42 protein-coding genes and 1 pseudogene (2 of these 43 running past the window's edge) are annotated in these 57671 nt (G+C 67.8%); 22 read left to right on the forward strand and 21 right to left on the reverse strand.

The window, feature by feature from the left end; all coding sequences use genetic code 11:
- Nucleotides 1-542 carry the 5' portion of an alpha/beta fold hydrolase gene (locus ACFVWG_RS20270; RefSeq protein ID WP_391544872.1) on the reverse strand. It extends 337 nt beyond the left edge of the window, so only the first 542 of its 879 coding nucleotides appear in the window; its start codon is at nt 540-542; its stop codon lies beyond the left edge, outside the window.
- Between the two features lie 87 nt (nt 543-629).
- On the opposite strand from ACFVWG_RS20270, the gene ACFVWG_RS20275 reads away from it, so the two are divergent.
- Complete coding sequence (locus ACFVWG_RS20275) at nt 630-1103, forward strand: MarR family winged helix-turn-helix transcriptional regulator (RefSeq protein ID WP_391544873.1); 474 nt, start codon at nt 630-632, stop codon at nt 1101-1103.
- 107 nt (nt 1104-1210) lie between these two features.
- Here the strand turns inward: ACFVWG_RS20275 and ACFVWG_RS20280 are convergent, their stop codons facing one another.
- From ACFVWG_RS20280 to ACFVWG_RS20290, 3 genes are all read right to left on the reverse strand, one after another.
- Nucleotides 1211-2221, reverse strand: a complete 1011-nt coding sequence (locus ACFVWG_RS20280) for an AraC family transcriptional regulator (RefSeq protein ID WP_391544874.1) — start codon at nt 2219-2221, stop codon at nt 1211-1213.
- A gap of 236 nt (nt 2222-2457) precedes the next feature.
- Nucleotides 2458-8592 carry an RHS repeat-associated core domain-containing protein gene (locus tag ACFVWG_RS20285; RefSeq protein ID WP_391544875.1) on the reverse strand — a complete coding sequence of 2045 codons (6135 nt, stop codon included), beginning with the start codon at nt 8590-8592 and terminating at the stop codon, nt 2458-2460.
- Nucleotides 8593-8644: 52 nt separating this feature from the next.
- Nucleotides 8645-11935: a LamG-like jellyroll fold domain-containing protein gene (locus ACFVWG_RS20290; RefSeq protein WP_391544876.1), complete on the reverse strand. Its 3291-nt coding sequence runs from the start codon at nt 11933-11935 to the stop codon at nt 8645-8647.
- 569 nt (nt 11936-12504) lie between these two features.
- Here ACFVWG_RS20290 and ACFVWG_RS20295 point away from each other — a divergent pair.
- Entirely contained in the window at nt 12505-12963 is a 459-nt protein-coding gene (locus ACFVWG_RS20295) for an amidohydrolase family protein (protein ID WP_391544877.1), read from the forward strand.
- Nucleotides 12964-13121: 158 nt separating this feature from the next.
- Here ACFVWG_RS20295 and ACFVWG_RS20300 read toward each other — a convergent pair whose 3' ends face one another.
- A complete protein-coding gene (locus ACFVWG_RS20300; RefSeq protein WP_391544878.1) occupies nt 13122-13619 on the reverse strand; it encodes a cupin domain-containing protein in 498 nt (165 codons plus the stop codon).
- Nucleotides 13620-13689: 70 nt separating this feature from the next.
- On the opposite strand from ACFVWG_RS20300, the gene ACFVWG_RS20305 reads away from it, so the two are divergent.
- The 3 genes from ACFVWG_RS20305 (at nt 13690) to ACFVWG_RS20315 (ending at nt 17086) form a co-directional block, all read left to right on the forward strand.
- Nucleotides 13690-14322 carry a TetR/AcrR family transcriptional regulator gene (locus tag ACFVWG_RS20305; protein WP_391545093.1) on the forward strand — a complete coding sequence of 211 codons (633 nt, stop codon included), beginning with the start codon at nt 13690-13692 and terminating at the stop codon, nt 14320-14322.
- Between the two features lie 167 nt (nt 14323-14489).
- A complete protein-coding gene (locus tag ACFVWG_RS20310; protein ID WP_391544879.1) occupies nt 14490-16151 on the forward strand; it encodes a hypothetical protein in 1662 nt (553 codons plus the stop codon).
- Entirely contained in the window at nt 16148-17086 is a 939-nt protein-coding gene (locus tag ACFVWG_RS20315; protein ID WP_391544880.1) for a hypothetical protein, read from the forward strand. The genes ACFVWG_RS20310 and ACFVWG_RS20315 overlap by 4 nt, the downstream gene beginning before the upstream one ends.
- A 93-nt stretch (nt 17087-17179) precedes the next feature.
- On the opposite strand, the gene ACFVWG_RS20320 is transcribed toward ACFVWG_RS20315, so the two are convergent.
- The 3 genes from ACFVWG_RS20320 to ACFVWG_RS20330 form a co-directional block, all read right to left on the reverse strand.
- Nucleotides 17180-18349, reverse strand: coding sequence for a YwqG family protein (locus ACFVWG_RS20320; RefSeq protein WP_391544881.1), 1170 nt, complete (start codon nt 18347-18349; stop codon nt 17180-17182).
- A 72-nt stretch (nt 18350-18421) separates the two neighbouring features.
- On the reverse strand, nt 18422-19213 hold the full coding sequence (locus ACFVWG_RS20325) for a M23 family metallopeptidase (RefSeq protein ID WP_391544882.1): 792 nt from the start codon (nt 19211-19213) through the stop codon (nt 18422-18424).
- Nucleotides 19210-19881: a hypothetical protein gene (locus ACFVWG_RS20330; protein ID WP_391544883.1), complete on the reverse strand. Its 672-nt coding sequence runs from the start codon at nt 19879-19881 to the stop codon at nt 19210-19212. Before ACFVWG_RS20330 ends, ACFVWG_RS20325 begins: the two co-directional genes overlap by 4 nt.
- 1093 nt (nt 19882-20974) lie before the next feature.
- Here ACFVWG_RS20330 and ACFVWG_RS20335 point away from each other — a divergent pair.
- On the forward strand, nt 20975-21373 hold the full coding sequence (locus ACFVWG_RS20335) for a hypothetical protein (RefSeq protein WP_391544884.1): 399 nt from the start codon (nt 20975-20977) through the stop codon (nt 21371-21373).
- Nucleotides 21374-21750: 377 nt separating this feature from the next.
- Here ACFVWG_RS20335 and ACFVWG_RS20340 read toward each other — a convergent pair whose 3' ends face one another.
- The 5 genes and pseudogenes from ACFVWG_RS20340 to ACFVWG_RS20360 all read right to left on the reverse strand — a co-directional run bounded on the left by ACFVWG_RS20340 (nt 21751) and on the right by ACFVWG_RS20360 (nt 26749).
- On the reverse strand, nt 21751-23904 hold the full coding sequence (locus ACFVWG_RS20340) for a hypothetical protein (protein ID WP_391544885.1): 2154 nt from the start codon (nt 23902-23904) through the stop codon (nt 21751-21753).
- Between the two features lie 508 nt (nt 23905-24412).
- Nucleotides 24413-24898, reverse strand: a pseudogene (locus tag ACFVWG_RS20345) (HD family hydrolase).
- Nucleotides 24899-25006: 108 nt separating this feature from the next.
- Nucleotides 25007-25933 (reverse strand): helix-turn-helix domain-containing protein, encoded by a 927-nt coding sequence (locus tag ACFVWG_RS20350; protein WP_391544886.1) that lies wholly within the window; start codon nt 25931-25933, stop codon nt 25007-25009.
- A 10-nt stretch (nt 25934-25943) separates the two neighbouring features.
- Nucleotides 25944-26513: a DUF6879 family protein gene (locus ACFVWG_RS20355; protein WP_391544887.1), complete on the reverse strand. Its 570-nt coding sequence runs from the start codon at nt 26511-26513 to the stop codon at nt 25944-25946.
- Entirely contained in the window at nt 26510-26749 is a 240-nt protein-coding gene (locus ACFVWG_RS20360; protein WP_391544888.1) for a hypothetical protein, read from the reverse strand. The genes ACFVWG_RS20355 and ACFVWG_RS20360 overlap by 4 nt, the downstream gene beginning before the upstream one ends.
- A 261-nt stretch (nt 26750-27010) precedes the next feature.
- Between ACFVWG_RS20360 and ACFVWG_RS20365 the strand changes: the two genes are divergently transcribed.
- The 13 genes from ACFVWG_RS20365 to ACFVWG_RS20425 all read left to right on the forward strand — a co-directional run bounded on the left by ACFVWG_RS20365 (nt 27011) and on the right by ACFVWG_RS20425 (nt 45587).
- Nucleotides 27011-27193 (forward strand): hypothetical protein, encoded by a 183-nt coding sequence (locus ACFVWG_RS20365; protein ID WP_391544889.1) that lies wholly within the window; start codon nt 27011-27013, stop codon nt 27191-27193.
- A 52-nt stretch (nt 27194-27245) separates the two neighbouring features.
- Nucleotides 27246-28016: an FAD:protein FMN transferase gene (locus ACFVWG_RS20370; protein ID WP_391544890.1), complete on the forward strand. Its 771-nt coding sequence runs from the start codon at nt 27246-27248 to the stop codon at nt 28014-28016.
- On the forward strand, nt 28013-28675 hold the full coding sequence (locus ACFVWG_RS20375) for a response regulator transcription factor (protein WP_391544891.1): 663 nt from the start codon (nt 28013-28015) through the stop codon (nt 28673-28675). Before ACFVWG_RS20370 ends, ACFVWG_RS20375 begins: the two co-directional genes overlap by 4 nt.
- Nucleotides 28672-29904, forward strand: a complete 1233-nt coding sequence (locus ACFVWG_RS20380; RefSeq protein ID WP_391544892.1) for a sensor histidine kinase — start codon at nt 28672-28674, stop codon at nt 29902-29904. The genes ACFVWG_RS20375 and ACFVWG_RS20380 overlap by 4 nt, the downstream gene beginning before the upstream one ends.
- Before the next feature lie 23 nt (nt 29905-29927).
- Entirely contained in the window at nt 29928-31349 is a 1422-nt protein-coding gene (locus tag ACFVWG_RS20385; protein WP_391544893.1) for a ferric reductase-like transmembrane domain-containing protein, read from the forward strand.
- On the forward strand, nt 31346-31780 hold the full coding sequence (locus tag ACFVWG_RS20390; RefSeq protein ID WP_391544894.1) for an FMN-binding protein: 435 nt from the start codon (nt 31346-31348) through the stop codon (nt 31778-31780). The genes ACFVWG_RS20385 and ACFVWG_RS20390 overlap by 4 nt, the downstream gene beginning before the upstream one ends.
- Nucleotides 31781-31851: 71 nt before the next feature.
- Nucleotides 31852-32343, forward strand: a complete 492-nt coding sequence (locus ACFVWG_RS20395; RefSeq protein ID WP_391544895.1) for a DUF2231 domain-containing protein — start codon at nt 31852-31854, stop codon at nt 32341-32343.
- A gap of 125 nt (nt 32344-32468) precedes the next feature.
- Nucleotides 32469-33812 carry a ferric reductase-like transmembrane domain-containing protein gene (locus ACFVWG_RS20400; protein ID WP_391544896.1) on the forward strand — a complete coding sequence of 448 codons (1344 nt, stop codon included), beginning with the start codon at nt 32469-32471 and terminating at the stop codon, nt 33810-33812.
- A gap of 185 nt (nt 33813-33997) precedes the next feature.
- Nucleotides 33998-39352 (forward strand): hypothetical protein, encoded by a 5355-nt coding sequence (locus ACFVWG_RS20405; RefSeq protein WP_391544897.1) that lies wholly within the window; start codon nt 33998-34000, stop codon nt 39350-39352.
- A gap of 79 nt (nt 39353-39431) precedes the next feature.
- The gene (locus ACFVWG_RS20410) at nt 39432-40691 is read left to right on the forward strand and encodes a multicopper oxidase domain-containing protein (RefSeq protein ID WP_391544898.1); all 1260 of its coding nucleotides are present in this window, start codon (nt 39432-39434) and stop codon (nt 40689-40691) included.
- A 16-nt stretch (nt 40692-40707) separates the two neighbouring features.
- Complete coding sequence (locus ACFVWG_RS20415) at nt 40708-41997, forward strand: multicopper oxidase domain-containing protein (protein WP_391544899.1); 1290 nt, start codon at nt 40708-40710, stop codon at nt 41995-41997.
- Nucleotides 41998-42008: 11 nt separating this feature from the next.
- Nucleotides 42009-45044, forward strand: coding sequence for a multicopper oxidase domain-containing protein (locus ACFVWG_RS20420; protein ID WP_391544900.1), 3036 nt, complete (start codon nt 42009-42011; stop codon nt 45042-45044).
- Nucleotides 45045-45107: 63 nt separating this feature from the next.
- Nucleotides 45108-45587: a hypothetical protein gene (locus ACFVWG_RS20425; protein WP_391544901.1), complete on the forward strand. Its 480-nt coding sequence runs from the start codon at nt 45108-45110 to the stop codon at nt 45585-45587.
- A gap of 8 nt (nt 45588-45595) precedes the next feature.
- Here ACFVWG_RS20425 and ACFVWG_RS20430 read toward each other — a convergent pair whose 3' ends face one another.
- Nucleotides 45596-46717, reverse strand: coding sequence for a sensor histidine kinase (locus ACFVWG_RS20430; RefSeq protein ID WP_391544902.1), 1122 nt, complete (start codon nt 46715-46717; stop codon nt 45596-45598).
- Nucleotides 46689-47354 carry a response regulator transcription factor gene (locus ACFVWG_RS20435; protein ID WP_391544903.1) on the reverse strand — a complete coding sequence of 222 codons (666 nt, stop codon included), beginning with the start codon at nt 47352-47354 and terminating at the stop codon, nt 46689-46691. The genes ACFVWG_RS20430 and ACFVWG_RS20435 overlap by 29 nt, the downstream gene beginning before the upstream one ends.
- Before the next feature lie 286 nt (nt 47355-47640).
- Here ACFVWG_RS20435 and ACFVWG_RS20440 point away from each other — a divergent pair, with 286 nt between their 5' ends.
- Nucleotides 47641-49443, forward strand: a complete 1803-nt coding sequence (locus ACFVWG_RS20440) for a copper resistance CopC/CopD family protein (RefSeq protein WP_391544904.1) — start codon at nt 47641-47643, stop codon at nt 49441-49443.
- 9 nt (nt 49444-49452) lie between these two features.
- On the opposite strand, the gene ACFVWG_RS20445 is transcribed toward ACFVWG_RS20440, so the two are convergent.
- The 6 genes from ACFVWG_RS20445 to ACFVWG_RS20470 all read right to left on the reverse strand — a co-directional run bounded on the left by ACFVWG_RS20445 (nt 49453) and on the right by ACFVWG_RS20470 (nt 55720).
- Entirely contained in the window at nt 49453-50109 is a 657-nt protein-coding gene (locus ACFVWG_RS20445; protein WP_391544905.1) for a hypothetical protein, read from the reverse strand.
- A gap of 240 nt (nt 50110-50349) precedes the next feature.
- Complete coding sequence (locus ACFVWG_RS20450; RefSeq protein WP_391544906.1) at nt 50350-51060, reverse strand: response regulator transcription factor; 711 nt, start codon at nt 51058-51060, stop codon at nt 50350-50352.
- A 43-nt stretch (nt 51061-51103) separates the two neighbouring features.
- Entirely contained in the window at nt 51104-53743 is a 2640-nt protein-coding gene (locus ACFVWG_RS20455; protein ID WP_391544907.1) for an FtsX-like permease family protein, read from the reverse strand.
- The gene (locus ACFVWG_RS20460; protein ID WP_391544908.1) at nt 53740-54411 is read right to left on the reverse strand and encodes an ABC transporter ATP-binding protein; all 672 of its coding nucleotides are present in this window, start codon (nt 54409-54411) and stop codon (nt 53740-53742) included. The genes ACFVWG_RS20455 and ACFVWG_RS20460 overlap by 4 nt, the downstream gene beginning before the upstream one ends.
- On the reverse strand, nt 54408-55067 hold the full coding sequence (locus ACFVWG_RS20465) for an ABC transporter ATP-binding protein (RefSeq protein WP_391544909.1): 660 nt from the start codon (nt 55065-55067) through the stop codon (nt 54408-54410). Before ACFVWG_RS20465 ends, ACFVWG_RS20460 begins: the two co-directional genes overlap by 4 nt.
- The gene (locus ACFVWG_RS20470; protein ID WP_391544910.1) at nt 55067-55720 is read right to left on the reverse strand and encodes a hypothetical protein; all 654 of its coding nucleotides are present in this window, start codon (nt 55718-55720) and stop codon (nt 55067-55069) included. The genes ACFVWG_RS20465 and ACFVWG_RS20470 overlap by 1 nt, the downstream gene beginning before the upstream one ends.
- A gap of 128 nt (nt 55721-55848) precedes the next feature.
- On the opposite strand from ACFVWG_RS20470, the gene ACFVWG_RS20475 reads away from it, so the two are divergent.
- The gene (locus ACFVWG_RS20475; RefSeq protein ID WP_391544911.1) at nt 55849-57147 is read left to right on the forward strand and encodes a sensor histidine kinase; all 1299 of its coding nucleotides are present in this window, start codon (nt 55849-55851) and stop codon (nt 57145-57147) included.
- 49 nt (nt 57148-57196) lie between these two features.
- On the forward strand, nt 57197-57671 hold the 5' portion of the coding sequence (locus tag ACFVWG_RS20480; RefSeq protein ID WP_391544912.1) for a DedA family protein. 125 nt of this gene lie beyond the right edge of the window; 475 of the gene's 600 nt are visible here — the first part of the coding sequence; it begins with the start codon at nt 57197-57199; its stop codon lies beyond the right edge, outside the window.

The following is a 57671-nucleotide window of genomic DNA, read 5'->3' on the forward strand; positions in this document are numbered from 1 at the left end:
GTCATGGGCGGGCCGCCGAACGGGGTCAGGAATTCGTGCTCGCGACCGGTCAGGAGCATCTCGGGGATGCCTGGGGTGGTGAGCATGCCGATGTACCAGGCGCCCCCGCGGGTGACGTCGGCCAGTCGTTCCATGCCGAATCCGGGCAGTCCCGTCTCGATCGGGATGAAGCTGCGGACGTCGTCCGGGTGGGTGGCGGCCAGCCGAAAGACGACCATCCCGCTGATGTCCTGGCCTGCGAGGTGCACCGGGCCGACGTCGAGGTGTTCGACGAGTTGATGCAGGTCCTCGGCGGAGGTCGCGCTGTCGTAGGGGCCGGTCTCGTTGCTCGAGTCGCCGAAGCCGCGCAGGTCCACCGCGTAGACGCGGTGGCTCGCCGCCAGCAGGGGGATGAGCTTGCGGAACGCCCACCAGGTCTCCGGGAAGCCGTGCACCAGCAGGATCGGCGACCCGGTACTTCCGGCCTCGACGTAGTGGAGCCGGGTTCCGTTGACATCGACGTACCGGTGGGTGATCTCAGGCGGTGCTGCGATCTCGGCCATGACTGCTCCTCATTAGACAATCTGGTTGTCCATTGACAGTAGACAACCAGGTTGTCGTTGTCTAGCTCGGCACCGTAGCCTGAGGTCATGTCTCGCTCCGGTGCCGATCTCGCACTTCTGTTGCTCGGAGGTTTTCGCTCGCTGGTGGATGCGGCACACGCTGAACTGGCTGCCCGGGGGCACGCGGATGTCCGCCCCGTTCATGATTTCGCCATCCGTGCGATTGCGGCTGGTGCCGACAACGCCTCCGAGCTCGGCCGTCGGATGGCCGTCTCGAAGCAGGCGGCGGCCAAGACTATCGCCGTACTGCAGGAGCGTGGCTACGTAGCCCGCGACGTGGATCCTTCGGATGCCCGCCGCAAACGGCTTCATGTGACGCCGGAGGGTTTCGGCCTTCTCGCTGAAGCCGAGGCGATCTTCGACGAGCTGCGCGACCGCTGGGGACGCCAGATCGGCGCGGACCGGCTCACCGAACTCGAGACGCACCTGTCGGCGCTGGTCGGCGCAGAGCCCCTGCGTCTGGATACGCCGGGATGGATTGCGCAAGACCTAGGGGAGTAGATCTAGGCAAGCTCAGCGCAGGCGTGTCGTTGGCTGCGCGCTCCTGGCTCAGCAACTCCCGCAGGTCAGAAACTGGACCCAAGGTGCCCGCCGCCTGGCAGACATCCTCATCGCCGGACTCCGGCCCTGACCGCACCTTCTGCTACTTGCCTTAGTAGATAGTGCGCTCTGAAGTCCCGCGGGCTCATGCCGTAGCGCTGACGGAATGCGGCGCTCAGCACGCTGTTGGAGGAGAAACCGCAGCTTTGGGCCAGGTCGCCGATGACGATGTGAACGGGGCTGCGCAGGCGTTCGTGGACCAGCGCGAGTCGTTCTTCGCGGATCAGTTCCCGGGGCGTCGTACCAGCCTGCTGCAAGGCCAGCTGAACCTGCCGCAGCGACCAGCCCAGGGCACCTGCCATCGTGGCGCCGGTCAGTCCCGGATCGGTGGCGTGCTCGCGCACGTAGCGTCTGACCATCGCTTGGACCTCGACGAGGCCACCCTCGAAGTCCGGCCGGTCGTCGCCGACGGCGAGCATGCACAGGAGGTCGACCAGCCGATCGCAGACCGCATCGAATTCGGCTGCTGACAAGTGCGCCCGCTGGGCGAACAGCTCACCCAGCATGCCCGCCAGGACCCGGCCCAAGCCGCGGTTGATGTCGATGATCCGGGGTGCCGACCGGAGCGCTGCGGAGCGCAGGCGGTTGTCGATCTCCGCCGCGGGAATCGTCAGCAGCGCGATGTCGGCGTGGTCGAGCTTCGCTTCGAACGGCGAATTCGACGGCGCCAGGAATGCCCCACCTGGGCCGACGCGCAACTCCTGACCAGCTTGGCTGACCAGCAATTCACCGCGGATCGTCCACATCAGCGTGCGGCTGTCGTGCGGATCCGCGGACGCCATCGCGGCGGTTCGATGTCCCTGCGCACAGTCGGCCGACGCCCGGCCGAGCGTGTAGGCGGCCGTGCCGATGCGCAGCACCCGGCCCCGGAACGTCCCCGGCGAACAGGCCGGATCCACCCGGTAACGGGTTGCCGCGCTGAGGACGCTCATCCAGTACTCGACACGTTCCGGTGGCCGGACGTCGTCCGTCGTCCAAGAGTCGATCGAATAGGGCGAAACCGGGGGCGCGGTTGACATGGGTGCCTCACCTTGTTCGGGGGCGAAGAGCCGGGGGCGGTCACTTATAACAGCTTGATGTGTCTCCTCTGAAGGATTCTTTCGAAGAATCCTCAGTTCCCCTAGGTCCTACAACCCCCACCGCCGCATCCTTACCGCGTCTTAAGTCCCCGCACCGACGAACACGGCGGCACCGCCGCGGCCGAAGAGGATCTCCTCCGACCACGACGATGCCGCCGCGGAACGCGTGCAGATGTTCAGCAGATGCTGAAGACGTTGTGGCCCCAGACCTTCCACGAGACCACGCATTTCGTCTTCTGCTTGGGTTTGTCGTTGCGATGTGGGGAGCGGGTGTCGCCGCCGAGCATCTCGTAGAGGAAGTACAAGCCGACGCCCCGGCGGGTGGCTTGCCTGTCGGCCTTGAACTCGCCCCTGACCTTGCCGAGCTGCCCTCTCGGCGTGATGCCGCCCTTCACCCAGATCTCGCCGGCCCGGTAGAGGGTCCAGGCGCCACGGGAGTAGACGTACCACTTGACGTAGCTCCACCCGCCGCCACCGCTGTTCCCCTTGGCGATCGTCGTGCCGAGGACGGCGCAGGTGTTGGCCGGGGTGCCTCTGATGAAGCGGCAGATCGCGAGTCCGGCGCCGGCGACCTTGAACGCCGTGTAGTCCTCACCGCCGAGGACCGCGTTCTTCCCCTTCTTCGGCCGCTTGCGCTGTTCCTTCTTCTTGGGCTTCTTGGCGGCCTTCTTGGCCTTCTTGTCCTTGAGCTTGGCCGCCTTCTCCCGCGCCTTCTTCGCGGCGGCCTTCTGGGCGGCCTTCTTCGCCGCCGCGATCTTCTCCTTCTTCTTCTTGGCCAGGTAGCGCTGATAGTCGCAGCTGTCGCAGTAGTACTTCGAGGCCTTCTTGGTGGCCTTCTTGTGCTTCTTGGCCTTCTTCGGGGCGCTGCAGCCGTCGCAGTAGTGGCCGCCGGGCAGCACGCGCCATTCGCCGTCGGCGTCGCTGGCCGTGATCGGGGTGTTGTCGGCGTACGCGTACCCGTTGAGCTGTTGCGGGTTGTCGAAGTCGGCGACCGGGTCGGTGGAGATGAAGCGGCCGCGGGCGGAGTCGTACTCGCGGGACCCGAGATGGGTGAGCCCGGTGGGATCGTCGACGCCGTCGACGTAACCGTGCTCGTCCGGCCAGGTCGCCGCCGCGGCGCCGCGGGTCACGCCGAACGGAGTGAAGCGGCGCTGCTCGTCGTCGAGGCTGGCGGCGTTGACCGACAGCGTGTTGGTGCCGTTGTGGTCGGCGACGGTGAAGGTGAGACCCGACTCGTCGCGTACGCCGCTGGTCGTGCCGAGGTCGTAGTAGCGGGTCGCTGTCACGACGTTGGTGGGGCTGAGGTGGACCTCGGTGTTGTCCAGGTAGAGGGTGGTGCCGTCGGTGTCGCGGGCGATGAGCCGGTCACCGTCGGCGTCGTACAGGTAGCTGGTGGTCTTGCCGCTCTCGGTGAGGGTGGCCAGATTGCCTTCGGCATCCCAGGTCAGGGTCTGGGCCTTCCCTGCGACGGTGCGGGCGGTGGTGTTGCCCACGGCGTCGTAGGTGAAGCTGTCGTTCCGGGTGCCGGTGGCGACGCTGGTCAGCGCGTGCGGCCGGGTTCCTCCGGCGGCCGGGTAGGTGTAGTTGGACGTGGTGGCAGCGCCGGTGGCCGGATCGTGGTTGGTCTCGCTGAGCCGGTTGCCGGTCTTGTCGTAGGTCCAGCCCTGCCAGTACGGCGCCGCTCCGGCCAGCGCGCCCGCGCTGGGTTGGGTGGTGCAGTCTGCAGCCGGTGTCCAGGCCTCGGTGAGCCGGCGCAGGTAGTCGTAGCTGAAGCACTGGACATCACTGACACCGTCTTGGGGTGTGTCGGCGATCTTGGTGATGTTGCCGGTCGGGTCGTAGGTGTACTTCACGTCCGCCAGGTGTTCGGGGGCAGTGGAGCGGTCCACCAGGACGCGGTCCAGGCTCCGGGTTGCGTCGTCGTAGAACGCGGTGTGGACGAGCTGCTTGCCGGCCGCGGCGGACAGCGTCGACTGGGAGACTTCGTCGTACGGCGTGTAGGTCGCCGCAGTGAGCATCGTGCCGAGACCACTGCTCGCGGTCTGCAACCGGTCTGCCGCGTCGTAGCCGTACCGCAGTGTCTCCGCCGCGAGCCCACCCGCTGCCGGATAGGACACAAGCGACGGCAGCCCAGTGGCGGTGTAGCCGGTGTTGATCTTGTACGACCCGGCCAACGCGCCCTCGGACGTGGGAATCGTGACCGTGCTGGTCAGCGGCCGATAGCGGGCGTCGTACGCATCGACCGACGTGGTGTAGGCGTTGCCGTTCACGAAGCGGGTCGAGGACGCGAGCCTGCCCTTGACGATCGTGCCCGAGGTCAGGGTGTCGTAGGTCCACTGGGCACGTTTGGTGCCGGAGGTGGATCCGTCGTACATGCCGGTACGGCGGCCCAGCGCGTCATAGCTGTAAGCGAGGGTGGTGCCGCGCGCGTCGGTGCTGGTGAGCAGCTGACCGGCGTTGTCGTAGGTGAACTTGCTCGTGCCGGTGTCGGGGTCTTCGCGTTGGGAGACCCGGCCGCGCAGGTCGTACATGGTGTTCCAGGTGTTGCCGGCCGGGTCGGTCGTGGCGATCACATCGCCACGGTTGTTGTAGGTGTAGGTGGTCGCGTCGTAGGCACCGGTCGGCGAGCCGCCGGTGTACTGGCGCAGCTCGACGACCGCGTCGTCGGCATCGGTGACGGATGTGGTGGCCGTGTCGCCGTCCGGCGGGTCGACGCTGACGCGGTCGCCGCCGTACGTCGTCGTGGTGCGCCACTTCTCGAACCCGTGCGAGCGGAAGATCTCCGCCGTTCGGCGTTCGGCGCCGTCGTACACGTTCACGTCCTGGCCTGGTACGGCGGTGTCGCTCACTCCGGTCAGCAACGTCGTACCGGGGGCGCCGCTGTTCCAGTACATCCCGGTGGACTTCGCCTTCAGCCCGCGTGCGTCGTAGAACGTATCGGTGACGACTCGGCCGCCGTCGGCCGCGGGGTCCTGGGTCTGCCGTTCGCGCAACTGCCCGTCGAAGAGGTCGTAGCTGGCCTCGTACGTGCCGTCGTCGCGGACCTCTTCGGTGGTGATCACCGACGGCGCGTCCTGGCGGATCAGGTAGGAGTACTTGATGTTCGGCGTCTTACCGCCCGTCTTGGACCGGTCCGGCAGCCACACCGCGGTGATCCGGCCGAGCGGGTCCCGCGTTGTGTCCGTACGGCGCCCGTTCTGGTCGACCTCGGCGAGCGACTCACCGAAGGCGGGCTCGACGGTCGTCGTGGTCACGAAGCCGGCCGGGTTGGTCACGGTGATGGTGCTGACGGCCGCGCCGCTGGCCGGCGAGTAGACGGCCGACGTCTTGCGGTCGAGCTGGTCGTAGGTCTCGACCGGTCGGCCGTAGGAGTCGTAGACCGTGCGTCCCTCCTGGGTATAGACCGGTGTGGTTCCCGAGTAGGAGGCGAGTTCCTTGGTGAGGGTCTCGTCGCCCTTGGTCGGCGCTGCCCCCACAGTGGTGGACCCGTCGTAGAAGGTCAGGTCGTCCGAGACCGAGTCGGCCGGGTACGACGGTGTCGCGGTGCAGGGCACGGACACGGTCTGTTCGCGGGCCTCGAAATCGATCAGCCACGACGCGGTGTTGTAGGCGTACGTGGTGCGGGTGCATTGCTCGTCGCCGGTCTTGGCGGTGTCGCCGAGGTCGTTCTCCTCGACCTCGAGTCCGTAGGAGTCGTAGGTGCTGCGGGTCTCGGTGTTGCGCCATCCACCGCTCGACAGCGCCTCGCGGGACCGTTCGGCGGCCTCGTTGACCATATAGGCCTTGAGTGTGCCGTTGCGGGTGACCTGGGTGGCGGTGGGGGCGGAGATGATCGGGTCGGTGATCGCACCCTCCAGTACGCTGCCGCCTGCCTCGGTGTAGGTGAGGGACTCGCGTTCGAACCCGGCCAGTGCGGGCTGGTCGGTGATCGTGCCGCCGAGCGAGTCGGTGACGGTCACCGAGCGGGTGCCGCCGTTCGGGAGCTTGTCGCCGTCCATGCCGCGCAGGTACAGGGTCTCCTCCTGCGAGCGGGTCTCGCCGGGGTTGCCGTGGAGCTGCCGGACCTGGCCGTAGCCGCGCCACTGTCCCCACGTGCGGTACTTCAACGGGGTCAGCTCGTTGTCGTCGTAGTGCCACGCACCGCCGCCGACGTACTCGTAGTCCGTGCGTTCGATCCCAGCCACACCGGACTGGTCGTCTTCCAGCACCGTGACCGGCACGTACTTGTGGAACCAGTCCTGCGTCAGCGTGTCCGACGCTTCGGCCTGCCAGTACTGCGGGAAACACCGCTTGGTGTTCTGATCGGGAGCCGGCAACGAACCCGCCGTACATTCCGCCGCCGAGTAGTTCACGTGGAGGTGGCCGCCAGCTTCGTCGTACACGTCGGTCAACCGCCACTTGTACATCGGCGGGATGCCTTCCGCGGCGTCCACCCGGTTGGCCAGTTGCACGCCTTGGAACGATACCGATGGAAGCGACGCGGTCCCACCGACCTTGCCGGTCGCGGTGATCGACGCCAGCCACAACGCCGGCGAGGTTCCGTCACCAGGGTCACGGAACGCATAGCCCAACGCCCACGAGGTCGCATCCCGGTACGTCGTCCCGGACACCCACAGCTGGGTCGTCACCGACGCGAGCCGCTTGCGCGTCCAGAACGTCGGCGAATACAACCCCGTGCACTTCGCACCTGCCGAGCAGTTCTGGTCGTACGGCACGTCCGGCCAGTTCGCGGCGGTGGCCGACGTGATGTCGCCGGTGCCGCAGGTCGCACCCGCCGCGCAGCGCTCGTCCACCGCGAACGACACCCGCATCGGAGCCGGTGCCGAGTACATCGACGTGGACCGCTGGCCGTAGTCGACCCGCTTCAGGTAGCCGCCGCGCACGTACTGGGTGCCGGCGGTCGCGGTCAGGTTGCGGCCGTAGTAGTTCGTCTCGCTGCCGTAGAAGTACGACATCGCGTTGCCGTTGCGGTCGACGACGTAGTCCAGGTTCCAGCGCCAGCCCTGCGTGCAGTACGACGCCGCGAGCGACGCGCCGTGACACGGCTCGCCCGTGTCGTTGCCGAACACCGGCGCCGTCCAGACCGAACCGGTCTCTTCGTTGCCCGCGGCCCATCCCGGCAGCCGGTTCAGCCCGAAGTAGTACTGCGTGCCGTCGCGAGATGTCAGCCGCCAGTGCTCGCCGTCGTTGTCGCCGTTCACTGCGCCGGTCAGCCGCTCCAGCCGGGAACCGTCGTCGTCCCGCAGTTTCCAGGTACCGGTGGCGTCATCGTGAACCAGTTCGGACGCGGTCCCGCCCAGCACCAGGTAGGCGTTGTCGGTCTCCCAGCAGAGGTCCTGCGGCTTCGGCGTCGTCTTCACCTCGTCGGCGCACGACGTGTACCGCCGCTCGACGAATCCTTCGTCCATACCCCAGCCCTCACCGACCCACGAGGACTGGTTGTTCGTCGATGCGACCCGGCCGTCGATGTCACCCGACGAATAGCCCAACTTCAGGTCGGGCTCCGGGCCGCCGAGACCGTCCGGGCTGTCCATCGGGTAACCCCAGGTGAACGCACCCGACGAGCCGCCCGCGTTCCACGAGGCCGACGCCGACAACGCGGTCGGTTTGTAGCTACCCGCGCTGCCCGCCGGTGCCGACGACAACGCCAGCACCGTGTCCTGACTCGACGCGGCGATCTCGGTAGCGATCCGATTGTTGCCGGTGGCACTGGACTTCAGCACCTGCCCGTCCGAACACCCGGCCTTGTCCGGTGTGGTCAGCGCACACGCCGGCAGCCGCACGAGCCGCAGCCGGCTTGCCCAGTCACCGCCGTACGCCGAACGGAACGCCGAGTAGTCCACCTCGACCTTCACCTGGCCACTGCTCGCCACCTGGCTTGCCACCGGATCGGTGCGGCCGACGGTGAACAGCATCCCCGAGGCTCCCACCTTGGCGGCAGCCGAAGAGTCGTGAACCTGAACGCGTACCTGGCTCACACGCGCCGATGCGGCGCCCTGGCTCCGCACGGCGCCGACCCGAACCGGCAACCGGCCGGCTTGCGCAGTGGTGCCGTCGGCAGGGAGCGACACCTCCGCCACACCCGGCTCCGGTCGACTCACCTGTGGAGGTTGACGCAGCACGGACGCGGCCTTCGGGTCCGCCAGACGCGACTTCGGCGCGTAGTCGTGCCCAGGCACCGAGAACTCCTTCTGCGCCGCAGGCCGCCACGCGTCCGACGTACCGACATCGGCCTGCGCGGGCTGCACTGCGACCAGGCTGCCGGCAGCGAGCGCGACGGCCGTGACTATTCCGGTGAACGGCACCAGCATGGCGCCACTCCTCTCATCGAACGGGGCGGAACTGTGTCCACGAGCGGGCGGGTCACAGCTGGGAGGGCAAGTACAAGTCGGCGATCTGCTGATCCGTGAGCACACCGGAATACATCTGTACGTCGTCTATGGCGCCGGTGAAGAAGTCACGCAGACCGGCCGCCGACGTCCAGCCCGCTCCGAAGCGTGACGCCCCGGCCGCGTGCCATGCACTGCGGTGATACGTCTCGGCCACGAACTGGCCGCCCACGTACAGCCGCAACGTCTGGTCCTTCGCGTCGTACACCGCCGCGACGTGCGTCCACTCACCGGCTACTGGGGCGTCGAACGGGCCGACCGCCGTGTGCACCTCCGCCAACGCCGAGTCCGCGACCGGCATCGCCACCGACCAGCGGTAACCGCCGTACATGTCGTCCCAGACGTATCCCAGGCGGAAACCGCTCACCTGCGAGCCGTCCTGACTGATCACTACTTCGTTCTTGCCGACCGCGGACGGCTTCACCCAGGCCGACACCGTGAAGCTGCCGTCGGTGCGGACCGCCGGCCCCGTCGCCGTCAGCACACCGGTGGTGCCGTTCAGCTGCACCGCGTTGCCGCTCTTGCCGGCCACGCGTGATGCGCCGCTGGCCGACCAGGTCGCCGGATGCGCCCCGGCGGCGTCGCCGGCCGTCGTACCGGAGCTCTCGTCCATCAGCCACTGACCGTCGCGCCGGGCCACCTGCTGGATCTCGCCTGGCAGCAACACCCGGTTGTGCACCTGCAGCTGGTCCAGATCACCCGGCCAGTACTCGCCGTACGTGCCGTTGACCTTCGACCGCCCGATCTGGAACGAACCGGTCGCATTCCACGGCGTCGTGTACGCCGTCGAGGCCTCGAGAACGCCGTTGACGTAAAGCCGGATCTGGGCGTTCGGCGCGTCGTACACGCCGGTCAGGTGCGCCCATCTGCCGTCCGCCGCGGGCACCGTGGTGGAGATTGCCTTGCTGTACGTCGGCGAGGCGACGTCGGCCGAGGTCCGGCTGAAGATCCACCGCTTGGCGGAGCTCGAGTAGGACAACGTGAAGGCGCCGGCCTGGCTCCCGACCTGGGTGGCCACCGTCGCGTTGTGCGAGAGGTCGGTCAGTCGCACCCAGCTCGAAACGGAGAAGGAGTTCTGTGTGTTGACCACCGATGCGGTCGTCGCAGCGTACCCCGTTGTGCCGTTGAGCGTCAGGGCACCGCCTTGCCGGCCGTCGCCCCAGGACGTGCCGCCGGCCAGAGTGGCGCTGTGCTTGCCCGGCGCCGAGTCGACCGCCACGGTGCCGTCACCGGTCTCGTCGAGCCCCCAGTCCGCGACCGGTCCGGGCGCGGCGCCGGCGTAGAACACCGCCGTCACCACCGCGGATCTGTTGCCTCCGGCATCGACCGAGCGGACGTGCAGCCAGTTCACATACCGATCCGGCAGTACCGAAATTGAGGCCTCGCCACCCGCCTGCGACGGCGTCGCGGTCAGGTCCAGCGCCGTCGAAGTCCCGTTCAAGGTGTACTCGTACCTGACCACGTCGGACTCGCCGTTCGCGCCGAACGTGACCGGCAGGCTCGTCCCCATCACCGCGTCGCCGGACCCGTTGTCCGGGAACCCCGACGACACCGCCGTAGGTGCCTCAGGCGCCGCGTCATCCACGGCGAACTCACACCACGGACTCCATGCGCTGACGTCGATGCCGTCCTCAGCGCGCACCCGCCACTTGCCGACCACACCGTTGCTGAAGGCACCCGACGGAACAGAGGTCGCCACGACCGTCGGCGTCGCACCCGCGACGACTGGTGAGACGTACTCCCCGGCAGGGGCCGTACCATCGGCCGTCCACCACTCGAAGTGCGCCTGGACCGAGTTGTCCACGTCGTGGAGAGTCGCTCGAAGCGTCGGCGTCACCGTGGACACGACCAGCCGATCGGGACCCGTCACACACGACGCCGAGCCTTCGGTGGTGAGATTCGCCGGGCTGTCGGGAATCGTGTTGTAGTCGATGGTGACGCTCGGGTTGTTGGCGAACTTCCGCCACGAGTACGAGTCGCTCTTGCTCTCCGCCACCGTCGACGCCCGAAGTCCCTGCGTGACGTTGGACCAGCCGTTGGCCGCGGCGTTCGTGATCTGGCTGGTCACGTTGAACTCCACCCCGCCGGCCGGACAACTCGACGACGAGAAGCCCTTCGCGAAGCTCTTCTTCTCCATCTGGTACGCCCAGGTCGGCTGGTTCTTCCAGGTCGTCGCCGAGGAGATCGGGTTGGTCGCCCACACTTGCACCTCGCGCACCGTGCACGACCACGACCAGTTCGAAAAGGTCTGCAGCGTGGCCTTGAGGATGTGCTTGTACTTCACGCCGCTGGTGTCGAACTGGAAGAACGAGCGCGTCTTCTTCTGATCCGTGCCGTCGTAACCCACCCGCGCGACCTTCTCCGACGTACCGAGGTTCGCACCGTTGTAGAACGACGTGGTCGGGTAGTTGCTCCACACCTGGGTCCAGGCCTGCTTGACGCCGGACCACGACGGGTCGATGTAGACCGGGAACCGGGTGGTCTTGGCGGTCAGCAACGCCCGATCCGGCACGAGTGACAGCTGATCCCCGGCGACCCGGGCGCCGACCGCCGTGACCCGGCCACCAGGCTGTACGGCGGATCCGCGACCGGACGAATCCCACATGTAGGGCGCGGGCCCACTGAACACGACTTCGCCGGCCGGGTCCGTCGCGGTCAGACCCGCTGCCGTGGCATGAACCACCAAACCCTTGGTGGTAAGGCGATACGGCAGCGATCCGAGCGCCGGGTTCGCCGCGGCTGCCGCGTTCTTGACCACCAGGATCTGCGACAGACCGGCAGTCGAGGCGGTCAGCACGAGGTCGACCCCCGGGAAGACCTCCCGGTAGGTCGCGGTGTCGCCGGACAGCACCGGCTGGGGCAGTTTGTCCGGCCAGCCGACAGCCAGCTCACGGCCGTTCCGGCGAAGCCGCACCAGAGGCGTCTCGCCGCCCCCGGAGAACGCCAGATCGAGCGGGCCCGCGACAGGCGCGACCGTTCCGTCCGTTCCGGCCCGCAACGTCATGTCCACCGGCACCCACCCGGACGACCGCCGTACCCGGACCGGCAACGCCGACTCGTGCCGGGTGAACGAACCGTCCGGATTGGCCAACACCTGCCCCGTCTCGGTGGTCAGCGTGTCGACCTCGACCTGACGCCCCGTCTTGGCGGCGACACCGCGCGCCTTGACCTCGTCCAGCACCGTCGACGCTTCATCCAGCACCGCCGCGGAAGCAGCCGGCATCGCTGCGACGCCGACCAGGAAACCTCCGAGGAGAGCGAGCACACAGCCCATCGCCACCTTCGGCAAAAGGGTCCCGCGCCGCAAAGCACCGGCTCCCACAACACGACATCGATAAGACAAAGTGGACTTGCCCGGCATGACGGCCTCCCGGCGACGAAGGAAGATCTGAGTCCTCCATGCCAAAGAACACGGCCCGGCACCGTCGCGTCCACGAGGCGCCCCGCGATCCTGCGCATACCGGCAACAGGCCTGCGCATGTGCCGTCCAGAACCGGACAGTTGACGCATTCAGGACAACCAGGCGAGTGCTCGGTCGGTGACTACCAGTGGGGTCAGGGTTGGTGTCAACCGGCCTGCCGCCGAGCTGACGTCCGAAGGACCTGCAGGCCTGGTACGGCGTGTCTTCGGACGTAAGCGGCCCCGGAACCGGTGTGGGGAGGATTCGGGTCGGCGTCCAGCCGGTGTGGGGAGGATATGGGACCGATTCGGGGGGCGAATCCTCCCCAGATCTCGTTCCGGGCCGGGCTAACTCTCCCCAAACCGGTTTGGGGAGGGGTAGCGCGACAGCCACCAGCCAAAGCAGCACTCCGCGGCACGATCGCGGCATCTCCCGTGGTCGAGGTCGCACTGGGCTTCGGCGCCCCGATCCTTGGTCGCGCCCAGGCAGCCAAGATTCCGACCGGCCTGGGTGCAGACACGGTCGTCTCAGGCCCCGGTGACATGTTCAGCCTCATGCGCGCTGCCTACGTCCTGGAGCGCTTGACCTCCGGCTTCACCACCCACGACGCCCTCCGGGCCGCCACCGTCGACGGCGGTCGCGTCACCGGCCTGGACGTCGGCACCCTCGGCGTCGGCCGCCCGGCCGACATCGTCCTGCTCCGCACCGACCTCCTGGGCATGTCTCCGGCCAACGACCCAGTGGCATCAGTCGTCCTGGCCGCCGACACCCGCGCGGTCGACACTGTCCTGGTCGCAGGCAACATCGTGAAGCAGAACGGCCAACTGACCAACCACACCGTGTCGTCGGTACTGGCCAAGCTCGCAGAATCGGCCGGCCGAATTCTCGCCTAGCCACATCGAGCAGCGGCGGCCCGCGATCAGCGGCTCGCCGCTTCTCGCCTGGGCAGCTGGCCGGACGTGAAGCGGGCCTGCCGGACGTCTTCGTAGTGGGCGGCTGTGTAGTCGGCCACGACGCGGACCCGACCGCTACTCGCAGCTAGTCCGGGACCTCAGTGCGGCGCGGCGGCCAGGTGGGCGAACGGGGGAGGGCCGAGGATCTCGATGCCGCCGTTGTCGCGGCCCGACTGCGCGATCTTGGCGAAGTCGACCTCGTGGGCCGCGCCTTCGACGTACGGCTCACTGGCGCCGAGGTAGAAGTCCTGCCCGATCCCTGGCGTGAGTAGGCAGAGGATCCTCGCCTTCTCGGAGGTGACCAGGAACGCGTGCGGCATGCCGCGCGGCACCATCACCATCCCGCCCTCGCCGACCCGGCGCTCGACGCCGTCCAGGTGCATCAGGAGCTCACCCTCCAGCACGATCATCGACTCCTCGACCTCGGGATGGAGGTGCAGCGGGGTCACCTTGCCGCGCTCCATCGCGTCCTCGAACAGCAGATAGCTCCCGCCGGTCTGCTCGGTCGTGGCCAGCCAGCGATGCACTCCACCGCCGAAGAACCAGTGCAGCTCACCTTCCCCGGCGTTCCGGACGATTGCTTCGAGTCCGCTCATGATCCCCACCTTCCACTCTTGTGAGACTTAGGTCTCACCATGAGAGTGCGGTATCATTTTCATCGTGTCAATGCCCTACGAGCTCGGCGGCCGCAGCCGGCAGAAGCAACGCACGAGGGACGCCCTGGTGGCGGCCGCTCGTGAATTGGTCGCGTCCGGGCTGACGCCGACCGTCGAGCAAGCGGCCGCGGCGGCTGAGATCTCCCGCCCGACCGCGTACCGCTACTTCCCGAACCAGCGCGCTTTGCTGTCCGCAGCCCACCCCGAGACCACAGCCACCAGCTTGCTGCCGCAGGACGCGCCCGCCGATGTGAGCGAACGCCTCGCGACCGCGATCGACGCCTTCACGGCCCTTATCCTCGAAACCGAGCAGCAGCAACGCACGATGCTTCGACTCTCCCTCGAGGCCGACCCCGCCGAGCGCGCGGCGCTCCCGCTACGGCAGGGCAGAGCGATCGCCTGGTTCGAGGAGGCGCTGGCTCCCCTTCGTGAGGAGCTGTCGCCGGAATCCGTTCACCAGTTGGCGATCGCGATTCGCAGCGCCACCGGGATCGAGGCCCTCAGCTGGCTGCTCGACGTCGCGAAACTACCGCACGACGAGGCGGTCGCGGTGATGAAGTGGTCAGCCCAATCCCTCCTGTCCGCAGCAGTGGCCGGGTCGCCCCCGCCGGTCGGTTCGCCTGTCGAAGGAGCAGGTAGGTGAGCCGATAGCCGCGGCCGGTTCAGAAAATCTGCACTCCACTGTGCTGCGTGGCTATGGCTCATCAACCCGGATGTCAAAAGCTGCAACTCGGCGAAAGTCTCTGCCGTGAGCTCTCGACATCCGGCACTATTGGCCGGTATTTCACGAGCACTGGGGGATTCGGACAGATGAGCGGCGAGAGGCTGCGCACGACAGAGGTCGACGGCGTACCGGTCTACTGGTTGCCTGGTCCCGACACATTCCGGGCCAACCTGTGGTTCAGGGCCGGGATGGCGGACGAGCCGCTCCCCACCCGCGGCTGGCTGCACCTGCTGGAACACCTTGCCCTGCATGGGCGGCACTCGATCCGGACACCGGTCAACGGCCAAGTCAGTCTGCTGCACACCGCGTTCGACGTCGAGGGCGAGCCTGACGACGTGGTCGCGCACCTGCGCGACCTCTGCCGTTGGCTGAGCGAGCCGGACTTCTCCGAACTCGACCACGAGCGCCGCGTCCTGCGGGCCGAGAGCTCCCGGCGCGGTGGCAGCCAGGTCGGCAGTCATCTGCTCTGGCGGTACGGCGCACGCGGAGCGGGCCTCGCCGAGTACGACGAGTTCGGCCTCTACACCGCCGAGCCGGACGGGCTGCGTGACCTCGCAGCCCGTGCGTTTGCCCAGGGCAACGCGGTGCTCGCCCTGTCGGGTCCACCGCCCGCCGGGCTCGAACTGCCGCTGCGCTCGGGTCCTCGGATGACTCCCGCTCGCGCTGTCCAGTGCGAGCAGCCGCTGCCCGGTGGCTTCGCGGGCCGGCCCGCTGCGATCGCCCTGTCCGGGACGGCCGCCCGGTCGTCAGCGGCCGGAGCGATGCGGCGAGCCTTCGAACGAGGCCTGCAGGGCGGCCTCCGGCACGGCTCGGGAGTCGGGTACAGCGCCTGGTCGTCGTACGAGCTGGTCGACGCCGACCGTGCGATGCTGACCGTCGGGATGGATGTGATCCCGGAGGCGCTGCGATCCGCGGTCAGCGAGTCGATCGCCGTACTGCGGAGGCTGCGTGACCGCGGGCCTGATCCGGTCGAGCTGCGAGACGACCTCGATGCCCAGATCCGCCAGTTCGGCACGCAGCCCGCCCACCAGTGGCTCCCCTTCATGGCTGCTCGGGACGCGCTGCTCGGGACACCGGTGACGAACAGTGTCGAGGAATTGGCAGCCGAGACGGACGCGGTGACCGAGGCTCAGGTGCGCGACGTCGCACTGTCGGTGTGGCGCGATCTGCTCGTGTCGGTCGATCCGGAAGGTGCCGGCGATCCGCAACTGACGTGGCTGGGCAGTCCACCGGATGCGGCCAAGCCGTCGGACGGACGCCGGTTCCGGCCGACCGACCCGACGTCCAAGGGCGCGCTGACCGTTGGCACCACCCGCGTGCACCGGGAGACGGCCGACGGGCGCACGTCCGCGGCGTACGACGAGGTCGCGGGCATGGTCAGCTATCCGGACGGCGGACGGCAGCTGATCCGGCACGACGGCTACCAGGTGCAGGTCGAGCCGACGCTGTGGCACCACGGTCCGCAAGCGGTCGCGCTGCTCGACGCGGCGATCCCTCCCGCGCTGCACATCCGCATGCCAGAGCGGCCGAAGGACCAGATCCCGCACGTCAAGGTCCGCCGGATCGACACCTTCCGGTACTGGCTCGACCAGCCGGTCGTCTGGGTTCCGTTCCTGGTGCTCGTCATCCTCGGCGTCGTACTGACCATCACACCGGACGAGATCGGATCGATGCTTGTCCGCGCTGTCCCGATCGGTATCGCCATCGCGGTGGTCACCTTCATCAGACAACTCAGGAGCAAGAAGTGAAGCTGAGACGACGCCGGGCGGCGGCGCTGCCCGCGATCGATCCGTGCATGGGCGATCCGCTGGCCAGGTCGTTCTGCGACGCGTTGGCCCACCGCGACTGGCCCACCGCTCGCCAGATCCTGCATGGCACCGAGCACCCGGACGACCGCTGCTTCCTGCTCGAGGCCTGCGGATCCGTTCCCGACGTCCAGGACTGGATCGGCACGATTGCTGCGACTGACCCGCTGGCGCAATTGGTTCGCGGCTGCCATGCCACCGCGTGGGCCTGGGAGGCGCGCGGCGGCTACCGCGCGAAGTACACCCAGGCCGAGCAGTTCCGGCTCTTCTTCGAACGGCTCCGCCTCGCCGAGAGCAGCCTGTACGACGTGGTCGCGGCGAACCCGGACGAGATCGCGGCCTGGGCCTTCCTCGTTCGGACCGCTCGCGGTCTGGAACTCGGCCTCGAAGACGGTGAGTTCCGTTTCCACCAAGCGACCTCAAGACACGCCACGAACCTCAAGGCACACGCGGAGTGGCTACAGACCAACTGCCAAAAATGGTCCGGCAGCCACGACCGCATGTTCCACCTGGCCCGCTCCGCAGCCGCAGCAGCGCCGGACGGCAACATGCTGCACGCCCTCATCCCGCTGGCCCACCTAGAAGTGATGCTCGACCGCGAAGGCCCCGCCGCCCGCCTCTACATGACCCAGCCCGACGTCCAGGCGGAGCTCCGAGCCGCCGCCGAACGCTCCGTGCTGCACCCAGCCGCCGACCTCCGCCCCGGCTGGCCCCTCTACTTCAACACCTTCGCTATGGCCTTCGCCCAAGCCGCCGACCACCCCGCCGCCGCAGCCGTCTTCTCCCGCCTCGGCGACCAGATCACCACTCATCCGTGGCAGTACGTTCCGGGCGACCCGACCAAGACCTTCAACAAAGCCCGAGCAACCGTCAGCTAACCAGCGCCGCCTCCACCTCAGGCCGCTTTCCGTGTGAGCGCCACACGGCGGTGCAGCACGTACCGGGTCTAGCGTGACGCCTGGCGCGCGGTTTCATCCGCACTGCCAGGTGAACAGAGCGTCGTGTGGCTGTTGAGCGTCCTGCACGAGGTAGTACAGCTGACCGACATCGCCCCACATCATGTCGGCGTCGTCCTCCGAGGCCACCTGCAGCAACAGTTGCCAGCCGGACGCGGCGGACTGGACGCTGGGATCGTTCCAGTCGAACGGTTCGCCGACGAGGCCGCGCCGCAGCTGTTCGACTTCCATCTCGACTGGACCTTGCTGAGGGCAGGGATGGCCTCCGATCTGGTGCGTGTTGTAACCGCCGCCCGGCAGTTTCCACAGATCGTCGTACAGAGCCTCCACGGGTGGTGCGGCAACGCCGGGCCGTGGACCTGCCAGTCCATGCCTGTTCCAGACCGCCGCTGCCATCGGCGTCTCATGCGACGGCCAGGTCACCGTTCGTACCGCCGCGAGAGCGACTACCGGAAACGGGGTAAGACCAGGTGGCACTGGGGTCGCGGCGTCGGTGATGTTGGCTCGGGTGCTCAGTTCCGGGTGCAGATGAAGCACCCGGAACCCGGGGCGACTCGCGGGGTCCCAGGATCCGACCGTGCTCTCGGCGTCGTCGTACCTGTCATCGAAGTAGAAGAAGGCCAACCGGCCGTCGGCCGGCAGCCCCAGCTCGGGCAGCATCGCCGCGATCGGTGCGCAATCGAAACTCAGTACGTGGCCGAGCGGGCCATGTCCTTCCCACACCGGCCAGGAATTCACCGGAAGCGTGGGCAGTCCACCAAGCTGCGCCACAGCCGGCTCACCCTCGCCCGCGCGAACCAGCCGAAGGGCCGGACGCAGCATGGCGAGAAAATCTTCCGCGGCACCGATCGGCAGGTGTTTGCGCGCGAGCGCGGTCACGATGCCGAGCCGCTCGTCGGACTCGTCGCGCGTCTGGATCGGCGCCACCACGTCCGGCTCGCGTTCCGCACGAGCGTACTCCTCGACCTGTCCACCCGGCTCGGCACGAAGCGTCACGGTCGACTCCACGCCGTGGGCCCCCCGCAACGTCAGCATCGCCTGCAGCGAGCCATCCGCCGTCAGCCGGATGCCGTCCGCCCGGGCCCCGAACGACTCGTTCGTCAGCGGCAACTGCCTCAGCATCTCCTCGCCGTGGCGTGCCAACCGCCGACGCACCTCCTGCTCCAGCGCAGCACGTCGCACCATCAACTCGTCGTACCTGTCGGCAGGACTGCTTGACCCCCCACGGTTCACCATGACTGCAACCTAACCTCTTCGTCAGCAGTAAGACCGGCACCCGCGGTCGACGCCGTACGCGCGCCTGGTCTTCCCCACCAACGACACGGGCGAGAGCTGTCGCCCGGAATGCCACGCGTTGAGGAAGGTCTGCGGCGGCACGGCTCCCCGCCGGATCCACCAGTGCCCGGCAGGCGTCGGCCAACTGATCCCGAAATGCAGATGCGGCGGCGTCACCTGGGCACTCCCGGTCTTCCCGGTCAGGCCCAGCGTCTGCCCGGCCTTCACCACCAGCCCCGGCTTGATCCCAGCGCCGATGGCAGACAAGTGCGATCCGTAGTACCGCACGCCGTCGACGCCAACGACGGAGACCGACAACCCGCCACGATCACGCCCGACGTTCGTCTTCTTGTTCCAGGTGTCCACCCGGGTCACCTCATCGACCCGCCCGTCCACCGGCGAGACGAACGCACAACCCTTGTCCGCAAAGATGTCCGACGCCGGATAGTCATGATGACTCTGCGAAGCATCCGCCCGGCAACCACCAACCGGAAACACGTACCGGGTGGCGCTGATGGCGACCGGCGGCGGTGTAGCCGCCGACCTCGAGGGCCGTTTCAGCGTCGGGGGCTGGGTAGGCGTTGCAGCAGCAGTCGGCGCAGCAGTCGTTTCAGGCGGTTTGGCGACTGTCTTGGTACGCACGCTGGGCGCCGGCGCGGATGGCTTGCTGGACTCGGACTGGTCGAAGGCGCCGGTAGCGGTGAGTACGATCAGGCCGCTGCCCGCGACGACCAGCGCCGCGGACAGGAACGCCACCCAGACGGACCGCCTCACTGAAACCAAAAGTCGTTGACCACGGCAACTGAGTAGACGGTCTCGCAGGGGATGCCGTTCTGGTCGGCATCCATCCGCAGCGGACGGTCGTAGTACCACCAGTAGGCGACGGCCTGAGCGTACGTAGCTCCCCGGTGGGCCAGATCGCGGCAGAACAGCCCGGACGTCAGTGGTGTCACGCCGACCACCTCCCGCCCGATCCAGTATGAGCCGATGTCGCTGCGTGGATAGACGGTCTCGCAAGGGATACCGTTGCGGTCGGCATCCATCTGGTCGGGCTGACCATGCAGCCGCCAGTAGTCGATCGCCGCGACATAGCTGTACCCCTTGCTCTTCAGGTCCCGGCAGAAGAGTCCCGCCGAGAGCGATCGGACGTCGCCGATCGCCTTCGGCAAGGTTCTCACCGGTGCAGGCGCCGTCGTGGTGCCTTTGACTGACGGAGCCACGGTCATCGTCTTCACCGTAACCGGTACGCCGGTCGACTGCGGCGTCGACGCCGTCTCGGCGGCCGAATTTTGCCGGCTCATCAACACGACGAGCCAGGCGAGCAGTACGACGACCACCCCGACCGCGACTCCTGCCAGCGCCGCCAGCGTCGCGTTACCGCTGTCCTTGTTCAGCTGCGTGTTCTCGCAACTTTCCGTGACTTTTTCCGGTTCTCCATTCATGATTCCCCCGGGCCCCATTGAAGACCCGTCGCTCTGCGTTGTCCATGGCCCGGGAGGGGTCCTCGCCGGCGAGGTGGGCCGGAGGTCCATCCGGACAACATCTCGATGTCGCTCGGAAAGGCGACGATCCCGCCGAATCCGCCATCCGAGACGGCGCACGCATGCGACACTCCCACGACCACACCGGTCATGGTCGCAGCCACGAGCCCGAGGATGTCGCGGAATCGCAGTCTCGACCCGCTATGCGTGGACATCATCGGAGTCCCGGAGCACCGAGAAGGCGGCCTCGGTCGCTCTGGTGTCGCCGGCATTCTGAATCAACTCGGCCAGGCCCTGCAGTCGGTCGTCGCTCAGTTGGGCCGCATTATGCTCGGCGCTTCGCAGTGCTTGGCGGATGGCCGGCAGGAGGTCATCCTAAGTTGCCCGAGGCACTGAACTGCTGCCGCGGCTCCATCGGCATCGATCGGCTCAGCGCTGCGGAGACCCGACCCGCAGAGCTTCAAAGTCCGGTGCCGGCCGGGATCGGTCGAGCTCGAGGCGGCGCTCCTCCAGGTAAGCGAACAGGGCCGTCGGTATCTGATCTGCGCCGAAGGTGAATGTCCCACCGGTCACTCGCGAAGTCCCGGGCCGGGCTGAGACGAACCACTCCTGGACCCAGGTGGGCTGAGGGACGCTGTCGCCTATCAGTACGGGCCAAACGAGTAAGGTCTTTCGGCGGTCTGGTGAGAGGACTTTGGCTCTGCCTGGTTCACCCACTGTAGCGATTCACTGGAGGCCGGCTCGCGGTCGAGGAGCCCCGCCTGCGCTGGACGGCTGCGAAGGTGGACCGGTTGGGGGGAGCATCATGAGGAGTACAGGTCAAAGCGGGTTGCGGATCGTCGCCGCGATGTCAGCGGTGCTTGTGATGTCTACGGGGTGTGTCATCAATGCCCCAGGTGCGCCGCCGAGCACGGGAGGGCCACCGTCATCTGAGCGGTCGGCCCCAGCGGTTCCGGCCGCCCCCTCGACGACTCCGAAGAGCAGCGCTCAGGCGCCGCGCTCGGGACCAGGAGTGTATGCGTTCGCTTTCGATGGAGCGAAGGGGACGATTCAAGTGCCGGCCTCGGTCATGGACCCGCGCCTGGAAAGGTTCGGCGACTATCGCAGGCTCGCGAAGGCGCGTGCCATCACCTACGTGATCGCGCAGGTCGACAACCAGTCCGGCGGGGACATCAACATGTATGAGGTCGTGATTGTCGCCGAGGATGGCCGGCAGTTCGAGGCGACGTCGATCAGCGACTACATCGACGTTTGGCGGAACTCCTTCGGCGACGGGGAGGTGGCGAAGTACAACAAGGGCATTGAGCTGTCGTACGAGAGCAGATTCTTCCTGCATCCAGGCGCCAGGGGAACAGCGATCCTCGGCGTCAAGGAACCGATAACGAGCGTGCAGCGGGTGTTCGTCTACCCGGCAGGTGCGTTCAGCAGGGTTGAGGCGCGCAGAGTGAAGTGACCTCTCAGCGGCCGCAGCCGGCCGAGCGTTTTCGTCTGATTGGTGAACTCCTGAGCCAGTGATCACGGTCACCATGGGCGAGACATCGGTGCAGCGGGCCGCGTGTCCGCGACGCAGCAGCGGGCGGGAGCGGCGGCGGTTGGGGATCACGGTTGCCGGGATTGCTCTTGAAGGGGAAGCGGCGGTAGCCGCAAACGGGTAGGTGGGGCGAAGGGGCGGAGCACGCGACGAAGGAGCGCGCGTGCCCTGAGCGGGCGCGAGCGTCGTACAGGAATGAGAAGGCTCCGGAAGCTTGTGGAGCCGGAGCCCTTATTGCTGTGTCCGAGGCCGAACACGCACCTCCAATCACACGCCTCGAGTTGGAGCCTGAGAGCGGGTCAGCGTTGAAGCATCACGTGGCGCGTCGTGGTCCAGCCGAGGAACGGCCGGGCAGCCGGCTGCCCCTGGAGGACCTGGCGCAGGTCGGCGAGTACTGGATCGAGGCGCCGGGACACCGTTGACGGTTTCTCGGTAGACCAGGCCCAGGTCAGAAAGTCGCTGCGCTCTCCCGGAGTACACAGGGAAAGGAAGAACATCAGTTGGCGCCAGGCATAGGCAGCGTCCTTGATCGAGCGCAGCGGGCGCGGATTGCCGTCCACCCTGCGGAGCCTGGCGATCACGCCGCCGAAGGCTCGCCGGGATAGCTCGGGCCAGTCCAGGGTCAGGTCGAGGACGAGGCAGAGCGCGGCCAGATTGTGGGTGGTGAAGATCTGCGCCTGCTCGACGATCTTGCCGTTGGCCGCGACCGACCAACTGCCGGAACTGCCGCCGGCCCGCTCGTTGACCAGGTTGGTGAAGGCGGACTGTTTCGCGCTGGAGTCCCGCTGACCGAGCCAGCCGGCGTAGTCCAGACCGTAATACAGCTCGTACGGCGAACCCTTCAGTACTGTGGCCGCGAGATCCGCCGCCTCGGCGTACTTCAAGGAGAACCGGCCCGCGAAGATGTCGGCCGCAAGCTCCTCGGTCAGCGGCAGCGTGATCTGCGCGCTCTTCGCTAAAGCGCCGAGCTCTTGCAGCAGTGGGTTCGGCAGGATCGTCGCGGGGAAGCCGGAAAGCGCGTTCTCCGAGATCCGGATCAGGATCTCGCGCGCGGCGGCCTGACTTTCACCGGTCGGCGTCCGGAAAGAGTCGACAGCCTGCACCCAGGGCAGCTCGGTCAGCCGCACCTGGTGCTGGAGATCGACAAGGAGCAGCGACCGACGCCGCTTGAAGGCGCGATAGGTCGCCGCCATCAGGCGCTGAAGGGCCTCGTCGCGGTAAGCGAGGACGGTCGTCGCAGCCGTCAGGTCGGGCACCAACTGCGCCAGCACCTCCGCCGACGTCACCACACCGAGCTCGATCAGCTCCGCCACGGTTCCTCGCCGCGCCGCCATGACCTTCCGCCTCAGCCCGGCCGGAACAGCGCGTAGCACTCCATCGGCAAACTCGGGCTCAAGATCGCGAGGCGCCCAGCCGGTGGTCTGGTCGAGTGGAGCAAGGGTCGCGGCGAGCGTGGTGGCGATCTCGCGGTGCAGCGGCAGCGCGGCTTCGGCGAACTGCCCGGCGCGCAACGCCTCGTGTTCGGGCGAGCCAGGCGTGCCCCGGCGACGAAGCATCGAGTCGACTGCGTGTTGGAGCAGGCCTCGCTGACGAGGCCCGAGGCCCTTGCCTAGGGCATCTTCCAGGGCCAGCCGGAGGATCGCCTGGTTCTCCTTCGGCCGCTTGTGCTTGCCACAAAGGGAATGCGCGGCGGACAGTACGGCGTACCGGTCGAGCAACTCCTGGCCACGCAGGCGCCAGCCGGGTGGTTCGGCGCTCGCAACCTCGCCGTCGACGGAGGTCGCGAGCCAGTGCGTGAGCAGCTCATCGGTGAACGGATTCCAGACCGTCGTCGCCTCCCGCTGCGCCTCGATCCGCGGGTTGCTGCGAATCGACCGCAGCGCCGCCCGTACCTCGCCGACCGTGCGCCGCGAGACCACCGCTGGGTCGACGGCGGCGGCGTCCGCCGTACCGGGTGCTGGGGCGAAGCGGAGCCGATCGGCGTACGGCCGCAGGTTTTCGAGCAGGGCGAGTGCGGCGGCCCGATCGCCTGCGCGGACGAGCCAGGCGGCTGTCAGCAACGCGGCTTCCTCGGGCACGTTCACGACGTACCGGCAGTCGTCGAGACGAGCCTGCAGATCTGCCAGGCCCGCGTCGGTCAGGTAGTAGGCGAACACTCCCGCCCGGTCTTTCGCGATCGCAGCCTCATGCGGCTGCAACGGACCTTCCGACTCGGCCACACCGGTCGCGAACCCGCCCTGAACGACCTGCGGCGTCACCCAGACCGGGAAGCGCTTGACCGGCCGGCGGCTACCGATCCTCAGTTCGCCGCTGCTCATGCCCGCGATGACGCGACGCCAGCTCTCGACGCGCTTGTCGGCCTTGCGCCGCGTGGAGGCGCTCTCGTGGCTCAGCGCTGTCACGAATGCCTTGGCAAGCTGGCCTGCCGGGTATCCCGCATTGATCTTCGTCATCGCGAGCAACCGTACCGGGCCGCTGTGTCAGTAGCCTCGGTCTTTCAGTAGGCGGTTGGGTGCGGGGGCCGGGTCGGGCTGGGTGTGGCGAGTTGTGTTGCGGCGTGCGGGATCGGCCAGCTTGCCGACTGTTAGGTTGTCCTTCGGTTTGTGGGCGGGCGGGAGTGTTTAGGTGTGTAGCGGGTGCGGGATCTGAGCGAGTCGCTGGAACGCGGTGGCCAGGGCTCGGGTCCATTTCCAGTGCTGTGCCAGGCGCAGGGAGGTGGGTCAGTCTCACACTTACCACTTCACAGTTGAACTGTGTCATCGCAATCTCGCTGAACTTGCGGATGTAGGCCGCGCAGCTCTGGACCGATGGCCTGCAGCTCTGAGCTGAACTCCGACCTCCACCAGCTCGGTCTCCAGAACCTGTGCGGTGTCACATTGCAGGAGGTGCTGGGCGGAGCCTTCAGGCTGCGCTGGAGTGCGCCTGCGGGTTAGCGGTTGCGCCAGGCGAGAGGGGACACGGTCAAAGCGGCTTCGGCGAGACGCTGGCCGAATTCGGTTTGGATTTTGGCGCGGGAGGATTCGATCCAGCCGTCTGTTCGGGTGTAGCCGGATTCGCGGTACTCGACGGCTTGCATGAGGCTTCGAGGCGGTCGGCGTCTTTGGCGCAGCGGGACTCGAGGGTGTCTTGGGACTCGTACTCGGTGACTGCTTCGCGGATGCTTTTGGCGGCCGTGGCGGGTAAGGCGGCGATTTGGTCTTCGGTGATGCGTTCGTTGGGGGCGACTTCGACGTAGGGGCGGGCGCTGTGGGGGATGTCGCCGATGCGGGTTTCTTGGGAGTCGTGCCACATACCGAGGTAGGCGGCTCAGGCTGGGTCGGCGCCTTCTTCGGCGGCGATGAGGGCTGCGAGTTGGGCTACGCGGAGGCTGTGTTCGGCGACGGATTCGGGGTCGCGGACGCCGGCGTGCCACCAGCCGGCGCGGCGGAGGCGTTTGAGGACGCCCATTTCGTAGGCGAAGGCGATGGTGCCTGCGGCGTCTTTGTCGGTGGTGTTGTCGGCCACGGGGGTCCCTTCGTCAGCGGTCAGCGAGTTGGACTGCACATCGCAGGTTAATCAACTCGTCTCTGGTCTGAACCGGTGAACCCCGCGTCCAGGGCTTGCTCGACGCGCTTCTGAGTCTGCGCCCGCAGGTTGCCATTTCGAGAGGGCGTGCGTGAGCAGCGTTCGCGCGTCTGCGCCGTAGACGGCTGTCTTGGCGAGTTTGGTGAAGGCTCGTTCGTAGGCTTGAAGTTCGTCGGTTTGGGTGACGTGGAGTACGGCGGTGAAGAGTTCGACGAGGACCAGTTGGTCGTCGTACAGGTAGAAGCCGTGGGCTGGGGCGACGGCGAGGGGGGCGCCGAAGGGGACGATGCCGACCCGGATGGTGGGTAGCGTGGTCATCGAGATGAGGTGGCCGATCTGGCCGGCCATGACGTCTGGTGGGCAGAGTTGGTAGCGAAGGACTGCTTCGGTGAGGACGAAGTGGAACTTCTGCTCACCACGGTGCAGGATGCGCTGGCGGTCCATCCTGGCTGCGATTGCTTCGGTGAGTTCGGTCTCGGTTTTGGGTACGCCGCGTTCAGTCTCGTCGGCGTCGCCTTCGGCGAATCGGTAGCGGGCGTACTCCGCGGTTTGGAGCAGGCCTGGGACGAAGCAGGGCTCGAAGTTCCTGGTGAGGTCGGTGGTGGCTTCGATGTCGGCGATCGCGCGTTGTCTCGAGGGAAGGCCCGCACGGAACATGCGCCGGAACTCGACGTACTGCTGCTCGAGCGAGCGTAGAGACGCGATCAGTTGCGGGATGTCCTGGCTGCGATCGCAGAGGGCGGCCCACGTTGAGAGATCGGTGTCTGATGGTGTTTGGCGGCCTGCCTCGATCTTCGAGATTTTGGACGGTCCCCATCCGGCCGCGGCCGCGAGGCTGCGGCCGGTGAGGTGGGCGTCCAGCCGCATTTCTCGCAGGTGGTTGCCGAGAGCCTCGCGTGCACGCTGGAAACTGGACACCCACGCTCGCTTACTTGTCGATGCGGTTCTTGGTCAGGAATTCGTCGTCGAATGTCGCGAGATACCGCGCCCGCGGTAAAGCGAAGCGCCGAGCGATGTCGCGGTAGGCCGCGTGCTCGACCACGACCGCTGGATCCTGTACGACGTCCGCGCCGAGAAGGACATCCTGATCGTCGAAGCGCAGGATGCACATCTTGTGCGAGTCGAGAAGCCAATAGTCGTACGTCGGGAGCTTGAGTTCACGAGCTTGATCGCGTGTGAGGTAACGGATGTCTTCGCCGGCTGCGGTGTTCAGTCGCGACAGGTTGAGTCCGAATCTGGTGTAGTCGGACCAGGGCTCGCTCACGACGCGCACGCGCTCTATGTGTTGCCCCTCCAGCGTGCGACGAAGGACCATGCCCATCCAGTCCTCCATCCAGGAGTCGTCGGAGGGTAGGCCTGCGAGGAACGCCTCCACGTGTTCGGCTTCATCGGCGGCGGCGTACCTGTCGCGGACCTCCAGGCGGTACGCCGTGTGTTCGTAGCTGCGGGCGAACCGGACGAACTCCGGCCCAGCAGCAACGAACGTCGAGTCGGTCACGCAGATGTTCCCAGGTGATGCGCGAGGATCAGGTCGACCAGGCCCTGGGTGACAATCACGGCGTCCTCGCCCTCAGGAAAGTTGATCAGCTGGCCACGTGCCTGTGCGCTCGTCAGCTTGTAACCCTGTACGACGAATCGTCCGTCGTCGGTCGCGTAGTACGACGGGCATCCGTCCTTACCGGAGTTCGGGTCGGTTGCGAGGTGCTCAAGCTGGTGTGGCTGCTTGTGGTCCATGGTGCTCCTCCTGGCTTCACGGCGATTGGTAGTGGCCGCGTTGCTCCTCCAGAGTGCTGATCCGCCCGAGCAACAGTCAAGCACGCTGCGAGAAATCTCAAGCAACTTTCTTCAGAGCAATGTGTCCGATCACTAGCTTTCGGTGATAGGTCAGGGCGGTGGGTGAGCCCCGAACCACGCAGGTCGGAGCGTCGTTCTCCTGCCCTGTCGCCCTGACCGCTCCAACCCAAGCAGGTGCCAGCCGTACGACGGAGTTTGATGATGGATGCGGAGAGGTTCGCCAGCCGATGGCCGGTGCTGAAGTCGGCCACCGACGTCACGTGCGACGGGTTGAACCCACGAACCGACGATGTGTGCGTCCTCGGCCAGTACCACGGCTACCACCGTGACCGGAGTGGCGACGAGTGGCTCGACGACGGTGATCTCGCTCGGCCCGACTGGTAGAGCGGCTGTGGTGAGTACTGGTTGGTGAGGTGGTCGGACGTACGGTTGCTGCATGGTGGTGAGGCGGAGCTGGGTTGAGCAGATCATGGGTCTGCCGGTCAGTGTTTTGGCCCGTGGGGAGCAGGCGGGGTCCGTCCGGGCGGACGCGGCGGTGCGGGCGGTGTTCGCGGAGTTAGTCGAGGTCGATCGGGTTTTCTCGCCGTACAAGAGTGACAGCGCGGTCAGTCGGCTGGCACGCGGTGAGCTGGGTTGGGGTGACGTGGATCCCGTCGTGCGGGTGGTGGCCGAGCGGTGTGTGCGGGCGGGTGAGCTGACCGGCGGGTTGTTTGACGCGGAGCTGCCGGGTGGCGGATGGGATCCGTCGGGTCTGGTGAAGGGCTGGGCGGTGGAGCGTGCTGGAGAGCGACTGCGAGAGGTCCCTGAGCTGGACTGGTGCTTGAACGCGGGCGGCGACGTACTCGTCGTGTCCCCGAGCGACCGGTCCTTCACGGTCGGAATCCAGGACCCGCGTGATCCTGAGTTGGTGGTCGCCAGCCTGGCGCTGACCGGTGGTGCCGTTGCTACGAGCGGTACGGCGGCCAGAGGGGCGCACCTGTACGATCCGCGAACCGGTGGTCCCGTGGAGACCAGGTGGCTGTCGGTGTCGGTGAGCGGTCCGTCGCTGGAGTGTGCCGATGTCCTCGCGACCGCGGCGTTCGTCGCGGGGGAGGAGTGGCCTGGTGTGCTCGCGGCGCTGCCGGGGTATGAAGGTCTGGGTATCCTTGCTGACGGCAACCTTTTTGCGACGGCCGGTTGGCCCTCGAGGGGAGCGGCGGCAGGATGACAGGTCGACGGGTCCTGCTGATCGAGGACGATGCGGATCTTGCCGGTCTGCTTGATCGGGTACTGACCGATGAGGGGTACGGCGTGACGCGGGCGGGCGACGGTCACACGGGACTGCATCTCGCCCTGACCCAGCCGTTCGAGGTCATGATCGTCGACCGCGGTCTCCCGGCGGTGGAGGGCCTGGATCTGATCGCGAGATTGCGCGGCCGTGGAGTCAGTACGCCGATCCTGGTGCTGTCCGCGCTCAGCCGGACCGAGGACCGGGTTGACGGCTTGGACGCCGGCGCCGAGGACTATCTGGCGAAGCCGTTCGAGCTCAACGAGTTGCTGGCGCGCCTGAGGGCGCTGTTGCGACGGCACCTTGACCACGCCGCTCAGCTGAACGTCCCTGGTGGCTCCCTCGACATCGCTACCCGCAGCGTACGACGTACTGGTGGCGAGGCTGTGGAGTTGTCCGAGCGTGAGGCGGCGCTGCTCGGTCTCCTGGCGGCGCGGCCCGGTGTGGTGTTCAGCCGTGGCGAGTTGCTGGACTTGGTCTTCGACGATGCCGAGTCGGAGACCGTCGTGGATACGTACGTCCACTACTGCCGCCGCAAGCTCGGGCGCGGAGTGATCAGTACTGTCCGCGGCCTCGGCTATCGGCTGGGCAGTTCATGAGCGGACGGCCGATCGGTGACGAGGTCCTGGTCCGCAGAGCCGCTCGTGGCGTTGCCGTCCAGGTCGCGGCTCTCGTCGCCGTGGCGATGCTGCTGCTGATCGCGTCGGTGACGATCGTTGTGGTCCGCAGCCAGACGGGTGCGGCCGACGATCTGCTCCGGGCGGCGATCGCGACGGCTGATGACGTCGGCGACCCGCCGGCTGGCATGTGGCTGGCCATGAGTGGCCCTGCCGGTACGACGGTGACGCCGGGGCTGCCGAACGGCCTTCTCGCCGACTTGGTCGCGATGCGAAACGGTGCCGGTGCACAGGTCCGGTTGATCACCGTGGAGAACGGCGACGGTGAGTACCGCATCGCCACCGCGATCATCAAGGGCAAGCCTGTGCAGGCCGTGCTCGATCTGGCGACGGCGCATCACGAGCGCGCGCGGATGCTCGAGGCCATGGGGATCGCGTCGGCGCTCGCCCTCTTGTTCGCGGCGCTGGTGGGCATCCTGATCGGCCGTCGAGCGGTGCGACCGTTGGCCCAGGCACTCACCCTGCAAAGGTCGTTCGTGGCCGACGCCGGCCACGAACTGCGCACGCCACTGACGCTGCTGAGCACGCGAGCCCAGGTCCTTGACCGCGCCCTGCGCCGTAGTAGTTCGAGCGACGAGATCCTGCGCGACTCGGGTGGTGTCGTCCAGGACACCAAGCGGCTCGGCGAGGTCGTCGACGACCTGCTCGCCGCCGCAGACCCGCGCGGCGCCGAGGAACATGAGCCGGTCGATCTCGCCCGGGTCGCGGAGGACGTCGCGGACAGCGCCGCAGCCCATGCCCAGCAGGCCGGCGTTCGGCTGCGGTGGCAGGCCGACGAGGACAGCCTGTTGGTCCTGGGTGCGGCCGGCGCGATCCGCCGCGCGACGATCGCGTTGGTCGACAACGCCATCGACCACACGCCGGCGGACGGCGAGGTGCGGATCGCCGTACGACGGCATCGTGGTGACGTGATCCTGGCCGTCAGCGACACCGGGCCCGGGATCGGGCCGGAGCGGGCACAACGAGTCCTGCGCCGGTTCGACACCGGCGGGCATCGAGCGGGCCGGGCACACTACGGCTTGGGTCTGGCGCTCACCCACGACGTCGCGAATCGGCACGGTGGCCAGCTCCGGCTGGCTCCGGGCGAGGTCGGCGCGACCTTCGAACTGGTTCTGCCCGCGATCGAGGTGCCGGGTCACAGGAAAGCCTAAGATTTCGCGGGCATAGTCGAAGCATGACGAACGGCGGTGTCGAGCAGGCTGCGAGGCGGCAACGCCTCGGGCATGTCCGGCGGCGGCTTCGTCGTACGCCGGTCTGGTGGCGCGATGTCGTCGTCGTCCTGTGCTGGAGCAGCGTGCTGGTCGTGGTCGTTCTCTGGTTGTCAGGGCGAGGGCTTCAGCTGCTCGCGTCCGGTCCGGCCGATCTGCTGACGTCACTCGGCCGGCTGTCCGGTCTCGTGGCCGCGGACCTGTTGCTGGTGCAGGTGTTCCTGATGGCGCGAGTGCCGATGATCGAGCGGAGCTACGGGCAGGACGAGCTGGCCCGCAGGCACCGGCTGGTCGGCTTCTGGTCGTTCAACCTGCTGATGGTCCACATCGGGTTGATCCTCGTGGGCTACACGCTCCGCGATCACAACAATCTGCTGCGTGAGACGTGGACCGTCGTCACGACGTACGGCGGAATGCTGCTCGCGGTCGCGGGAAGCATCGCGCTGACGGTCGTCGTCATCACCTCGGTCCGGATGGCTCGTCGAGCCTTGCGTTACGAGTCGTGGCACCTGCTGCACCTGTACGCGTACGTCGGGGTGGGGCTGTCCGTCCCGCATGAGATCTGGACCGGCCAGGACTTCACGACGTCGTCGGTGGCGCGGGTCTACTGGTGGTCCGCGTACGCCGTCGCCCTTGCCGCGATCCTGGTCTATCGCGTGGCCTTGCCGGTGTGGCGGACCCTTCGGCACGGGCTCACGGTCCGCGAGGTCGTCCGCGAAGGCCCCGGCGTGGTGACGGTCACGCTCGCAGGTCGCGGGCTGCACCGGTTGCCGGTCCAGGCAGGTCAGTACTTCGTCTTCCGGTTCCTCGATGGCCCGGGGTGGTCACGCGGCAATCCGTACTCGTTGTCGGCGTCGCCGGCGCCCGACCGCCTGCGGGTGACGGCGAAGGCGGCCGGTGCGGGAAGCGGCCGGTTGGCGGGATTGCGGCCGGGTACCAAGGTCGCGATCGAGGGCCCGTACGGTCGGCTGACCGGCGAGCGGCGAGTCACCGGCAAGCTCGCGATGTTCGCGTGCGGCATCGGCATCACGCCGCTCCGGGCATTGCTCGAGGAGCTCGACTATCGACCGGGCGACGCCGTACTGGTGTATCGGGCGCACGATCTCGACGACCTGGTCTTCAGGGCCGAGCTCGACCAGCTGGCCCACCGCCGCGGCATCACGGTCCATTACCTGCTCGGCCGCCGGATCCGGAACCGGCAGTCGTGGCTGCCCGAGAGCGCCGCGGCTTGGTCCGACGAGGACGCGCTACGGAAGCTCATCCCCGACATCAGCCTGTACGACGTTTACGTGTGCGGTCCTGATCCGTGGATGGACGCGGTGGTCGCGGCGGCCGGCAGAAGCGGTCTTCCGTCGAACCAGCTTCATCAAGAGCGGTTCTCGTGGTGAGCGGGTACCGGCGCAACGTTGCGGTGATCGGAGCGTCGGGAGTACTGGTCGGTCTGCTCTTCCTGTACCCGACAAGCACGAACCAGACCAGCTCGCCGACAGCCACCGCGGCCGCGCCGGGGGCTGTCAGCACCGGATCGGCGAACGGCGATACCACGGTGACCGGTTCCTCGGCCGACACTCGGTACGGGCCGGTGCAGGTCCGGATCACGGTCCGTGCGCAGCGTCTGATTGCGGTGACCGCCCTGGTCTACCCGTCGTCGGGAGGACGCGACCAGGAGATCAGTGCGTTCGCGCTCCCGCAGTTGGAGCAGGAGGCGATCGCCGCCCAGAGCGCGCAGATCGACACCGTGTCGGGTGCGACGTTCACCTCCGACGGTTACCGGCGCTCGTTGCAGGCCGCCCTGGACGCGGCCCACCTGCAAGGCTGAAGAGCTCCAAGAAACCCCCAAGAACTGTCTGCGAGCGTGGCAACTCCAGTCCAGCGCCCCGAAGGAATCCGATGCAGACAGTCAATGGCCTCCCCGCCCATGTCCTTCTTGTCCACGCCATCGTTGTGTTGCTGCCGTTGGCGGCAGTGTTGCTCGCGCTCACCGCGATCTGGCCGGCTGCACGACGCCGGCTGGCCGGCCCGAACGCGATCCTCGCGCTGCTCGTCGTCGTACTGGTTCCGATCACGACGAGCGCGGGGGAGTGGCTCGAACACCGGTTGGCGCCCAACGCCCTGATCAGCCGTCACGCCGAACTCGGTGACACCGCCATCTATGCGGCCGTTGCCGTCGCCGTACTGGCGTTGATCGTCTGGTGGCGGAACCGCGAAGCCAGTGGCAGGACCCCGGCGAAGCGCCCTTACCTCGCACCCTCCTCGGGTGTTGTGTCCACTGTCGTGACGGTCATCGCCGTCGTCGTCGCGGGCGTCGCCGTCTACGACGTCGTCCGAATCGGCGACTCTGGTGCCAAGGCAAGCTGGAGCGACTGGGCCACCGGATCCTGACCGAGGTCGCGGCGTGGGCATGACAGTCCTGTCATACCTACGCACTGCTGTTCCCCACACCTGCACAACAGCGTACTTTTCCACCGTCCCGAAGGATCGCCCCCAGGCCCCGGAAGCACATCGCGATGTCCCGCTACCGAGTCTCAGCGCGCGTCCACGGCCTGCTGTCGCGGACCGCCTGGTTTCTTTGGTACGTCGCTGTCCTGCTCATCCCGCTGTTCCTCACTTGGCATGTGATCGCGGCGGACACCACTCCCGGTGAGGCCGTGACCCTCAGCGCCGGGCTGGTCGGGTACTCCGCGCTGGTCGTGGCGGTCGCCCTGCCGGCCCGGCTGCCCTGGCTGATCGCGAGCTTCGGGATCGAGACCGTGCTCGCGGTGCACCGGCTGATCGCGCTGGTCGCGGTCGTGCTGGTCCTGGTGCACCTGGTCGCGGTTCTGATCGTCGACCCACGAGGCTTGTCGATCCTCGATCTCGCGCACACCACGTGGGCCGCCCGGGCGGCCGGAACGTCGACGGTCGCACTGGTGCTGGTCGTCGTCCTCGCACTGCGTCGTCCGGGTCGCCAGCCGCGCTACGAGGGCTGGCGACTCGTGCACAACGGACTGGTCGCGGTCGTCCTCGTCACCGCCTGGCTGCATGTCTGGTGGCTCCGGCACCTCGTGTCCGACGTTCTGGTGGCCGCGTGGTTTGTCGTGTCCGGCTTGTTGCTGGTCTGCCTGGCCGTGCGGCGATGGATCTGGCTGCCGGTGCGCGCCCGCAGGTTCGCGTACGTCGTTCAGTCGGTCCGGGCGGTACCCGGCGACGGTGTGACGCTGGTGATCCAGGCCGACGGGCACCCCGGCCTGCCCTTCGAGGCCGGTCAATTCGTCTGGCTGAAGATCGGGTCGACGCCGTTCGTGTTCGAGGAGCACCCGTTCAGCATCGCCTCGTCCGCGGCGCACCCGGACCGGATCGAGTTCACGATCAAGGCGCTCGGCGACTTCACCGAGCTGCTCGTGGGGCTCCGGCCCGGACGCCGGGTCTTTCTGGACGGACCCTACGGCGGTTTCACCATCGAGGGCCTCGACGACGTACCCGGATTCGTGTTCATCGCGGCCGGAGTCGGGATCACTCCGTTGCTGAGCATGCTGCGCACCCTCGCGGATCGGGCCGACCGGCGCCGCGTCTGGCTGATCATCTCGGCGCGCACTCAGCGCGACTTGATGCTGGTGCCCGAGGTGGAGCAGCTCCGGGGGCAGCTGAACCTCAAGGTGATCCCAGTCGTCAGCGCGCCCGAACCAGGATGGACCGGCCTGACCGGGCGGATCGGCCGGAGCCTGCTCGGTCGAAACCTCCCGCGCCGACCCCATCGGCTGCACTACTTCATCTGTGGGCCGACGCCGATGGTCACCTCGGTCAGCCACGACCTCGCGGCCCTCGGCGTCCCCCACCGTCGCATTCACACCGAACGCTTCGGCTCCGTCTGACCTGAATTCCGCCCGGGACCGATGACGGGGAAGTGTCATCCCGGGTTCGCTCCGCGGCGGGTTGGGTGAGAGCTGGATGAGACCTCTGTCATTCGAGCCCGACGGGTTGTCCGGTGCCGCACTGTTGCCGCTGACGGCGTGACGTCTCCAGGACGCACGCGGGCGGGCAAGGTGGGGGTGGGGTTGTGACGCATTATCGGAGATCTGTGCCGCGGATGCTGGTCGGGCTGAGTTTGATCGCGGCGCTGCTGTCGGTGGGGCAACTGGCGAGGATCGCGGCGCCGGCGAGTGCCGCCGGGCCGGGGAGTCTCACCCTGCACGTGGCCAGCGCCCGGTCAGTGAATTCCGGGCCTGGATTCGTGCACGAGAACGATCCGGTGCCGCACTACAAGTGGCTGATCAACATCGATGACACCGGCGACCCCGGCACCCGGGCGAACCAGTTGACCGACCGTTGCCTGCCGGCGACCGCCCCCGGCGGATCGTCCGATCCCAACTACGCGGACACCTGCCCCTGGCCGTCGACCCGGCCCACTTCCGGCTTCGCGCCGATCGTTGCCCAGGGCACCGAAGCCGATCTGAACGACAGTACGGCGCTGGGCAACCTGCCGGCCGGCAAGTACCTGATCTCGGTCACCGCCGACGGCTTCAAGATCGACGGCCAGCACTTCACCATCGCCTCCGGAGCGACCGCCCACGCGGTGGTCCGGATGAATCCGACCCCGCTGCCGCTGACGACACTGCGGCTGCAGGTCTTCAACGACAACATGCCGGTCGACGCGACGTACGAGGCCGACGCCGAGCAGGGCCTGGCCGGCTTCACCGCCACCCTCTCCGACGTGATGGGACTCGTCAGCACCGACTACTACGGCAACGCGCTGTGCACCGTCTACCAGCACGCGAACGCCAACGGCACCGGTGCGATGCTGTTCGACGCCGACAACAAGCCGATCGTCGACACCACGCGGTCCACCGGCAAATGCGTCAGCGATGCCTCCGGTCAGATCGTGATTCCCAACCTCGGCCCGAACCGCTACGCCGCGACGATCGCGCCACCCGCGGGACAGACGAGTCAGTGGGTTCAGACGACCACGCTGGAAGGTGGTCACGACCACGACATCTGGCAGCAGGAGGGCGAGACCGGCTACGACACCGAGCAGCTACGCGGCGCCGAGCTGGTGTCCGCCGTCCAGTTCGGCTTCGTCCGGACGCAGGCACTCACACCGCCGGCGGGTACGCCGCCGACCGGTGAGATCAAGGGCGTCGTCATCGCCGGCCTGCCCTACGTGGGTGGTCAGAACGGTCAGGTCGCCGAGCCCGGCGGTTTCGCCGGCGCGAAGTCCGACGGCCCGATCCCGTATGCCTGGCTGGCGTTGTCCGACCTCGACGCCGGGGACGTCTCCGTGTACGTCGGTCGCGCCGCGGCCGACGGAAGTTTCGACATCAAGAACGTGCCCGACGGCACCTATCAGCTGAGCATGTGGGACGACGCCCAGGACTACATCCTGTGGAGTCTCAACGTCGAGGTGCACAACGGCGATGTGACCGATGTGGGCAACAAGATGCTGGTCGGCTGGTTCACCCACGTCACCGGCTCGGTGTTCGTCGATGCCAACGGCAACGGGAAGCGGGACGCCGGTGAGCGCGCGGTGCCGGGATTCGGTCTGACCGTTCGTGAGCGGGACAACTCGCTGATGGACCAGGCGACCAACACCACCACGACCGATGCCAGCGGCAACTACGATGTCAGGGAGACCTACCCGCTGGGCAAGTGGCTCATCCTGGAAGGCTTCAACACGCGGTACAAGACCACCGGCATCACGTACCAAGCGGCCAACGAGACCAAGGCCACCACCCAGCTGGGCAGCCTGGTCGACATCAACTTCCTGCCGATCATCGGTCTCCGGGGCCGGATCGACTGGGGCGTACAGCCCTACGATCCCGGCACCAACGGCGGCATCGTCGGCACGGTCACCTACGACACCACGCGCAACGAGCTCGACCCCGCCAAGGCCGCGACCGAGCCGTACCAGCCCGGTATCCCGGGCATCCCGGTCCGGCTGTACGTGCCGAAGGCCTGTACCGACACCACCCCGGCCGAGCTCTGCCGGCAGGGTTACGAGACCGAGCCCAAGCAGATTGCCGACGGCAACGGTGGCCTCACGGACAACCCGCAGTACGGCGCGTTCGTGAAGGGCCCGGAGGTCCAGGATGCCTACACGTCGGAGGAGTGGGCACCGCCGCGCGGTTGCACGGCACGGATGTACAACGGCCAGCTACTGACCGACCAGCAGGCGTTGCCGGCGTTCGGTACGGCGGAGAACCGGCTATGTGTCGAATCGCCGATGCTGGGTGTCGCGGTCGGCGCCAACGACAGTGCGGGTGGAAGCCAGACGGTCAACGGCAACTACGGCTTCACCAGCTCGAAGATCAACCTCTATCCGGCGACAGACGCCGTACACAATCCGGACGGGCTCGCGCTGTATGCGCCGCTGCCGTCCGGCCAGGAGCAGGACCTGCCTGCCCGCGACTACATCGTCTCGGTCGATATCCCGAACGATCCGGTTGACGGCAAGCCGATGTACAAGGTGACGCGGGAGGAGGACGTCAACGTCTTCGACGGTGACTCCTACCTGCCGCAGGAGAACTACCCGCCGGCCACGCCTGCGCAGGCATCCGACCCGGCGGGACCGCCCGACCCGCAGCCGACGCCTCCGGACCAGCCGCCGTCGCAGCAGGCCGGCATCATCTCGCCGTGCGCAGGACCGCTGCACACGGTCGACGTGACCAACGAGGCCTTCAACGCCGGTGGCGGCAGCCCGTTCCAGGGCTACGAACGGCCGCTGTGCAACGACAAGCTCGTCGGCCTGCGGGCGAACCAGGCGACCGCGCCGAACTTCAACCTGTTCACCGACGTCCCGATCCCGACGCACTTCTGGGGCATCACGCTGAACGACCTCGGGCTGACGCTCGACAAGCGCAGCGTCAACTACGGCGAGGCGCAGGGCCTGCCCTTCGTCCCGGTCGGTCTGTACGACTGGGCCGGCCGCCTGGTCGACACGGTGCACACCGACTTCAACGGTCTGTACGAGGCACTCGAACCATCGACGAGTACGTACAACTGCCCACTGCCCGCAGGTCCGTGCCCGAACATGTACCGCTTCGTCGGCAACGATCCCGGTCAGCCAGGTGCGCTGAACCCGGACTACAACTCCAGGTTCAGAACGATCGCCACCAACTTCCAGGCCTGGCCAGGGCTCTTCACCGTGACCGACGAGGCGCCGACGCAAGTTGCCGCGACGGTTCTGGCGCCGGACACGACCACGGTCAACCCGACGATCTGTGATCTCGGATCAACTGTGCCGCAACTGCTGTCGGTCAGCAGGCCGTACATCCGCCGTAGTGACGCGAACCGGTCGATCACGGTGACCGGCTTCGGATTCGGTGCGGCCGGCACACCCGACCGCGTGACGCTCAACGGTACGACGATGAACGTGACGAGCTGGACCGACAAGAGCATCACGTTCTCCGTGCCAGTGACGTTCCCACTCGGTGCGGCCGCCCTCAAGATCACCGGACACAACGGCAAGACGAGCGTCAACGGGCTCACTTTGCAGGTGCTCGGGGCGAGCATTCCACTGCTCGCGGGAATGTTCGCGAACGACCCGTTGATCGCGGAGGTGGGGCCGACCAAGCCCTACAAGACCGTCCAGGCAGCCCTTGAGGCGGCGACGCCGACGCGGCTTCGCCCGTACTGGCTGGTCGTGGTCTGGCCGAACACCCAGACCAGCGCGAACCCGCATGGTGACTACAACGAGAACGTCATCGTGCACCACCAGGTCCGCATCCAAGGCGTCGGTCCCGGCGGCTTCGACTCGGCCGGCACGTGGGTACCAGGCTCGATCCTGGACGGTTCGGGCTTCAACCTGGACAACCCGAACGGCATCGCCTGGGTCAACCGTCTGAGCGGCTTGACCTACTCGGGCAACCCGGCCGTACCCGACTCGGCTGTAGTCACTGTGCTGGACGATCCAGCCCGGTCCGGGTTCACGCCGGCGAGTTGGCCGGTCACCCTCGACGGCCTCAGCATCACCGGCGGCGCGCAGGCCGATGTCACCGGCAACGTCAATGTGCTGACCGGAGCGGTGACCACGCCGTACGGCGCGGCCGGTGCACTGGTCACCCAGGGCGGCGGTGTCTACGTGCACTCCAACGTCCGCGGCGTACAGGTGACCGACAACGTCATCCACGGCAACGGTGGTTCGTACGGCGGCGCCGTCCGGATCGGTACGCCGTACATCGGTGACAACCGCAACTACGACCCGGTGATCGCGCGGAACCAGATCCGCGACAACGGTGGCACCAACCTGGCCGGCGGGATCGGTCTGTTCACCGGCAGCGACGGCTACCGGGTCGCGGACAACGCACTCTGCGGGAACTTCTCCGCCGAGTACGGCGGCGCGCTCACGGCGTTCGGCTACATGGCCAACCCCGGCGGCAGTACTGGCGGATCGATCACCGGTAACCGGGTCTGGTTCAACGCGTCGTACGACGAGGGCGGCGGCATCATGATCGCGGGCGAGCTGCCGGCCACGCCGACGGCGCTGTCACCGGGCTCCGGTCCGGTCACGGTCGATGCCAACATCATCCAGGCGAACCTCGCCAACGACGACGGTGGCGGGATCCGGCTGCTGCAGGTCAGTGGATCGCACATCTCCCGGTCCGATCCGCAGACCATCGCGATCACGAACAACACGATCGCGGACAACATCTCGGCGCACGAGGGCGGTGGCCTGGCGCTGGACGACGCGGTCTTCGTGAACATCGTGAACAACACGATCACGAAGAACCTGACCACGGCCTCGGCCGTGACCAGCAACGGCCAGCCGGCACCGGCCGGTCTGTCCACCGCCGCCAACAGCGATCCCTTGCAGGCGCGGTTGCGCAACACGACTCTGTTCTCCGGCTCGCAGACTCTAGCGGCCACGGAGTTCAGCAAGCCGACGCTGCTCAACGACGTGTTCTGGGACAACCGGGCCGGCACCTTCAGCGGCGGATACGTCTACGGCATCGGCGGTCAACTGCCCAACGGTACGGCGAACTCCGTCGACACCTGGGACATGGGCGCGGCCGATGTTCCGGGGGCGCTGCTAACGCCGACCCACACGGTGTTGCAGGACCTGACCGGAACCGCCCCGGACGCGACCAACTCCACGGTCGATCCAGGGTTCGTGTCGCCGTACGAGGTGTCGGTGAACATCCTGTCGGTCCGGACGTATCCGGCCTTCCGGGAAGCCGTCGTGGTGGCGCAACTGTTGCCACCGGATCTGATGGGCGACTTCCACCTGGCCACGGCCACGCCGGCCTCGTCGGCGCGCGGACGAGGCGCGGCGAACACGGTCGTCCGTTGGGGAACCGCGGCCACCGGGTTCAGTTACACGGTGACCGCGCCGACCCCGGACATCGACGGCCAGCCCCGGCCGACCGTTGTCGGCCTCCAGCGCCGGTACGACGCCGGGTCCGACCAGATGACGCCGTGAGCCGTGCGGCCTGCCGTGCTCCTCCACCGCGGCGGGCCGCACCATCTGCCCACATCGCAACAGCAACGGGAGAACTCCAGTGACTGCTAACTCCACGTCGCGTGGATTGACGCGGCGTACCTTTCTCACCGGCGCGGGTGTTGCCGGCGGCGCGATGCTCGGTGGGCGGCTGCTCACCGGTGGCACGGTGCTGGCCGCACCCGACCGGTCGGCGGCAGCGGCCGCCCATCCGATCAAGCAGGTCCACCTCGTCGGCACCGACGGCTGGGTGGCGATGCCGGGCGATGCACCGGCCGACCCGCCGTTCTTCCCCGACCCGCTCGCGCCGAGCCCGTTCAACACCTACGTCTTCGGCTTCCGGGACGTGACCGGGATGAGCTCGAACCTGGTCGCGGCCCAACGCGGCAAGGCGCAGGTGAGTGCCCCGATGATGGCGTTCGACGAGGACGACGACATCTACCTGACCCTGACCAACCTCGGGCTTGCGCAGCGGCCGGATCTGTTCGATGGGCACACGCTGCACTGGCACGGGTTCGTCAACGCGATCCCGCTGTTCGACGGTGTCCCGGAGCTGTCGCTCGCGGTGCCGATCGGGCGGGACCTGACCTACTTCTACCGGCCGCACGATGCCGGGACCTACATGTACCACTGTCACTTCGAGGACGTGGAGCACGTGCAGATGGGAATGACCGGCATGGTGTTCGTCCGGCCGGCCCAGAATCGGACACCGCTGCATCCGGGGGAGCGGTACGCCTACAACGACGGTGACGGGTCGACGGCGTACGACCGTGAGTTCGCCTTCATGCTGACCGAGCTGTGGTCGGCGGCGCACTACCGCGACGCGCACATCCAGGTCAACGACTGGACCGACTACGACCCGAGCTTCTGGCTGCTCAACGGCCGGGCCTACCCGGACACGATCGCCGCGAACGGGGATCCGCTGAGTACGACGGCCGGCCGGCTGCAGTATCAGCCGATCTCGTCGCTGATCCGTTGCAACGCCGGCGACAGGGTGCTGTTGCGGATGTCGAACCTGGGCTACCAGAACCATGCGATGACGGTGGACAACCTCGACCTGACCGTGATCGCCAAGGACGCGAGCCTGCTGAAGGGCCGCGACGGTACGACGAACTACCTGACCACGAACACGGTCGAGATCGGGCCCGGTGAGAGCCGTGACGCACTCTTCGTCGCACCCGGACCGGGCGAGTATCTGCTGTACGACCGCAAGTACTCGTACCTGAACAACGGAGGCGGCGCCGGGTACGGCGGCATGACGACGAAGATCGTCGTCGGGGCGCCCGGTACCTATCCCGCACAGACCGCGGCGAACGCGTGACGGGGGCGATGATCCGATGAACAGACTCTCGATCCAACGGGCGCTCGCCGTGACGGCGGCCGTCGTACTGGTCATGACACCGCTCGTGGTCCGCACCCAGGCCGCGGCCGCGGAGATGTCGGAAGGACTCCTCTGTGACAGCGACGCGAACCAGACGTTCTCGCTGACGGCGAGCGACGGCTACGTGTCGACGCCGGACGGCAACTCGATCTACATGTGGAGCTACGGCAACAGCAAGCGCGGCTTCCAGTTGCCCGGTCCGACGTTGTGCGTCGAATCCGGCCGGCCGGTCACCGTCGTCCTGCACAACAAGTTGCCTGAAGCAACGTCGATCGTCTTTCCCGGTCAGCAGTCGGTGCGGGCGAACGGCAACCCGGCCCAGCCGCAGTTCGACTCCGGTAGCTCACTGACGTCGCTGGTCCAGTCCGCCGACGCGACGGACGGCTCGGTGACCTACACGTTCACCGCCGGAAGCCCGGGGACCTACCTCTACGAGACCGGCACCGACGTCGACAAGCAATTGCAGATGGGCCTGTACGGCGCTCTGGTCGTCCGGCCCGCCGGTCACCCGAACCAGGTGAACGATCGCGCCGACTCGGCCTTTGCCAACGGCAAGGAGTATGTCTACCTGCTGTCCGAGATCGACCCCGATGTCCACCTGGCGGTCGAGCGGAACCAGCCGGTCAACGTCAACGCCTCGAAGTCGCGGTACTTCACGATCAACGGCCGCAGCATGCCCGACACCCTGGCGCCGAACAACGCGCCCTGGCTACCGGGGCAGCCGTACGGCGCGCTCGTCCACATCAAACCGTACGACGCGGCAACCAATCCGCTGCCGGCGACGATCCGCTATCTCAACGCCGGTAGCGTCAACTACCCGTTCCACCCGCACGGCAGCGACGAGCGCGTCATCAACCGCGACGGTCACGCCCTGCAGGGACCATCCGGACAGGACCTGTCGTACCAGAAGTACGACCTGGACGTCGGTCCCGGGCAGACCCTCGACGTGCTGATGGATTGGCGCGACGTGGAGAACTGGAACGCGACCACCAACCCGATCCCGACGCAGCTTCCGGCGATCACCGACCAGTTGCTGGTCGGGCCGGACACGTGGTTCTCGGAGAGCGGCTACCTGGGCACCAAGAACCCGGTGCCTTCGAACCTGACGCAGAACAACGAGTGTGGCGAGTACTACCACATCGCCCACAGCCATGCGCTGGAGCAGGCGACCAACTACGGGGCAGCTTTCGGCGGCATGATGACGGTCTTCCGCATCGATCCGCCCGCCGGCTGTGCGAGCCAGTGAGGACATCGACGATGACGAACAGACTTCGGGTCGCTGCCGTAGGCATCGCGACCACCGCGCTCGCAGCCGCGATGCTCTCGCCGGTCCCCGTCGCCGCGGTACCGGCAGCCCATCAGATGCCTTCGCGAGCATCGGTTGCCGTCGGCAAGCTCACCCCTCGCGGGTGCAGCTTCGCTGCCGGTACCGCTGCCTGTGATCTCTACGCGATGACCGGAACCACGACCGTCCTCGGAACCGCCGTACCGATCTGGGGCTTCTCCTCGACCGGTACCGCGGGCTCCGCGACCGCTCCTGGGCCGGCACTCGTCGTGCACCAGGGCGATCAGGTGACAGTCACCTTGCACAACCAGTTGGTGGGGCAGACTGTTTCGCTGGCGTTCCCAGGACAGTCCTCGCCTGCTGGTGGTGAGGACACGGCCGGCATCGCCTCGGGCGTCCGGACATACACGTTCACTGCCGGACGGGCCGGAACGTTCCTGTACGAGGCCGGACACACGTCCGGTGGTGCTCGTCAGGTGGCAATGGGCCTGGCGGGCGCGTTTGTCGTACTGCCGCCCGACGGATCGGCGTACGGCACGCAACCGGCCGGCTATCCGGCCAGCCAGTACGACGACGACGCGCTCGTCGTCCTGGGCGAGATCGACCCGGCGTTCAACGCGAACCCGGCCGGTTTCGACCTGCGCAAGTTCAGCCCGAAGTACCGGCTGATCAACGGAAAACCCTTCCCTGCCAGCGATCCGGTCGCGACGGACCAGGGGCACAAGGTCCTTCTTCGCTATGTCAACTTGGGGTCTCTGGCCCACCCGATGACGGTGCTCGGCGGTCTGCAGACCGAGATAGCACAAGGCGGACACGCGGTGCACTACAGCACCACGGTGGCGGCCGAGAGCGTCGATCCCGGCCAGACGATGGACGCGTTGGTGACCATGCCGACCGGGCCGGAAGCCAAGCTGGCGCTCTATGAGACCGCTCGCCATCTCGACAACAACGCGCAGCACACCGCCGACCCGTCGCAGTTCGCCTTCGGCGGCATGATGACTTTCCTCGACACCAATGCGCCACCTCCGAGCACGGACGGCGTCGGACCGGTGTCGACACATCTCAGACTGAGTCCGAACCCGTCCACCGGTCAGTCGCCGGTCACCGTCACCGCGGATCTCAGCGACGCGACCACCGGTGGCTCGGTGGTGAGCCAAGCCGAGTTCGTCATCGACGACGCGGTCACCGTCGGTCCCGGATTCGGTACGCCGATGAGTCTGCCGGCCAGTGGCGTCAGCGTGACAGGAGCGACCGGAACCATCACCACGGTGGTGCTGGCCGCTCTCGACGCCGGACGGCACACCGTCTTCGTCCGGGGATTGGATGCCGCAGGCAACTGGGGTGTCGTCGGTTCGGTGATCCTCAACCTGCCGAAGACCGGTCCACAGACGACCAACGGCTCGATCGCCGACGTGCCCGCCAACGCCACCGTCGCGGTCACTGTGTCCGCGACCGGTGACGATTCCGACGCGGGTGGTCTGATCACCGCTGCCGAGTACTTCCTCGACACCGCCGGAACCGACGGCACCGGGACCCCGCTCACGCTGAACCGCAGCGCGACCGTCGTCTCCGAGGACGTCGATCTAACCCCGGCCCTGCTGCAGACCCTCACCGAGGGAATGCATCACGTGCTCGTCCACAGCAAGGACTCGCTGGGTCTGTGGGGACCACCGCTCGACATTCCGTTGCCGATCGATGTCACCGGTCCGGCGGTCGACGCCGCTGCGGTCGGCCCGAACCCGACGAACGGCGTACTGGCCGACAAGAGCAACCCGGGCAACCTGCTGGTCTCGGCCGAGATCACCGACAAGGACGCCGGCGGCGCGGCGCAGAGCGTGCTGGTAGATGCGGAGGCGTTCCTCGATCCGACCGTTCCGAACCCGCCGGGTGGGTCTGGTCTGCAGCTCCTGCCGGTGGACGGGAAGCTCGACTCCACGGGCGAGGTGTTCTACGGACTGATTCCGTTGACGCAAGTCAGGGCGCTTGCCGACGGCACCCATCACGTCTATGTCCGCGGTCAGGACGCGGCCGGCAACTGGGGCCCGCTGTTCGCGGTGAACCTCGTGGTCGACAAGACGGCGCCAGTGCTGGGGGCTCTGACAGCCACGCCGAACCCGACTGGTGGGGCGGCCGTCCTGACCCTGACCGCTCCGGTCACTGATGCCTCGCTGATCGCGAAGGCGGAGTACTGGCTGGGCAGCACCGATCCGGGGGTCGGCAAGGGCATCTCGGTTCCGGTCAGCGTGGTGGCAGGCAAGGTCCAGGTGACGGTTCCGTTGGCATCGGTTGTCCCAGGCAACCAGGTGTTCAATCTGCGCGTGCAGGACCTGGCCGGCAACTGGAGCAAGGCGGTCAGCACGACCGTCTCGGTCCAACGGCCGAACGGGATCTTCTCCGACGGCTTCGAGTCGGGCGGCTTCGGCTTCTGGAGTTCGAGCACGGGTGGAGTGGCGAACACGACCACGGCCGCCCTGCCTGGACCGTTGGAGCCGGGCAGCGTGCGCGGGTTGCAGGTGACACTGCCGGGTGCGGCGTACCTGACGGACAACACTCCCGCGGCAGAGACGTCGTACCACGCGAGGTTCGTGTTCAACCGGAACACCCTCACCTCGGGGACCAACCCCGCCACAGCGCTGAGTCTGCTGCAGGCACGGACGGGTGCGAGTGCGCAGGTGTTCGCGTTGGAGTACCGGTTCACAGCCGGCTCGGCGCAGGTCCGGACCCTGATGGACCGCAGTGCTGCCGGGACCCTCACCGGAGCGTGGGTCACGCTCACGCCGGGCACCCACACGCTCCAGGTCGACTGGACGTCCGGGCCGGCCACCGGCACGACAGCAGGGTCGCTGCGGTTGCTGGTGGACGGCGTGAGCCGCTCGCTGCAGACCGGGAACACCAGCACATTGCGGATCGAGACAGCCTGGCTGGGAGTGTCGGCCGGAATGAGTAGCAGCTCCTCCGGGCGGGCGTACTTCGACACCTTCAACTCGACCAGGTTCACGATGCCGTAGCGGTTCGACGGCGGAGGCCTCGAGCACTTGAGGCCTCCGCCCCGTGCAGGGGAGGGAAGAAGCATGCTGCAGACAACAGTTCGTCGGGCCGGCCGGGGGAAGGGCGTCAACCGCCTGGTCGTCCTGGCGGCCGTGCTCGCGGTAGCGCTCGCGGCGGGCATTCTGGTCGGGATCCGGCTTTGGTCACAGACCGATGCGGCCGGGACGTTTCCGGAGAGTGCCGCGATCGAGCAGCAGTACGGCGTGCGTTTCAGCCGGGTCGCGGTAGTCGGGGACGGCGGCTTGATCACGTTGACCTATGTGGTCCTCGACAGCGAGAAGGCCACCCGGTTCCAGTCCGACGTCGGGCACCCGCCCGAGCTGCGCAGTGAGGCCCGCGACGGTGGGACCAAGCGCGTCTCAATCATGAAACAAGGACACACCCTGCGGGCCGGGCAGACGTATTACCTCGTGTACCAGAACACCAAGGGAGCGCTCCGGCACGGCGAGAAGACGTCCATCCAGGTCGGCAGCCTCGTCCTGCCGCATGCTCCGGTCCTGTGAAGCAGACATCAACCTGCCGGGGCTACCGCTCCCGGCTGGATCGGCAGCATGATCTCGAACAGCGCACCACCCTCGGGAGCCTGCGACACGTTGATCCGGCCGCCGTGCGCCCGGACCGCGGCCAGGGCCATCGGCAGCCCGAGCCCACTGCCCATCGGGACCACCGACGGCGGCGGGCGGAGCCAGAACCGCTCGAACACATGCGGAAGGTCGACAGCGCGGATGCCAGGCCCGGAGTCCGCGACGCCGACGACGTACCAGGGGCCCGAGATCGTGCCGGACAGCCGGATCCGCTCGCCGGGTGCGGTGAAGTGCACGGCGTTCTCGATCAGCGCCTCGATCGCGAGTTCGAGCCAGTCGGCGTCGGCTGTGATCCGCGCAGCAGCCGGCTTGTCGAGCTGCCAGTCCCGGTCGGCGCTTTCGGACCAGTTCCTGCCGATGCCGATGAGCAGCTCGCCCAGGTCGAGCTCGAGGTGCCGGAGCGCGCGCCCGGAATCCAGTTTCGCCAACGCGAGCAGACGGGTCGACAACGCCGACAACCGATTCATCTGCCGTACGACGATCGCGTAGTCCGTCGCCGACTCCGGATCACCGGTGAGGATCGGTTCGAGCAGCTCGAGATGCCCGACGGCGATGGTCACCGGCGTCCGCATGGCGTGCGAGGCCTCGCGGAAGAACTCGCGTTCGCGCTCGAAGACAGCGAGCCGTTCCTCGGCCATCAGCTCGACCTCCTGCTGGGCGGCGACCCGGCGGCGGGCGTGCCAGACCATGGCCAGGAAGAGCAACGGCATCAGGGGGATCTCGGCCCACTCGGCACGGCTGGAGCCGTCCTGCAACTGGTGGCTGACCAGGATCCAGCCGGTGAGCACGGTCACCATGAAGATGACCAGGAGGGTCGGCTTCAGCGGCCAGACGCGAAAACCGTAGACAAGCGTGAGGCCGAGGAACAACAGGTGATAGGGAATGACCTCCCGCTCGATCATCACCTGCATCAGCGCGAGCATCCCCAGCACGAAGACGGCGAGCAGGCCGTCGATCACGCGGTACCACTCCGACGCCAGCTTGCCGGCCCGGAGCCGGCTCAGCCAGGCCCCGCCACTGTCACGCGCTCTGAAGCTGATAACCGACATTGCGCACCGTCTGGATCACGTCACGGGTCATTTTGCCGCGCAACCGGCGGACGTAGACGTCCACGACGTTGGTCGCGGGATCGAAGTCGTAGCCCCACACGGCGGACAGGAGCTCGCTGCGGGAGCAGACCTTGTCCGGTTTGCGCATCAGATGCTGCATCAGCAGGAACTCGCGCTCCGACAAGGCCGCCTCGCTGCCATCGATCCGCAACCTGCGCGTCCGGATGTCGAGGAGGATCTGACCGACCCGCAGGACCAGGTCCTCGGTCTCCCGGCCGGCCGCGTCCCGCATCCCGAACCGCACCCTGGCCAGCAGTTCCCGGATCGTGAACGGCTTCGGCAGGATGTCGACTCCTTGCTCCAGGCAACGAACGCGCGCCTCCGCGTCGGCGACCGCCGAGAGCACCAGGATCCGGGTCTGCGGGCTGCTCACCAGTACGGCGGCGATCACGGCCTCGCCGTCGACCTCGGGCATCCGCAGATCGACCACCATCAGCTCAGGTTTCTTGGTCAGCGCCATCCGCAACCCGTCGCCACCGTCGGTCGCGGTGAGCACCCGGTACCCCTCGGCCTCGAGCCCTCGCCGGACGAATCGCACCACTTCAGGTTCGTCGTCAACTACCAGAATCGTTGTCATCGTTCCCCCCCAATGGCAGGTCGCGCAGCTGCGCGCACCCGACATCCAGTCCGCCCCCGAACCCAAGGCCATACTGACTCAGGGTGACGCCGGAGGGAAGGCCCACGGCACCCCAGTTCTTCCGGTCCCGGCATGACAATCGGATGAGAACCTCGTCATTTCCCCGCTCCTCGTCGCACCAAGGATGGATGCTGTCGATCACCACGGTTCGTGTCCGAGGGGGGAGTCCATGGGCGCGGTCACACTGGGTAGGCGGGCCCGTCCGCACCGTCGGTGGCTGACCGCGGTGAGCCTGCTAGCGGTCACTGCGGTGCTGTGGGTGGCCTCGGGTGGGGTCGCCCAGGCGCATCCCGTGCTGCTCCGGTCGACGCCGGACGACGGCCAGACTGTGCAGACCTCACCTCGACAGCTCGACCTGTGGTTCTCGGAACCTCCGACGGAGGCCGGGCTCGAGATCTCGTTGTCGGATCGCGACGGCAAGGTCATTCCGCTGGGCGCCACCCGGATCGCCGACCGCGGGATCCACCTGGTCGTGTCCGGGTTCCCGGCGTTGCCGCGCTCGGTGTACGAGCTGCGCTGGAGCGTCGTCTCGAAGTACGACCTGCACCGGCTCCAGGGCACGGTGGTCTTCGGGGTCGGGCTGGCGGCGACCTCGACCGGTGCACCGGCTCGTTCGGTCACCGGGCCGGCGGCGACGGTTCTGGACGTCGTACTGGGCTGGTTCGATCTCGCTGCCACGGCGGTCCTGTGTGGCTGGGCGTTTCTCTCGACAGCGCTGGCCCGGCGCCCTGACCCGGCGCTGCCGGAGCCCGCGATGGCGACCATGCTCGGGCTGGCGCTCGCGTTCGGGTTCCTGTCGCTCTTCACCTCACTGGTCCGCAGCGGCAGGCAGCTGTCGGAGGCAAGGAGTTCGGGGTCGGGATTGGCGATCTTGATCGACTCGGGCCAGTTGACGCGCTGGACGTTGCGCGAGCTGAGCTTGCTGGGAGTGCTGGTTGTGCTGATCAGGCGCGTCCGGGGCGCGCCGGCAGGAGCGGCGAGTACGTCGTTGCTCGCCGCTTTCCTGTTTGCCGACATCGTGCTGCGGTCCGCGAGCAGCCATGCTCAAGGTGGCCCGGCGTCCTTGGTCGTGCTGTCCCTCCACCAAGCTGCGGGGCTTGCCTGGATCGGCGGAATCGGCGTCCTCGCTGTCTTGACCAGCCAGTTGCGCGAGCGCCGAGGGCAAGCGTTGCGTCTCTGGAAGGCATTCGGGCCACTGGCCGCGGGCTGCGTCGCCGTGCTGACTGTGACCGGTCTCCTGCTGGCAGGACGCCAAGTCGCCACCGTCGATGCGGCACTGGGCACCCTGTACGGCGGAGCGCTGTTGGTGAAGCTCGCGGTCGTGGCGGCGGTGATGGCGCTGGGTTTCCGGCACGCCCGGCGGCTCCATCCGTGGCTGACCCGCCAGCCGGCTCGTGAGCCGAGGGCGCCGACGGCACGCGGTCAGCTGGTCACGGCCTTGCTGGGCCTCGGCGTGCTGCTGTTCGCGATGGTACTGGCGGTGAGTCCGCCGGCGCGTGGTCCACAGTTCAGCAAACCGCTGCCGGCGACGACACGGACGACGTACCAGGTGGACGATCTACTGATCACGGTGGCGCTCGCGCCGAACGTGCCCGGACACAGCCTCCTCCTGGTGGACGCGGTGAGCAGCAGGCGCCCTGTCCCAGGACCGATCACGGGGGTGACGGCCGACCTCGGCACGAACACCGGAATCGTCCTTCGCCGTACCCAGGGTGCCGCCGTGGGCGATTCACGCTGGCAGGCGGCAGTGGATGTCGACGTGACCGGTGACTTGCCACTCCGGATCGTCGCCCTACGCAACCACCCCGGCCCCGCCGTCGTCGCCGGAACCTGGGCAGTGCCGAGCGGTCTCGCGCCCCGTGCCGTCGTGGTTTCGAATGCTCCGCTCACCCCGTGGACGAAGATCGGCGCGGCAGTGGCCGCCCTGCTGTCCCTCGCCGTCGCGGCCGCGCTCATCCATCGCCGTCGCCGGCCGGCGACCCGGCCGGTTCGTCGCGTCCACCCCGACCTCGAGGTTTCGGAGACCTGACAGGCCGATTCAGCGGGTCGGACCGGAGAGGCGCCGAGCTCGGGTGCGTCTTTCATCGCGGAGGAGCAGGACGACCACTCCGGCAAGGATGATCGCGCAGACAACGGCGAACGCGACCAACGACGCCGGGCTGCTGCCCGGATGCCAACTCAAGGTCCCGCTGATCGTGACCAGCGTGCCGTCGACGAGCAGTTCGATCGCCCAGGCCCTGATCAGGTGAAGCTTGGTGGGAGCTTGGTCGACCACGGCCGGACGACCAGGCCCGGTCCAGCGGATCCGGTCGTCAGGGAACTGGGCGGTGTTCGACGTCGAGACCGCTTCCCACCCGGGCGCTGCCTCGGCGCTCGCGTCAACCGGGGTCGCCCGGCCCTCGTTGCGATAGTAGGTCGGCGCGTGCACGTTGTGTGAGACGCCGTGAGCGGTGATCCGGAGGTACTGATCGTGGTAGGAGCCCAACACGATGACAGTCCGGCTTGTCGGGTTCGTGATCCGCAGATAGCGTCCGTCCGCCGCAACGGAGATGTGCACACCGGGAACCGCGGGCCCCACGCTGGTGATCGCGCTGGCGAGATGCGGAAGCCCACCGTGCGCCGCGGCGGGCTCGGCGGCCACTGCCGAAAGCAGGAAGACGAGTAACGCGGTGACAGCGAGACGCCGTCTCCGCACCCGCCCTGATGACGCCTCCACAGCGCTCCCTGCGTCGAACTCCGGCAGCCAAGTACCCCTGACCCCGATTATGCGCCGCTACCCGGGCCGGGAAGTCCACGACGATGCGGATGATCGTCGGCTTGGACAGCCCGACGTCGAGCACGGCGACCGTCAATGGTCGTCGGACCGCGGACAGGCGCCATCTCGGTCCCTGCCCTGGAGCCTGCAGCATGTCGCTGACAATCCGCTGAGTGCTCGTCAGCAGGCTTCTTGGTCAGGCGGGTCGAGGCGGTAACCGTGGCCTCGCAGGGTGGTGATGGTGGGGACGGCCGCGCGGGAGCTGAGGCGGTGGCGGAGGGACGCGATGGTGACGTCGAGGGTCTTGGTCGAGCCGAACCAGTTGATGTCCCAGACCTTGGCCATCAGATCGTCGCGGGAGATGGCGCTGCCGGCGTTGAGCGCGAGGGTTTCGAGGAGTTCGTATTCCTTTGTGCGCAGGATGAGGTCGTCGCCTGCGATCGTGCAGCGACGAGCGGCGGTGTCGATGGTGAGGTCGCCGAGGGCGATCATGCCGGTGGTGGCTGGGGTGGGGCTGCGGCGGAGGTGGGCGCGGATGCGGGCGAGCAGGACGGTGAGGCTGAAGGGTTTGACGAGGTAGTCGTCGGCGCCGGCGTCGAGGCCGGAGACGATGTCGATCTCGTCGCTGCGTGCGGTCAGGATGACCAAGAGCAGGTCGGGCAGCTCCGAGCGGAGGCGCCGGGCGAGCTCGGTGCCGTCGAGGTCCGGCAGACCGAGGTCGAGCAGTACGACGTCCGCGCGATCCCGGCGTGCTCCGGCCAGACCCGCCGTACCGGTCGGGTACCACTGTGCGCGGTACCCGTTGCTGCGCAAGGCGCGCTCGAGCAACCGGCCGATGGTGTCGTCATCCTCCACGACGACAACCAGCGGCCGGTCGACAGCATTGCTCACGATTGCGACCGTACGGCGCGAATCCTGAGTGGGAGCTGAGTTCTCAGAGCTCGCGCAGCTCCTCGACCGCCGGTCTGGTCGTACCGCGAGCGCTCAGCAGGCTCCCGGCGAGAATCGCGCCGACCGCGACCACCAGGGTGACGACCAGGTAGGTCCACGGGACGGCGGTCGTCGAGGGCGGGGGATCGAAGACGCCGGTCAGCACCTTGATCAGCATGGCTGCCAGCGCCCAGGCAGTCAGCGCACCACCGATCAGGCCGCCAAGCGTCACGGCGATGGCCTCGCTCAGCACCAGCCCGCGGAGCTGACGTCGCCCGGCACCGAGCACGGTGACGATGGCGAAGGTACGGCGACGCTCAGCCAGCCCGAGTGCGAGCACCAGCCCGCCGGCACCAGCTGCGAGCAAGACCGCGAAGGTCAGCTCGAACCGGGTCAGCCCGGCCAGATCGACCGAGGTCAGACTGGAGCCGACCCGCGCCCGGATCTGGGTCAGGTCCGTCACGGTCGCCGAGTTGCCCAGCTGCTGCCGAGCGCCTCCAGCGACCGCGGCCTGGTTCTTGCCGCCGGTGTCGAGCAGGAATGCGCCGACGGTGGCGTTCCCGGTCGCCCGGGCGACATAGTCGGCGTTGGCCACGAAGAAGCTGTCGTGCGGCGCGGTCGGGAACTCCTTGACGATCCCCGCGTAATGGAAGGCCACCGTACGGAACGCCTTGGTTCGGCTGTCCTGCAAGCGCAGTCGCAGCAGATCACCGGGGGAGAGCTGGAAGTCCTTGACGGTCTCGTCGCTGACCAGGATCGAGTCAGGTTGCTGCGCCAACGTGGTCATCAGCTGCCGAGCTGTGCCGCCCACGAAGTAGGCGTCCTGCAGAGCCGTCGCACCGATGATCGTCGCCGGGCGGACGCCGTACAGATCCTGCAGGTCCGAGCCGACATACGCGAACCTGTGCTGCAACGGCTCAACCCCCTGTACGCCGGGAAGCGCAGCCAGTGTGCTCGCCGCCTCTGGGCCGACGTTCGTGCCCGGCGACTCGGTCACGGTGACGTCGGCGCCGTTGGTGACCAGCGCGTCGACCTCGGCCTGCTGACGGTAGGTCGCGTTGAACGTCGCGGTCGACACCGCGAACGAAACCGCCAGTCCGAGCAGCACGATCGACCGGATCAACGGGCCGCGCTGGCGCGACATCCCGGCAGCCGTTGTCCCAGCCAGCTGCCCGGTCAACGGCCGCACCAACGCGGCCAGCGGCCGCCTGCCGTGCGCGAGCGCGAGGGAGGCGAGGCGCCACAACAGTGAGGCGGCGCCGACCCAGAGCAGGGCCGGCCCGAAGAACGCCCAGTACGACACCGAGATTGCCGGAACGCCTTCGGGCGCGAGGACCAGCGAGTAGTTATTGTTGCTCGAGGCCCGGAAAACGAGCAGGGCAACAAGCAGGCAGACGAAGTCCAGACCGAACCGCATCCACAACGGGTTGCGGACGGCGCTCACCTGACGGCGTGCCGTCGCCACGGTACTGAACCGGACGTCCCGCCAGGCCGGCACGAGGACGGTCAGTCCCGCGACCACGAGCCCCGCGGCAACGGCGATCCCGGACCACGCAAGGGTCGTCGTACCACCGAAGCTGACGCGCCCGACGATCGCGGCCGCCGCGATCCCCAGGAGTCCGCCGATGATCCCGACCAGCGCGGCCTCCACGGCCGCCAGCCGCATCACCTGAGGAATCCCCAGCCCACGAACCCGAAGCAGCGCCTGCTCACGTCGCCGACGCGCGGCGCCTGAACCCGCGACAGCCGCTGTCAGTAACGCAGCCAGGACAGCGCCCGGCACACCGAGGAACAGGAACAAGATCTGTGCGTACGACGCGTCGCCGCGAGCCGCGTCCAGGGCAGCCCCAAGGTTGTTCCCAACCAGCGCGGCGCCCGATAACGCTGCCTCGAGATTGTGCGCGGCACCGACCACGGTGGTGTACGCCGAGGCCGGGTCAGCGGGCAGCACGGCGTTGCGGCGGACATGGATCTGAGTCGTGAGCGCAGCCGGATCGGAGGCGCCGATCGGCGCGATCAGCTGGTCGAAGAGCTTCCTGGGAAGCAGCAGAACGTTGTCCGGTGGAGCTGACGGCTGCGACTGTGGCGGCGCTCCAACCTTCTGGAACAGGGAATCCGCCTGCGGTAGGTCGACAACCCCGTCGATGCGCACCTTGACCGCCGCGAGCCCTGGCCGGCCGACTGAGATCGTGTCGCCGGGCGATGCATGCAGGTTGGCGGCCGTCTGCTGCGCCAGCAGTACGCCGTCGGCCCGGCCGGTCAGAGGCCTGATCTCGCCCGGAAACGATCGCTGGTAGTCGTCCGGCAAGCCGAGTACTACGCCCGGGCCCGTGGTCTGAGTCGATCCGGCCAGCGACGCCTCGAACCCCGTGGTCCGGCCGAAGCCAACCGACGACGCGACCGCCACTCCCGGCGCACTGCGAACTGTCTGCAGGACGGCCGCCGGATCACCATCGGCCTGCACCTCCACCTGCCAGTCGACCGCCACCGAGCTCGTCGCCCGAGTCGTCATCGTGGCCTTGGACGACGTCAGGAAGCTCCCCAGTACGGCGATCAACGCGACCGACAGGCCAACGCCGGCAGCGGTCGCGAGCAGTCGTCCGGTCCGGCGGCGCGCGAGGCCGGCGAGCCAGAGGCCGATCATGCGACACCGTCCCGAGCCGTCACGAGCAGCCGTCCGTCGTCCATCGCCCACCGCTCATCCAGCCGCCCGGCGATCACCGGGTCGTGCGTAGTCACCACAAGCGCAGCGCCTGTCTCGTCCGCGGCCGTGAGCAGCGCATCGAGAACCTGTACGCCGGTCTCCGCGTCCAGCTGTCCTGTCGGTTCGTCGGCCAGGATCAGGCGTGGTCGCAACGTCATGGCACGGGCGACCGCGACTCGCTGTGCCTGGCCGCCGGACAAGGTGTCCGCCAGTTGCCCGGCGTACCCGCTGAGTCCCACCGCCGCGAGCGCCACTGACGCTCGCGGCGTGGCTTCCGCCTCGTCAGTCCCGGTCAGTACGGCGGCCAGCGCGGTGTTCTCCAGTACGTCGAGAGCCGGCAGCAGGCTTGTCCCCTGGAACACCACGGCGATGTCGCGTGATCGAGCCGAAGCATCGACGCCGAACTCGGGCCAGTCCACCGAACCGCTTGTCGGCCGTTCGAGACCGGCCAGGAGATGGAGAAGGCTGGACTTGCCGGAACCCGAGGGACCGGTGATCGCGATCCGGGCACCGGCTTCGACCGCGCAGCTGCAACCGTGCACCGCGACGACTGCCCGGTCGCCGTGGCCGAAAGTGCGGGACACCTCGGAGCATCGCACCAGCGTCATTCGACGATCCTTCCGTTGGACAGCGTGATCACGCGGTCGGCGATCTTTGTCACGGCCACGCTGTGCGTGACGACCAGGACTCCGCGGCCGCTGGCGGCCCGGCCGCGCAGGAGTTCGAGGACGAGCTCCTCGGTCCGGCCGTCCAGTTCACCGGTCGGTTCGTCCGCGACGAGAACGTCGGGGTCATTGCTCAAGGCAACGGCCAGCCCGGCCCGCGCCAGTTCACCACCGGACAGTTCGGAGGCCAGCGCGTGCCCGCGGTCGCCGAGCCCGACCTGTTCGAGCAGATCCGCGGTCGAGTCGCCGGGCGCACGTCGTACGGCGGAGCGCGCCAGCCGGAGGTTGGCCTGCAGGGACAGGTGGGGGAGCAGGTTGCCCGACTGCAGGAGGACGCCGAGGCGACGGGCCCGGATCTTCGCGCGCTGAGCCTCGGGGCGGTGGCTGATCCGTTCGCCGCCGATGACGACCGAGCCACCGGCTGGTTCGTCGATGCCGGTCACGCAGCTGAGCAGGGTCGACTTCCCGGAGCCCGAGGGACCGATCACCGCGACGGTCTCGCCCTGAGCCACGTGCAGATTCACGCCGCGCAGCGCGAGGGTCTCCTCGTCGCCGGCCCGGAAGAAGCGGTACAGGTCATGACAGCGCAGTGCGTCCATCACTTCCACCGGACCGAGTCCGAGACGATCTTCCAGGGGTCGACGTTGTCGGCGTTGGTCGGTCCGGACAGCGTGAGAACGAGCTCGAGGCCGCCGTGGTGGAAGGCATAGCGTTCGAACGCGTCCCGGACGACCTTGCCCGTCACCGGATCAGCGCTGGAATCGCCCTGATAGGTGAGCAGCACCGCAGCACCGGCGGCACGGTCGACCTGGCTGACCTTGCCCAGCGAAAACTTCGGCACGCTGCGCTGGAGCTGCGGCACGACCTGGCTCGTGACCGTCTGCGGCGTGGCGGCGGTCGCCGAGCTCGCCGGTGCGATCTCGATCCGGTTCAGCTTGTCGGTGAAGGACGTGACCTTGCCCGCCGTACTGCGGGCCCAGCCCTCCGGCACCTTCACCGAGAACCCGGCGCCTTGGAAGGCGACGAACGCCTGGTTGTCGGGGATGTCACCCGGCGGGTTGGACTCGGTGGCGACCGGCTTGGGTGGCGCGGTGGTGCTCGGCTGTGGGGTGGAGGGCGCAGTCGTGGGTGGTGCGCTGGATGTGGTTGCTTCCGGCACCGAAGGACTCGGCGTGGCAGAGCCCGAGCCACTGCAGCCGGCCACCAGTGCGGCGGTCGCGAGCGGGACAGCGAGCAGGTACGAGCGATTCATCGGTCATCTCCAGATTTCGGGGCTTGCTCACGACGCTAGGAAGCGGCAGGCAAACACCGACCCCGCTGCCGGTTAGAGGACGGCAAAACTTTCGCGGAGACCCGGCCTGGAGGGCGGATGATGGCGTGATGAGGCGCCGGATCAGCAGAGTCGCGTCGGCGGCGGTCGCGGTGTCTTTGGTGCTGCTCGCGGTGCCGTTCGCGATCGGGATCAAGTTCGCCTACTTCACCGACGAACGCACCGAGCTGGAGCGTGCCGCGCTGGCCACTGCCGTTCAGGTGGCGCCGGACTTCAGCGCGGCCGATCCAGTCGAACTGCCGCCACCGGCGACCGACGGGCAGACCGCGGTCTACGACCGGTCCCTTCGACTCCGCGCAGGCAACGGGCCGTCGACGGCCGACGAGCTGACCCGCGGCGCATTGGCCGGCCGGGTGACGCAAGGCCAGATCAACGGAAACCTCGTGGTCGTGGTTCCGATCGCCGCGTCCGAGCAGGTCGTCGGAGTCGTCCGTACGGCGTCTCCCGTGAGCGAGGTCTGGACCAGGATCCTGCTCAGCTGGCTCGCGATCGTGGGAGTGGCCGCTCTGGCGCTTCTCGTCGGGGCCGTCGTGGCGGCGTGGCAGGCTCGACGCCTGAGTGCTCCACTCGAGTCCTTGGCCGAGGTATCGAGTGCGATCGCGGCGGGTGACCTGTTCCCGCGCGCCGGGCTGAGCGGGGTTACGGAGATCGACCTCGTGGCCCGAGCCCAGAACGCCATGCTCGACCGGCTGACCGACGTACTCGATCATGAGCGGCACTTCTCCAGCGACGCGGCCCATCAACTCCGTACGCCGCTCGCCGGGCTGCGACTCGTGCTGGAGACCGCGCAGTCCGCGGATGCTCGGGAAGCGATCGTCGACGCGCTCCAGCGCACCGACGAACTGCAGCGGACGGTCGACGAGGTTCTTGCCCTGTCCAGACTGTCGTCACCGAGCGGGCCGGTCACGACCGTAACCGAGGCGTTCGCAGCGGCAAGGCACCGATGGCACGGTCTCCTCGCCGACGCCGGTCGGCGCATCGAGTTCACGATCGAATCATCGGTCGGGCCGCGGGCCGTGCAGCAGACCGCCTGCCGGCAGATCCTCGACGTACTGATCGACAACGCGAGGACGCACGGCCGCGGCACGGTCTCGGTCAAGGCGCGGGACGCACTGGGTGCCATTGCGATCGATGTGTCGGACGAGGGCGCCGTTGTTGTCGGCGCCCGTGAGCTGTTCCGGCGCGGGACCTCCGGGGCAGCAGGCCCTGGGATCGGATTGTCGCTGGCCCGCAACCTCGCGGAGTCGGTCGGCGGCCGGCTGGTCCTCGTGAGCTCGCGACCCACGACCTTTGGATGGCTGACGCCGGACCTCGGCCGGAGTGATTCTCAGCGTGCTCTCAGCGGGTGAGTTCTAGATTCGGATCGTCTTACCGACTTTGCGATCCGGAGCTGTGGCGATGAACCCGTTGGACCCTCAGAGTTTGCTGACCCATCTCGGCCCGTGGGCGGTGTTACTGGTCATGTTCGCCGAGACCGGACTGCTGGTCGGCATTGTGCTGCCTGGCGACTCGCTGCTGTTCACGGCGGGCCTACTGACGACCACCGCCGTACAGCTGTCGTTGACGCAGACGCTGATCTTGGCTCCGCTGGGTGCGTTGGCCGGGGCACAGGTCGGGTACCTGATCGGTCGGAAGGCTGGGCCTGCGCTGGTCGATCGGCCGCGGTTGTCGCGGCCGGCTGAGCGTGCCGCCCAGCATCTCGAGTCGTACGGCGCAGGCAGGGCCGTCGTCCTGGCGCGGTTCATCCCTGGAGTGCGGACGGTGATGAACCCGTTGGCCGGGGCGCTGCGGGTTGATGCCAAGGTGTTCACGCGGTGGCAGATCGTGGGAGGAGTGGTGTGGACGGTCGGGCTGATCCTGGCCGGTCACGCGC

It is taken from the genome of Kribbella sp. NPDC058245 (assembly GCF_042882005.1).
Taxonomy (GTDB): Bacteria; Actinomycetota; Actinomycetes; order Propionibacteriales; family Kribbellaceae; genus Kribbella.

Coding starts and splice junctions, on each gene's coding strand:
- ACFVWG_RS20320 (WP_391544881.1), bottom strand. CDS start 18,349: ATGGTGCGACGTGCTGCGCTGGAGCAGGAGGTGCGTCGGCGGTTGGCA.
- ACFVWG_RS20275 (WP_391544873.1), top strand. CDS start 630: ATGTCTCGCTCCGGTGCCGATCTCGCACTTCTGTTGCTCGGAGGTTTT.
- ACFVWG_RS20455 (WP_391544907.1), bottom strand. CDS start 53,743: ATGATCGGCCTCTGGCTCGCCGGCCTCGCGCGCCGCCGGACCGGACGA.
- ACFVWG_RS20385 (WP_391544893.1), top strand. CDS start 29,928: ATGACGAACGGCGGTGTCGAGCAGGCTGCGAGGCGGCAACGCCTCGGG.
- ACFVWG_RS20430 (WP_391544902.1), bottom strand. CDS start 46,717: ATGTCGGTTATCAGCTTCAGAGCGCGTGACAGTGGCGGGGCCTGGCTG.
- ACFVWG_RS20360 (WP_391544888.1), bottom strand. CDS start 26,749: ATGGACCACAAGCAGCCACACCAGCTTGAGCACCTCGCAACCGACCCG.
- ACFVWG_RS20300 (WP_391544878.1), bottom strand. CDS start 13,619: ATGAGCGGACTCGAAGCAATCGTCCGGAACGCCGGGGAAGGTGAGCTG.
- ACFVWG_RS20425 (WP_391544901.1), top strand. CDS start 45,108: ATGCTGCAGACAACAGTTCGTCGGGCCGGCCGGGGGAAGGGCGTCAAC.
- ACFVWG_RS20375 (WP_391544891.1), top strand. CDS start 28,013: ATGACAGGTCGACGGGTCCTGCTGATCGAGGACGATGCGGATCTTGCC.
- ACFVWG_RS20435 (WP_391544903.1), bottom strand. CDS start 47,354: ATGACAACGATTCTGGTAGTTGACGACGAACCTGAAGTGGTGCGATTC.
- ACFVWG_RS20420 (WP_391544900.1), top strand. CDS start 42,009: ATGACGAACAGACTTCGGGTCGCTGCCGTAGGCATCGCGACCACCGCG.
- ACFVWG_RS20280 (WP_391544874.1), bottom strand. CDS start 2,221: ATGTCAACCGCGCCCCCGGTTTCGCCCTATTCGATCGACTCTTGGACG.
- ACFVWG_RS20330 (WP_391544883.1), bottom strand. CDS start 19,881: ATGAATGGAGAACCGGAAAAAGTCACGGAAAGTTGCGAGAACACGCAG.
- ACFVWG_RS20400 (WP_391544896.1), top strand. CDS start 32,469: ATGTCCCGCTACCGAGTCTCAGCGCGCGTCCACGGCCTGCTGTCGCGG.
- ACFVWG_RS20370 (WP_391544890.1), top strand. CDS start 27,246: ATGGTGGTGAGGCGGAGCTGGGTTGAGCAGATCATGGGTCTGCCGGTC.
- ACFVWG_RS20465 (WP_391544909.1), bottom strand. CDS start 55,067: ATGGACGCACTGCGCTGTCATGACCTGTACCGCTTCTTCCGGGCCGGC.
- ACFVWG_RS20310 (WP_391544879.1), top strand. CDS start 14,490: ATGAGCGGCGAGAGGCTGCGCACGACAGAGGTCGACGGCGTACCGGTC.
- ACFVWG_RS20470 (WP_391544910.1), bottom strand. CDS start 55,720: ATGAATCGCTCGTACCTGCTCGCTGTCCCGCTCGCGACCGCCGCACTG.
- ACFVWG_RS20395 (WP_391544895.1), top strand. CDS start 31,852: ATGCAGACAGTCAATGGCCTCCCCGCCCATGTCCTTCTTGTCCACGCC.
- ACFVWG_RS20285 (WP_391544875.1), bottom strand. CDS start 8,592: ATGCTGGTGCCGTTCACCGGAATAGTCACGGCCGTCGCGCTCGCTGCC.
- ACFVWG_RS20305 (WP_391545093.1), top strand. CDS start 13,690: ATGCCCTACGAGCTCGGCGGCCGCAGCCGGCAGAAGCAACGCACGAGG.
- ACFVWG_RS20365 (WP_391544889.1), top strand. CDS start 27,011: ATGGATGCGGAGAGGTTCGCCAGCCGATGGCCGGTGCTGAAGTCGGCC.
- ACFVWG_RS20475 (WP_391544911.1), top strand. CDS start 55,849: ATGAGGCGCCGGATCAGCAGAGTCGCGTCGGCGGCGGTCGCGGTGTCT.
- ACFVWG_RS20415 (WP_391544899.1), top strand. CDS start 40,708: ATGAACAGACTCTCGATCCAACGGGCGCTCGCCGTGACGGCGGCCGTC.
- ACFVWG_RS20460 (WP_391544908.1), bottom strand. CDS start 54,411: ATGACGCTGGTGCGATGCTCCGAGGTGTCCCGCACTTTCGGCCACGGC.
- ACFVWG_RS20340 (WP_391544885.1), bottom strand. CDS start 23,904: ATGACGAAGATCAATGCGGGATACCCGGCAGGCCAGCTTGCCAAGGCA.
- ACFVWG_RS20380 (WP_391544892.1), top strand. CDS start 28,672: ATGAGCGGACGGCCGATCGGTGACGAGGTCCTGGTCCGCAGAGCCGCT.